This window comes from Stenotrophomonas sp. 93052_Sma (genome assembly GCF_056481145.1).
Genome location: NZ_CM151134.1, coordinates 4,504,030 through 4,561,700, shown reverse-complemented (window position 1 = coordinate 4,561,700; position 57,671 = coordinate 4,504,030). Strand labels below are relative to the sequence as shown.

General features: G+C 67.2%; 45 protein-coding genes and 4 pseudogenes (2 of these 49 only partly in view). 26 read left to right on the top strand and 23 right to left on the bottom strand.

Going from position 1 to position 57,671, the window contains the following annotated elements:
* The 3 genes in view from ACZK2V_RS21290 to ACZK2V_RS21280 are tightly spaced (at most 44 nt apart) and all read right to left on the bottom strand, a layout consistent with a single transcriptional unit that may run on beyond the window.
* Positions 1-1,368, bottom strand: the 5' portion of a protein-coding gene (locus tag ACZK2V_RS21290) for an ATP-binding protein (RefSeq protein WP_486322774.1). 798 nt of this gene lie to the left of the window's left edge; 1,368 of the gene's 2,166 nt are visible here — the first part of the coding sequence; the start codon lies at positions 1,366-1,368; its stop codon lies beyond the left edge, outside the window.
* Between the two features lie 32 nt (positions 1,369-1,400).
* Positions 1,401-3,287, bottom strand: a complete 1,887-nt coding sequence (locus ACZK2V_RS21285; protein WP_486322773.1) for an EAL domain-containing protein — start codon at positions 3,285-3,287, stop codon at positions 1,401-1,403.
* 44 nt (positions 3,288-3,331) lie between these two features.
* On the bottom strand, positions 3,332-3,949 hold the full coding sequence (locus tag ACZK2V_RS21280) for a DUF4126 domain-containing protein (protein WP_049461254.1): 618 nt from the start codon (positions 3,947-3,949) through the stop codon (positions 3,332-3,334).
* A 179-nt stretch (positions 3,950-4,128) separates the two neighbouring features.
* On the opposite strand from ACZK2V_RS21280, the gene ACZK2V_RS21275 reads away from it, so the two are divergent.
* From ACZK2V_RS21275 to ampE, 5 genes and pseudogenes are all read left to right on the top strand, one after another.
* Complete coding sequence (locus tag ACZK2V_RS21275) at positions 4,129-4,872, top strand: DUF6776 family protein (protein ID WP_019336613.1); 744 nt, start codon at positions 4,129-4,131, stop codon at positions 4,870-4,872.
* A gap of 4 nt (positions 4,873-4,876) precedes the next feature.
* Positions 4,877-5,341, top strand: a complete 465-nt coding sequence (locus ACZK2V_RS21270; RefSeq protein ID WP_006398829.1) for a bactofilin family protein — start codon at positions 4,877-4,879, stop codon at positions 5,339-5,341.
* A gap of 31 nt (positions 5,342-5,372) precedes the next feature.
* Complete coding sequence (erpA, locus tag ACZK2V_RS21265) at positions 5,373-5,765, top strand: iron-sulfur cluster insertion protein ErpA (RefSeq protein WP_005419789.1); 393 nt, start codon at positions 5,373-5,375, stop codon at positions 5,763-5,765.
* Between the two features lie 146 nt (positions 5,766-5,911).
* Positions 5,912-6,815 (top strand): annotated as a pseudogene (gene nudC / locus ACZK2V_RS21260) (NAD(+) diphosphatase).
* Between the two features lie 134 nt (positions 6,816-6,949).
* A complete protein-coding gene (gene ampE / locus ACZK2V_RS21255; RefSeq protein WP_486322772.1) occupies positions 6,950-7,837 on the top strand; it encodes a regulatory signaling modulator protein AmpE in 888 nt (295 codons plus the stop codon).
* Positions 7,838-8,413: 576 nt separating this feature from the next.
* On the opposite strand, the gene ACZK2V_RS21250 is transcribed toward ampE, so the two are convergent.
* The 11 genes and pseudogenes from ACZK2V_RS21250 to ACZK2V_RS21200 all read right to left on the bottom strand — a co-directional run bounded on the left by ACZK2V_RS21250 (position 8,414) and on the right by ACZK2V_RS21200 (position 24,996).
* Positions 8,414-8,839 carry a DUF2752 domain-containing protein gene (locus ACZK2V_RS21250; RefSeq protein ID WP_006473646.1) on the bottom strand — a complete coding sequence of 142 codons (426 nt, stop codon included), beginning with the start codon at positions 8,837-8,839 and terminating at the stop codon, positions 8,414-8,416.
* 43 nt (positions 8,840-8,882) lie between these two features.
* Positions 8,883-9,161, bottom strand: coding sequence for a CD225/dispanin family protein (locus tag ACZK2V_RS21245; protein WP_032127177.1), 279 nt, complete (start codon positions 9,159-9,161; stop codon positions 8,883-8,885).
* Positions 9,162-9,195: 34 nt separating this feature from the next.
* Positions 9,196-9,483: a CD225/dispanin family protein gene (locus ACZK2V_RS21240; RefSeq protein WP_005419784.1), complete on the bottom strand. Its 288-nt coding sequence runs from the start codon at positions 9,481-9,483 to the stop codon at positions 9,196-9,198.
* A gap of 182 nt (positions 9,484-9,665) precedes the next feature.
* A complete protein-coding gene (locus ACZK2V_RS21235) occupies positions 9,666-11,555 on the bottom strand; it encodes an MFS transporter (protein WP_486322771.1) in 1,890 nt (629 codons plus the stop codon).
* A gap of 97 nt (positions 11,556-11,652) precedes the next feature.
* Positions 11,653-12,447: an SDR family NAD(P)-dependent oxidoreductase gene (locus ACZK2V_RS21230; protein ID WP_049461643.1), complete on the bottom strand. Its 795-nt coding sequence runs from the start codon at positions 12,445-12,447 to the stop codon at positions 11,653-11,655.
* Positions 12,448-12,587: 140 nt separating this feature from the next.
* Positions 12,588-14,765, bottom strand: coding sequence for a YccS family putative transporter (gene yccS / locus ACZK2V_RS21225; RefSeq protein ID WP_032127180.1), 2,178 nt, complete (start codon positions 14,763-14,765; stop codon positions 12,588-12,590).
* A 28-nt stretch (positions 14,766-14,793) separates the two neighbouring features.
* Positions 14,794-16,614, bottom strand: coding sequence for a TonB-dependent siderophore receptor (locus tag ACZK2V_RS21220; RefSeq protein ID WP_486323350.1), 1,821 nt, complete (start codon positions 16,612-16,614; stop codon positions 14,794-14,796).
* 54 nt (positions 16,615-16,668) lie between these two features.
* Positions 16,669-16,950: a hypothetical protein gene (locus ACZK2V_RS21215; protein WP_486322770.1), complete on the bottom strand. Its 282-nt coding sequence runs from the start codon at positions 16,948-16,950 to the stop codon at positions 16,669-16,671.
* A gap of 360 nt (positions 16,951-17,310) precedes the next feature.
* A pseudogene (locus tag ACZK2V_RS21210) lies at positions 17,311-20,419 on the bottom strand (efflux RND transporter permease subunit); the annotation flags it as partial.
* Positions 20,420-20,450: 31 nt separating this feature from the next.
* Positions 20,451-23,682: pseudogene (locus tag ACZK2V_RS21205) on the bottom strand (efflux RND transporter permease subunit).
* A 74-nt stretch (positions 23,683-23,756) separates the two neighbouring features.
* A pseudogene (locus ACZK2V_RS21200) lies at positions 23,757-24,996 on the bottom strand (efflux RND transporter periplasmic adaptor subunit).
* A 186-nt stretch (positions 24,997-25,182) separates the two neighbouring features.
* Between ACZK2V_RS21200 and ACZK2V_RS21195 the strand changes: the two are divergent.
* The 11 genes from ACZK2V_RS21195 (at position 25,183) to ACZK2V_RS21145 (ending at position 36,978) form a co-directional block, all read left to right on the top strand.
* Positions 25,183-26,502 carry a M20 family metallopeptidase gene (locus tag ACZK2V_RS21195; protein WP_049424104.1) on the top strand — a complete coding sequence of 440 codons (1,320 nt, stop codon included), beginning with the start codon at positions 25,183-25,185 and terminating at the stop codon, positions 26,500-26,502.
* Between the two features lie 555 nt (positions 26,503-27,057).
* A complete protein-coding gene (queF, locus tag ACZK2V_RS21190; protein WP_132810899.1) occupies positions 27,058-27,876 on the top strand; it encodes an NADPH-dependent 7-cyano-7-deazaguanine reductase QueF in 819 nt (272 codons plus the stop codon).
* Between the two features lie 220 nt (positions 27,877-28,096).
* Positions 28,097-28,390: a LysM peptidoglycan-binding domain-containing protein gene (locus ACZK2V_RS21185; protein WP_005419771.1), complete on the top strand. Its 294-nt coding sequence runs from the start codon at positions 28,097-28,099 to the stop codon at positions 28,388-28,390.
* A 44-nt stretch (positions 28,391-28,434) separates the two neighbouring features.
* On the top strand, positions 28,435-28,947 hold the full coding sequence (locus ACZK2V_RS21180; RefSeq protein ID WP_032130280.1) for a hypothetical protein: 513 nt from the start codon (positions 28,435-28,437) through the stop codon (positions 28,945-28,947).
* Between the two features lie 341 nt (positions 28,948-29,288).
* Positions 29,289-31,511, top strand: a complete 2,223-nt coding sequence (locus ACZK2V_RS21175; RefSeq protein ID WP_486322769.1) for an NADP-dependent isocitrate dehydrogenase — start codon at positions 29,289-29,291, stop codon at positions 31,509-31,511.
* Between the two features lie 308 nt (positions 31,512-31,819).
* On the top strand, positions 31,820-32,785 hold the full coding sequence (locus tag ACZK2V_RS21170) for a hypothetical protein (RefSeq protein ID WP_197573089.1): 966 nt from the start codon (positions 31,820-31,822) through the stop codon (positions 32,783-32,785).
* On the top strand, positions 32,778-33,326 hold the full coding sequence (locus tag ACZK2V_RS21165; protein ID WP_164227495.1) for a GTP-binding protein: 549 nt from the start codon (positions 32,778-32,780) through the stop codon (positions 33,324-33,326). Before ACZK2V_RS21170 ends, ACZK2V_RS21165 begins: the two co-directional genes overlap by 8 nt.
* Positions 33,319-33,735 carry a roadblock/LC7 domain-containing protein gene (locus ACZK2V_RS21160; protein WP_201117502.1) on the top strand — a complete coding sequence of 139 codons (417 nt, stop codon included), beginning with the start codon at positions 33,319-33,321 and terminating at the stop codon, positions 33,733-33,735. Before ACZK2V_RS21165 ends, ACZK2V_RS21160 begins: the two co-directional genes overlap by 8 nt.
* 53 nt (positions 33,736-33,788) lie before the next feature.
* Positions 33,789-34,148 carry a hypothetical protein gene (locus ACZK2V_RS21155; protein WP_005419760.1) on the top strand — a complete coding sequence of 120 codons (360 nt, stop codon included), beginning with the start codon at positions 33,789-33,791 and terminating at the stop codon, positions 34,146-34,148.
* 147 nt (positions 34,149-34,295) lie between these two features.
* Positions 34,296-36,026: a bifunctional isocitrate dehydrogenase kinase/phosphatase gene (aceK, locus tag ACZK2V_RS21150; protein WP_032130285.1), complete on the top strand. Its 1,731-nt coding sequence runs from the start codon at positions 34,296-34,298 to the stop codon at positions 36,024-36,026.
* A gap of 61 nt (positions 36,027-36,087) precedes the next feature.
* Entirely contained in the window at positions 36,088-36,978 is an 891-nt protein-coding gene (locus tag ACZK2V_RS21145) for an energy transducer TonB (RefSeq protein WP_032130286.1), read from the top strand.
* Between the two features lie 34 nt (positions 36,979-37,012).
* Here the strand turns inward: ACZK2V_RS21145 and ACZK2V_RS21140 are convergent, their stop codons facing one another.
* The 3 genes from ACZK2V_RS21140 to trxA form a co-directional block, all read right to left on the bottom strand.
* Positions 37,013-38,587, bottom strand: coding sequence for a sensor domain-containing diguanylate cyclase (locus ACZK2V_RS21140; RefSeq protein WP_071229348.1), 1,575 nt, complete (start codon positions 38,585-38,587; stop codon positions 37,013-37,015).
* A gap of 210 nt (positions 38,588-38,797) precedes the next feature.
* Positions 38,798-40,540: a transcription termination factor Rho gene (rho, locus tag ACZK2V_RS21135; RefSeq protein ID WP_486322768.1), complete on the bottom strand. Its 1,743-nt coding sequence runs from the start codon at positions 40,538-40,540 to the stop codon at positions 38,798-38,800.
* A gap of 228 nt (positions 40,541-40,768) precedes the next feature.
* Positions 40,769-41,098 carry a thioredoxin gene (gene trxA, locus ACZK2V_RS21130; RefSeq protein ID WP_005411275.1) on the bottom strand — a complete coding sequence of 110 codons (330 nt, stop codon included), beginning with the start codon at positions 41,096-41,098 and terminating at the stop codon, positions 40,769-40,771.
* Positions 41,099-41,609: 511 nt separating this feature from the next.
* On the opposite strand from trxA, the gene rhlB reads away from it, so the two are divergent.
* The 5 genes from rhlB to ung all read left to right on the top strand — a co-directional run bounded on the left by rhlB (position 41,610) and on the right by ung (position 46,677).
* Complete coding sequence (gene rhlB / locus ACZK2V_RS21125) at positions 41,610-43,334, top strand: ATP-dependent RNA helicase RhlB (protein WP_486322767.1); 1,725 nt, start codon at positions 41,610-41,612, stop codon at positions 43,332-43,334.
* A 132-nt stretch (positions 43,335-43,466) separates the two neighbouring features.
* A complete protein-coding gene (ftsE, locus tag ACZK2V_RS21120; RefSeq protein WP_032129538.1) occupies positions 43,467-44,153 on the top strand; it encodes a cell division ATP-binding protein FtsE in 687 nt (228 codons plus the stop codon).
* A gap of 3 nt (positions 44,154-44,156) precedes the next feature.
* On the top strand, positions 44,157-45,104 hold the full coding sequence (gene ftsX, locus ACZK2V_RS21115; RefSeq protein WP_010481047.1) for a permease-like cell division protein FtsX: 948 nt from the start codon (positions 44,157-44,159) through the stop codon (positions 45,102-45,104).
* A 7-nt stretch (positions 45,105-45,111) separates the two neighbouring features.
* A complete protein-coding gene (locus ACZK2V_RS21110) occupies positions 45,112-45,954 on the top strand; it encodes a response regulator (RefSeq protein ID WP_032129540.1) in 843 nt (280 codons plus the stop codon).
* A gap of 9 nt (positions 45,955-45,963) precedes the next feature.
* Positions 45,964-46,677, top strand: coding sequence for a uracil-DNA glycosylase (ung, locus tag ACZK2V_RS21105; RefSeq protein WP_049400766.1), 714 nt, complete (start codon positions 45,964-45,966; stop codon positions 46,675-46,677).
* Between the two features lie 37 nt (positions 46,678-46,714).
* Here the strand turns inward: ung and ACZK2V_RS21100 are convergent, their stop codons facing one another.
* From ACZK2V_RS21100 to ACZK2V_RS21090, 3 genes are all read right to left on the bottom strand, one after another.
* Positions 46,715-48,250, bottom strand: a complete 1,536-nt coding sequence (locus ACZK2V_RS21100; RefSeq protein ID WP_486322766.1) for a serine hydrolase domain-containing protein — start codon at positions 48,248-48,250, stop codon at positions 46,715-46,717.
* Positions 48,251-48,380: 130 nt separating this feature from the next.
* Positions 48,381-49,907: a M56 family metallopeptidase gene (locus tag ACZK2V_RS21095; RefSeq protein WP_458075278.1), complete on the bottom strand. Its 1,527-nt coding sequence runs from the start codon at positions 49,905-49,907 to the stop codon at positions 48,381-48,383.
* On the bottom strand, positions 49,904-50,296 hold the full coding sequence (locus tag ACZK2V_RS21090) for a BlaI/MecI/CopY family transcriptional regulator (protein WP_032129544.1): 393 nt from the start codon (positions 50,294-50,296) through the stop codon (positions 49,904-49,906). The genes ACZK2V_RS21095 and ACZK2V_RS21090 overlap by 4 nt, the downstream gene beginning before the upstream one ends.
* 357 nt (positions 50,297-50,653) lie before the next feature.
* Between ACZK2V_RS21090 and rpoH the strand changes: the two genes are divergently transcribed.
* The 3 genes from rpoH (at position 50,654) to ACZK2V_RS21075 (ending at position 52,406) form a co-directional block, all read left to right on the top strand.
* On the top strand, positions 50,654-51,529 hold the full coding sequence (gene rpoH / locus ACZK2V_RS21085; RefSeq protein WP_006473441.1) for an RNA polymerase sigma factor RpoH: 876 nt from the start codon (positions 50,654-50,656) through the stop codon (positions 51,527-51,529).
* Between the two features lie 177 nt (positions 51,530-51,706).
* Positions 51,707-52,090, top strand: a complete 384-nt coding sequence (locus ACZK2V_RS21080) for a type II toxin-antitoxin system RelE/ParE family toxin (protein ID WP_486322765.1) — start codon at positions 51,707-51,709, stop codon at positions 52,088-52,090.
* Positions 52,074-52,406, top strand: a complete 333-nt coding sequence (locus ACZK2V_RS21075; protein ID WP_019338970.1) for a helix-turn-helix domain-containing protein — start codon at positions 52,074-52,076, stop codon at positions 52,404-52,406. The genes ACZK2V_RS21080 and ACZK2V_RS21075 overlap by 17 nt, the downstream gene beginning before the upstream one ends.
* 113 nt (positions 52,407-52,519) lie before the next feature.
* On the opposite strand, the gene purD is transcribed toward ACZK2V_RS21075, so the two are convergent.
* From purD to purH, 3 genes are read right to left on the bottom strand one after another with little or no spacing between them, the layout of a single operon-like run.
* Positions 52,520-53,803 carry a phosphoribosylamine--glycine ligase gene (gene purD / locus ACZK2V_RS21070; protein ID WP_189720133.1) on the bottom strand — a complete coding sequence of 428 codons (1,284 nt, stop codon included), beginning with the start codon at positions 53,801-53,803 and terminating at the stop codon, positions 52,520-52,522.
* Between the two features lie 58 nt (positions 53,804-53,861).
* The gene (locus tag ACZK2V_RS21065; protein ID WP_189720132.1) at positions 53,862-54,740 is read right to left on the bottom strand and encodes a hypothetical protein; all 879 of its coding nucleotides are present in this window, start codon (positions 54,738-54,740) and stop codon (positions 53,862-53,864) included.
* Positions 54,741-54,756: 16 nt separating this feature from the next.
* Positions 54,757-56,340: a bifunctional phosphoribosylaminoimidazolecarboxamide formyltransferase/IMP cyclohydrolase gene (gene purH / locus ACZK2V_RS21060; RefSeq protein WP_049423484.1), complete on the bottom strand. Its 1,584-nt coding sequence runs from the start codon at positions 56,338-56,340 to the stop codon at positions 54,757-54,759.
* A gap of 223 nt (positions 56,341-56,563) precedes the next feature.
* Here purH and ACZK2V_RS21055 point away from each other — a divergent pair, with 223 nt between their 5' ends.
* Both ACZK2V_RS21055 and ACZK2V_RS21050 read left to right on the top strand, forming a co-directional pair.
* On the top strand, positions 56,564-57,181 hold the full coding sequence (locus ACZK2V_RS21055; RefSeq protein WP_134951646.1) for a CDP-alcohol phosphatidyltransferase family protein: 618 nt from the start codon (positions 56,564-56,566) through the stop codon (positions 57,179-57,181).
* A gap of 34 nt (positions 57,182-57,215) precedes the next feature.
* A protein-coding gene (locus ACZK2V_RS21050) for a bifunctional alpha/beta hydrolase/class I SAM-dependent methyltransferase (RefSeq protein WP_132810885.1) crosses the window boundary here: on the top strand, positions 57,216-57,671 show its 5' end (the start). It continues 1,296 nt past the right edge of the window; only the first 456 of its 1,752 coding nucleotides appear in the window; its start codon is at positions 57,216-57,218; its stop codon lies beyond the right edge, outside the window.

Below are 57,671 nucleotides of genomic sequence, written 5' to 3'. Positions count from 1 at the left end.
CGTGTTGTCTTCCACCAGCAGCACGCGCAGGTGCAATGGCGGCAGCGTCGGTGCGGGCAAGCCGTCTTCGGCATTGGCCAGCAGGGCGGCAGGGCGGGCAGGCGTGGCAGGCGCCGCCAGCAGTGCATGCAGGGCTGCATCATCGAAATGCGGGAGCAGCTGGCGTTGGCGCGGGCGTTGTGCAGGCGTGTCTTCCTGCAGCCACAGTACCTGCAGTGCATCATCGTCGCCGCGCTCGGCCAGCGCCTGCTGCAGCGTGACCTCGCCGTTGCGGCGGGTGCGGGAATCGACAATCAGCCATGCCGGTGCTGGTTGTCCGGGCCGCGCGGGAGCGCGCAGGCGCTCGACCACGGCATCCAGCTGTGCCAGCACCTGCACCTGCAGCCCATGGTGGGCGGCGATGCGCTCGATGCGTGCCTGCAGCGTTGCATCGGCGCTGAACAACAGTAGCGCTGCGGGGGCGCGCGCCATCGCAGGCAGGTCGCCGGGCACTTTCAGCAGCGGGATCTCGAACCAGAACGTTGCACCCTGGCCGGGCGTGGACTGCACGCCGATCTGCCCGTGCATCAGGTCGATGATGCGCTTGCAGATGGCCAGGCCCAGGCCGGTGCCACCGTAGATGCGCGTGGTCGAGGCATCGGCCTGGCTGAAGGACTGGAACAGGCGTGCCTGCAGTGCCTCATCGATGCCGATGCCGGTGTCGATGATCTCGAAGCGCAGCTGGTGCTGGGCCGCACCTTCGCCCAGGCGCTGCACGCGCAGCTGCACCTGGCCGCGGGCGGTGAACTTGATGGCGTTGGCCAGCAGGTTGCTCAGCACCTGGCGCAGGCGTACCGGGTCGCCGCGCACCGGCAGGCGCACCGATGGGTCAAGCTGCAGGGCCAGGGACAGGCCCTTGGCATCGGCGGCGCGCTGCATCAGCTGCACCACGCCATCGAGCAGGTCGCGCAGGTTGAAGCTGGTGATCTCCAGTTCCAGCGCCTGCGCTTCCAGCCGGGAGTAGTCGAGGATGTCGTCGACGATGCGCAGCAGCTGCTGTGAACTGGCCGAAGCGGTGGCCAGCATCTGCCGCTGGTCCTCACCCAGCGGCCCGCGCGCGATCAGCTCCAGCATCGGCAGGATGCCGTTGAGCGGCGTGCGGATCTCGTGGCTCATCGTGGCCAGGAACTCGCCCTTGGCCAGCACGGCCGCTTCGGCGGCCTGCTTGGCCTGCAGCAGCTGCTGTTCCAGCTGGCCCTGGCGTTCGGTGGTGCGGCGCAGCTGGTCGCGCTCGCTGGCCAGCGCGCTGTGCTCGCGCTGCAGCTGGGCCAGTGCCCGGTTGCGCGCGCAGGCGCAGGCCCAACAGCAGCAGTGCGACGGCCGCAGCAAGGGCAACCAGCAGCACGCCCCACAGCGGCACGTCAGAGCACCGCGTTGTGGAAGTCGAAATTCAGGTCACTGCCGGCCGACTGCACCATGTTGCCCTGGATGTAATCGACGCCGCCGACCCACATCGCTGCCGCGGCCTGCGGGTCCTCGATCTGCTGGCCGATGATCTGCAGCCCGGCGGCATGGGCCTGTTCGATCGCCTTGCGCAGTTCCTCGCGCGTGGCCGGGTTGGAATGGCTGCTGGAGAACCGCGCGGCCATGCGCACGAACGACAGCGGCAGCTGGGTCAGCAGTGCATCGGCTTCGCCGCTGGGTTCGAACTGGCTCAGGCAGAAGCGCACGCCGGCGCCGGCCATGCGCTGGCAGAACTGCTGCAGCGGCACGGTGTGGATCAGCGCGTCGGGCAGGCGCACGTCGATCACCAGTGCACTGCCGGGCAGGTCACGCTGCTGCAGCGATTCCAGCAGCCAGTCGCCAAAGGCATCGCGCTGCAGGGTGCGCAGCGACTGCGAAACGAACAGGTTCAGCGGTTGCGTTGCGTGCCGGTACAGGTCCAGCAGGCCCAGCGCATGGTCCATCACCTGCTGGTCGAGGTCGGCGATGCGGCCCGCCGCTTCGGCGGCAGGAATCACCTGGCCGGCCGCCAGCACCGTGCCGTCGGCCTGGCGCAGGCGCAGCAGCAGCTGGTACTGCGCGGTGTTGCCACCGGCGACAGCGACGATCGGCTGATAGGCCAGCTCCAGCTGGCCTTCCAGCAGTGCCAGGTGTTCCTGTTCGGTGACGGCCTGGCGATGCACGTGGCCCGCCACGCCGGCGCTGAGCAGGCGTGCCTGCAGGGTGGTGCGCTCGACCGCTTCCAGTGCAGCGTTGGCATCGTCGAAGCCCGGCGACAGCGGCGCGTAACCCACCACGCCGCGCAGATGCACCGATTCATCATCACGGATCACGAAGGCGCGTGCCGAGAGCTGCTCACGCAGGGTCGCGGCGATGCTTTCCAGGCTGTCTTCATCGGTATTGCGGGCCAGCAGCAGGAAGCTGTTGTCGTTCAGGCGTGCCAGCAGGTGCGGATGGCCGGCCTCGGCCAGGCGCTGCCCGGCCTGCACCATCAGGCGCTCGAAGGCGGCGTAGCCATAGCGTTCGCGCAGGCCCAGCGCGCTGGCCACTTCAATGAAGAACACGCCGCCCCGGTCGCGATGGGTGAGGGTGGCGTTGAGTTGCTGCAGCACGTGGTGACGTGTCGGCAGGCCGGTTTCCGGATTGCTGGTGGCCGGTGCGCCGGTAGCACCAGGCAGGGTCGCTGCCTGCGCACGTGCGCGGCGGATGCGGTTGGCCACGGCGGCGATCAGGTGGCGGGGGCGGATCGGCTTGCTCAGATAATCGTCGGCGCCGCTGTCGAGCACCTCGAACTGGCGTTCCGGGTCCGGATCGCCGCTCAGGAACACGATCGGCAGCAACTGCAGGCCAGGCTGCTGGCGGATCAGCGCGGTCAGGCGCATGCCGTCCATGCCGGGCAGGTGCAGGTCCATCAGGATCAGGTCGGGCCGATGCTCCTTGATCGCCTGCAGCGCGCCGTCGGCATCGCTGTGCACGATCGCCTGCATGCCGGCGCCATGCAGCACGCTCTGTGCGAACAGGGCCTGCGCGCGGTCGTCCTCGACGATCAGCACGCGGTAGGGCGAATCGGAGGGCGGCGGCGCCTGGTCGTTGTTGCCAGCCTCGGCCAGCACGGCCGGGGCCGGCAACGGCGGCGGTGCGCTGCCGATCGATGCGGGTGCGTCGGAGGCGGCCAGCGGCGGAACCGCGGCCGGCGCTGCGGCGACGGCGCTCGCCGGTTCAGCGGTCCAGCGTTGCCAATGATCGGCCGGAGGGGTTTCAGCGCGTCCCGGGCGGGCGCCCGCGGGGGATTCGTTTGCGGCCATCGGTGCTCCTGGTGTTCGCGTCCATTATGCGACAAGCCCGGCGATCAACCGGTACCGGGCTGGCGTGGACTGTCGGGCGACGCACTGCGTGCCAGCCAGCGCACGCCCTTCCACAGGGCGCGCCAGACCAGCCACACCAGCAGCGCGCCGGCCAGGCTGCAGGCCAGCACCACGATCAGCGCGATCCACGGGTGTGCCAGGGCCAGGGCCAGGCCACCGACCACCACGGTGTCCTCGGCGGCGGAGGCCACCCAGTTGCTGGCAGGCTCGGGCGATGTATTGAGCAGGGCGCGGGTGCCGGCCTTCAGGCCATGGCTGGCCAGCGCGACACCGGCACCGGCAGCAAGTGCGCCGGTGCCCAGCTGCCCATCCGGCGACAGCGTGGCTGCGGCAAGGAAGGCACCTGCGGGTACGCGTGCCAGGGTCTGCACCAGATCCCACGCCGAGTCGACGCCGGGAATCTTGTCGGCGAAGAATTCGGTCACCGCCAGCGCTGCCGAGGTGCCCAGCACCCACCACGATTCCGTGGCCTGCAGGGCCGGCGGCAGGTCGACCCAGCCGAGCAGGCCGGCCAGGCCGACACCGAACACGGTGAGGTAGACGCGGATGCCGGCCAGCCAGGCCAGCAGGATGCCGATCACGAACAGGTGGGCTTCGGTCATGGCGATGCTCCGGCGACGGAACTGTGCAGGGGACCACACTATCGACGATGGCATGCCTGAACGCCACAGACGGTGGCTCGCCACTGCGCAGGAAACCCACCCGTCCTGTCATACACTAGCCCGTCGTTTGCCACAGGGGCCGTACCGGTGTCGCCCTCGCGATGCCCCGGAATCCACCCATGACCAACCGTCCTCCCATGCGCGTGCAGGTTCGCCTGCCCGGCGCGCCACAACCGCCGGCCGACCGTCGCCGCCTGCTGGTGATCGGCGGCATCTGGCTGCTCAGCCTGGTGCTGGCCGTGCTGGGTGGCTGCTGGATGGCCACGCCGCGCGATGCACAGGGCCAGCGCCTGCAGGCCGCCGAGAAGCGCGCCGAGACGTTGCAGGCGCAGCTGACCGAACTGCGCCAGAAGCAGGCCACGCTGGAAGCCTCCGACCGCATCAGCCGCGCCGCCAACACCGAGGTGCAGTCCTCGCTGGCCGAACGCGATGAGGAAATCGCCGGCCTGCGTGCCGACGTTGCCTTCTATGAGCGCCTGGTGGGTTCGACCAGCCAGCGCAAGGGCCTGAACACCCATTCGATCGAGTTCAGCCCGGAAGCGGCCGGCACCTGGCAGTACACCGCCGTGCTGACACAGAACCTCAACCGCGGCGCCATCAGCCAGGGGCAGATGCGTTTCACCGTGGAAGGCGTCAAGAACGGCAAGCTGGCCACGATCAGCTGGGATGATCTGCACCAGCGCAGCAAGGTACCGGGACAGGATTACTCGTTCCGGTACTTCCAGCAGCTCACCGGCAGCGTGATGCTGCCGGCTGACTTCACCCCGCAACGCGTGCGGGTGACATTGGGGAGTGGTACGGGGGGTACCACCCAGGTATTCGACTGGAAACAGGCCGGTGCGCCGGCCGCCAAAGGGGAGTAGGCAGATGTTCGGAAGCAGCAAATCCAACCGTGAAGGCCAGCTGGTGGTGGATGCCCTGATCGGCAACCAGGTGGTGATCCGCGGTGATGTGGAATTCAGTGGTGGCCTGTATGTGGAAGGCCGCATCCACGGCAAGGTGATCGCCGCCGAAGGCGCCAGTGGCGCGACCCTGACGGTCGCCGAGCATGGCGTGATCGAAGGTGAGATCCGTGCCCAGGTGGTGGTCATCAGTGGCCGCCTGGACGGCGACGTGCATGCCACCGAGAAGGTCGAACTGACCCCGAGCGCGCGGGTCAATGGCAACGTCCATTACCAGGTGGTGGAGATGAATGCGGGTGCCCAGCTGAACGGCCGCCTGATCCATGCCAGCGCCCCGATGGCGGCCCTGCCGGCCCCGGAAGGTGATGAGGCCAATGGCGGCAAGGGTGACACCGCCGCACGCCGCAAGCTGGCCGAGGCGATGGCTTGAAAGCCATCGTCGGCACCCCCATGCTGACACCATGAGCACGCTAGTCTCCCTGCCCGGCGCCACCCCGGTTGCCGCGCCCGATTACCAGTCGCTGGAGCGCCCGCTGAACTTCACCGAGTCGGCGGCCGCCAAGGTCAAATCCCTGATCCAGGAAGAGGGCAACCCCGACCTGGCCCTGCGCGTGTACATCGAAGGCGGTGGCTGTTCGGGCTTCCAGTACGGGTTCGAGTTCGACGAGAACCGTGCCGAGGATGATCTGGCGGTACAGACCAGCGGGGTCACCCTGCTGGTCGACCCGCTGAGCCTGCAGTACCTGATGGGCGCCGAGGTGGACTACACCGAGAGCTTGACCGGTGCCCAGTTCGTGATCCGCAACCCGAACGCCAAGACCACCTGCGGCTGCGGCAGCAGCTTCAGCATGTAAGAGGCCTGTGGCCGGAAGGTGCCAACCAAGGTTGGCACCTCTGTAGATCCACGCCATGCGTGGATGCTGTGCCTGCACGCCCACACCGGCAGATTGCGCACAGCGCTGAACTTGCCACCTGCATCGATTGGCGGCACGCTTGCCGGATGCCCAATACTCCTTCGCCGCTTTCCGGTTTCGCTTTCGTTGGCGAACCGCTGGAGCGCGCCGATGCCCTGCGCGACGATGCCGATGCACTGGCGCGCCTGTGGCCGGGCGCGCATTCTCGTGCTCGATCAGGACGGCAGCGCCTTCACCGGCGATGACGACCAGCCGCTGGCGCTGACCGGCGCCGACATCGGCGGCGGCCCCGGTGCCGCGATCTTCCTTGGCCTGCGTGGCGAGCAGGCCTGGTTCTCGGTCGAAGCCGCCAACGTTACCGTCACGGCCCCGCGCCGCCTCGACCTGCGCCAGGCCGCACTGCTGTGGCCGATGGCCGATGCGACCGCCTTCAGTTATGCCCGCGGCATGTCCTACTGGCACTCGCGCACCCGCTTCTGCGGCGTGTGCGGCGGCGCCGTGGCGTTTGCCCGTGGTGGCTTCGTCGGCCGCTGCGGGCAGTGCGCCACCGAGCACTACCCGCGTGTCGACCCCGCCGTGATCGTGGCCGTGGAAAACCAGGGCCGGTTGCTGCTGGGCCGGCAATCGAACTGGGCACCGCGGCGTTACTCGGTGCTGGCCGGCTTCGTCGAACCCGGCGAGACCTTCGAGCAGACCGTGGTGCGTGAAGTGCACGAGGAGAGCAAGGTACGGGTGACCGCCTGCCAGTACCTCGGTTCGCAGCCGTGGCCGTTCCCGGGCGCGCTGATGATCGGTTTCCGTGCACAGGCGCAGGATGACCTGCCGACCGTGGATGGCGAGCTGGAAGATGCGCGCTGGTTCAGTGCCGACGAGGTCGGCGCGGCACTGGCACGCGATGTGGAGGACGATGGCCAGGGCATCCGCCTGTCGCCGCCGATCTCGATTTCGCGCGGCCTGATCGAACACTGGTACCGGCAGCAGAAGGGCTGAGCGGGGCTGACGGTGGCGCCTGTATTGCCGCCACCTGAACACGGCCCGGGTTACAGTCCGGTTCACCGCTGAGGGCGCCGCTGCGACAGGTAAGGTAGCGACGCCGAGCGTTCTGTTTCGTAGGGAGACCTGCCATGTTCACCACTCTGGCCGCCGTGCTGGTGGCACTGGCCCTGGGCCATGTTGCCCCGGCCGCTGCCGCCTCGCTGCGCCGTTTCGACGGCTTCCGGCGTTGGCTGGGCTGGCTGGAGGCGCGCGGTGGCAAGGCCTGGCAGGGGCCGGCAGGCGTTGCCCTGGCACTGCTGCCGCCGCTGCTGCTGATGGCGCTGCTGGCGTGGTTGCTGCGTGGGGTGCTGTTCGGCCTGCCGTCGCTGCTGCTGGGCGTGGCGGTGCTGGCGTGGTGCTGGGGCCCGCGCGATCTGGACCGCGATATCGAAGCGATCATCGATGCCGATGACGCGGCGACGCGCCAGGCCGCGGTGCGTAACCTGCAGGCGGCCGGTGGCAGCCTGCGCGAGGACATTCCGTCACTGGTCGAGGCAACCGTGCTCAACGCCTTGCGGCGCTGGTTCGCGGTGCTGTTCTGGTTCCTGCTGCTGGGCCCGGCCGGTGCGCTGGGTTACCGGCTATTGGCGTTGATGGCGGAAAGCCCGATGCGCGCCCGCGTGCCGGTGGAGCCGCTGGCGCTGGCGCAGCGCCTGCTGGGCTGGATCGAGTGGCCGGTGGCGCAGCTGATGGCATTCTCGATGGCGCTGGTGGGCAACTTCGATACGGCGTGGAAGGCCTGGCGCCAGGCCCACGGCGAGCGCCTGGCCGGCAACATCGGCTTCCTGGGCGCGGTGGCGCGGGCCAGCGTCAATGCCGAGCTGCGCGAGGATGCGCACGATTACACCGAGGCGGGGCTGTTGCCGGTGTGGCAGCGGTTGCCGGACCTGCGGGATGCGATGAGCCTGGTGTGGCGGATGCTGCTGCTGTGGCTGGCGATCCTCGCCCTGCTGGTGATTGCAGGCTGGGTGACGTAGTTGCTTTGCAGGGCTTGCAGCCCTGCACCTGCAGAGGCAACAGCAACAGCAACAGCAGCTCTGGATTGGTGATGGTTGGGCGGGGCGGTGTGGGGCTGCAGGACACGCCGTAAACCCGTCCTTGGGGGCTCGATGGCGCCATCCATGGCGCCAACGGTCCTGCAGCCCCACACCGCCCCACCCCCGACAGATTCCCGCGGCTGTTGGTAGGTGTCGACCTTGGTCGACACGGTAGATCCACGCCATGCGTGGATGCAGAGCGAAGCGATCCGCTTCCGCTTCCGCTTTTGATCTTCTCTTTCTTTTCCGTGGTGGACGCGCACGGAAACTGTCCGTGGCCGGGCGGGATGGGTTTGCGGGGGTGTCCGCGGCATGGGCCCGAGGCATGCCTCGGGCGGGTTGGGCAGGAGGCTCAACCCCGGTCTTGCCGTGTGCGCAGGACAGCGCACACGAGCAAGCCGCGGCCAAGCCTCCACGGACGGATTCACGGCGTCCCCCGCAAACCCATCCCGCCCGGCCAACCCCATGATCGACAAACGCCGCCCACCACGAGGGGCTGCGCCGTTGGCTGGAAACCTAGATCGGTGCCAGTGCAGTGAACGGTGCCCACGGCAGGTTGCGCAGCAGCGCATACCCGGGCAGCACCCAGAGCCAGAACACGGGATTGGCCAGCACCCGCATCAGCGGGTCGAGCACACGCGGGCGGATGCCGGCGATGTTCAGCAGCATCAACAACAGGAACGGCAGGCTGATGACCAGCAGCGGGTTCATCGCCATCGCGCCGGGCAGGTCGAAGTGGACCAGGGAATACAGGCAGCGCGTGCTGCCACAGCCCGGGCAGTACAGGCCGGTCAGCGCGTACAGCGGGCAGCTCGGCAGGGGATTGCCGGCGACATACGGATTGACGTTGCGCAGCACCACCGTGGCACCCACGGCCAGGCCGGCGGAAACCAGCAGCGGTGCCCAGCGGGCGAGTCGGGAACGAGCGGGAAGCGCGGACATGCAACAACGGATCCGGCGCAGGCGCCGGATCCGTCCAGGCGTATCAGTAGTTGCCGTTGCTCATCGCGCCCATGCCGCCGAGCACAACGAAGAACAGCACGTACAGCACGACCAGCACGACCCAGGCGATGGCCGACCACATGGCCCACTTCTTGGCCTTGGCGGCGGAGTCCTGGGCGCCGGCGATGTCGCCGGCCGCCAGCTTGCCGTTGACCTGGGCGGCGTAGACGATCGACACGATGCCGGCCGGCAGGCAGCAGAACAGGGTGGTCAGGATCGCCCAGACCAGGTTGTTCGGGACCTGCGGAGTAGCAGTATTCATGGGTTCAAGCTCCTTGATGGGTGGTGGTGGTGAATCATTGGTCGGAAAGAGCGCCCAGTACGGCCAAGCCGCCGAACAGCCCGAACCACAACAGCAACAGGACCGGCAGGGCCACGGCCGAAGCCACCGCCCACCAGCCCGCCTTGCGCGACGCACTGTAGGCCCCCGGCAGGTCGCCGGCCGCGCGGCGGCCATCGACCTGGGAGGCGTACACGATCGACACCACGCCCAACGGCAGGCAGCAGAAAAGCGTCGTCAGGATCGCCCAGACCAGATGGTTGGGGATGTAGACCGGACGGCTGAGCGGTGGTGGTTGATTCAAAGCGAGACTCCATTCCTTGGTGGCCGGCCATGATGAATCGGCCGGACCTCCCCCCTGTGGGTGCGTAATCTACCGCAACCTGCGTTGCATGTATGCGTTTACAGTCACGACATGTCGCGTACACCACTGGACGATGACGTATGTGGGGGAGTCCGCTGGGCCCGCTCGGCGGGCCCATCTCGTCAGGCGTGATCGCCGCGCAGGGCCCGCACCTGGGCCTCCAGCACCGGTGCGCTGGTGCTGTGGCCATCCACGGCCGCTGCCGCCACCACCTCGACGGTGGCGCGGAAACGGCGCGGCACGCGCATGCGGCCCAGGCGGCTGTCGCGCCGGCTCCACATGCTCGACCACATGCCGCGCAGCGCCATCGGCACCACCGGCACCGGCCGCCGTTCGAGGATCTTCTCGACGCCGGACTTGAACGGTGCCATCGCGCCATCCTTGGTCAGCGCGCCTTCCGGGAAGATGCAGACCAGCTCGCCTTCGGCCAGCGCAGCGTCGATGTCATCGAACGCGCGCTGCATCAGCGCCGGGTCTTCGCGCGCACCGGCGATCGGGATCGCCTTGGCGGTCCGGAAGATCCAGCGCATCACCGGGATGTTGAAGATCTTGTAGTACATGACGAAGCGCACCGGGCGCGGGATCGTCGCCGACAGGATCAGTGCGTCCATGTAGCTGACATGGTTGCAGACCAGCAGCGCGGCGCCCTCGTCCGGCACGTTGGCCTCGATGCCGTGCGGGCGCAGGCGGTACAGGGTGCGCACCATCAGCCAGCTGAGGAAGCGCATCAGGAATTCGGGGACGATGGTGAAGATGTAGATCGCCACCAGTGCGTTGGCGATGGCCAGCGCCAGGAACTGCTGCGGGATGGTCCAGTGCAGCAGCTTGTGCGCGGCCAGCGACAGCAGGGCTGCGCCGACGATGAAGCCGGAGTTCTGGATGTTCAGCGCCGCAAACACGCGCGACATCTGCGCCTTCGGCGTGCGGCTCTGGATCAGCGCGAACAGCGGCACCACGAAGATGCCGGTGAACAGGCCGATGCCGATCAGGTCGATGACGATGCGGATGCTGCCCGGCTGCTGCAGGAACGTCCCGATGGTCAGTCCGTGCACGGTCGCTTCGCCACTGCGGGCGAAGTACAGGTCGAGCAGGAACGCGGTCATGCCAAACGCACCGAGCGGCACCAGGCCGATTTCCACCGTGCGTGCCGACAGCTTCTCGCACAGCAGCGAGCCGACGCCGGTGCCGACCGAGAACAGGGCGAGGGCGAACAGATACAGCTTGGGTTCGCCGCCGAGGTTGGCCAACGCGTAATTGGGCAGCTGCGAGGTCAGCACGGTACCGACGAACCAGAACCAGGATACCCCGAGGATGGCGTTGCGCACCGCCTTCTGCTGCCGTGCCATGCGCAGCACGACCCGCGACTCCGGCAAGGGGTTCCAGTTGATCTTCAGGCTCGGATCGCCGGCGTCGACCTTGGGAATCAGGCGCGCGGCGATGTTGCCGCAGATGGCCAGAGCGATCACCGCTGTGGCTGCCACGATCGGACCGTAGCTGCCCGCAAGCAGGAATACAGAGCCGCCGATGATCATGCCGGACAGGATCGAGATCGAAGTACCCATCTCGACCAGGCCGTTGCCGCCGGTCAGTTCCTCGGGTTTCAGCACCGAGGGCAGTACCGAGTACTTTACCGGGCCGAACAGGGTCGACTGCATGCCGGTACAGAACAGGGCGACCAGCAGGAACGGCAGGTTCTCGGTGATGAAACCGACAGCCGCCATCGACATGATCACGATCTCCATGGTGGTGGTGATCACGATCAGCCGCGATTTTTCCAGTTTGTCGGCGATCTGCCCGGCCAGCGCCGAGAACAGGAAGTACGGCAGGATGAAGATGGCTGGCGCCAGCGTGGTGTAAAGCGAACGCTGCTCCTCCGAAACGCCCAGATAGAACAACAGGCCGATGATCGCCTGCCGGTACACGTTGTCGTTGAACGCTCCGAGCGCCTGGACGACGAAGAACGGCAGGAAACGGCGCTGGCGCAGCAGGGCGAACTGGTTGTGACCGGACATGGAGCCTCCTTGACCGGCGCAGCCTAGCATTCCTGCCTATCCGCTGTGGGTGCGGAGCTGTGGGTGCGGACCGTTGGTCCGCACACCTTGATAGGTCTCAGACGATATCGTCGACCACGCCGCCATCCACGCGCAGCGCCGCACCCGAGGTCGCCGAGGCCTGCGGCGAGGCCAGATACACCACCATGTTGGCCACTTCCTCGACCGTGGCGGTGCGCTGGATCACCGAAGACGGCCGGTGTGCCATCACGAACTCGCGGCCGATCTGCTCCAGTGGCTTGCCGCTGCGCTGGCGTTCATCTTCGAACATCGCCGCGAAACCGTCGGACAGGGTCGGGCCGGGCAACACCGCGTTGACGGTGACGCCGCTGCCGGCCACGCGCTTGGCCAGGCCGCGCGACAGCGACAGCTGCGCGGTCTTGCTGACACCGTAGTGGATCATGTCGGCCGGAATGTTGCGTGCCGATTCGGACGAGATGAACAGGACGCGACCCCAGCCGGCATCGACCATGGCCGGCAACAGTGCCCGCGACAGGCGCACGCCGGACATCACGTTGGTCTGCCAGTAACGTTCCCAGGTCGCGTCTTCGGTCTCGAAGAAGTCCTCGGGGCCGAAAATGCCGGCGTTGTTGACCAGGATGTCGACCTTGGGCAGGCCTGCCAGCAGCGTGTCGACGCCGGCCGCATCGGAAAGGTCGGCGGCCACGCCGAGCACGTCGGCACCCGGAACGGCGGCGAGCAGGCGCTGGCGGGCGCGTTCGACGCTGTCGGTGCTGCGGCCGTTGAGAATGATCCGCGCGCCCGCGTTGGCCAGGCCCTGGGCAATCGCCAGGCCGATGCCGGCGGTGGAGGCGGTGACCAGCGCGGTACGGCCGGTGAGTTCGATCTTCATGGAGGAATCCGGGGCAGGGGATCACCCAGTATCCGCGCGGGAACGTGATCGGGATGCATCGCCATACGCAACGCACGGTTGCACGCGATGCAGTAGATCCACGCCATGCGTGGATGGAATGTCCGACCAGCGATGAGGGATCAGGTCAGGCTGGTCACCGCCTCATTCGCCGCCGCCCGCACCTTCGGCAGCATCCGCAGCACCAGCGCCATCTGCGTGCGGATCAGCTGCAGCTTCGGCGGCATCGCCTCGTCGATCTGTTCCAGTTCGGCCGCCACCGCGCGATCAGCGTCGTTGTCGTCCTCGCTGACCGGTTGCCGAGCGCTCAGGGCCGTCGCCAGCTGCTGCAGCGCCTTGCGCACGCGCTCACCGGCAGCCAGCGCCAGCGGATCGCCGGCGTAGCTGTCCACCTGGTCGCGGTGCGCACCTAGCGCCGACAGGTGCCCGAGCAGTGTGTTGGACAGCGCCAGGAAGTGGAAGCCGGCATCCAGATTGCGGCGCACATGGCCGGGTTCACGCAGCATGTTCGACAGCGCGGTGGACAGCGCGGCGTCGGCATTGTGCATGTCGCGGCGGGCGATGCGGTAGGCCAGGTCATCGCGCATGCCGCTGCGGTACTGGCCCAGCACCGAATCCAGATAGCGCGCGGCGGTGTCCAGCACGCGCGCCAGCACAAGGTGCAGCTGGCGGCCCTGCCAGTCGGGCAGGATCAGGAACGCGGCCGCCGCCGCGATCGCACAACCCAGCAGCGTATCGACCATGCGCGGCACGATCAGCACGAAGCCGTCGCCGATCAGGTTGAAGCAGGTCAGGGCCATCACCGTGATCGCCGCCGACGCCACCAGGTAGCGGTCGGTGCGGGTGAAGAAGAACAGCAGCGCCGACAGCAGCGCGATCAGCAGCTGTACGTGCAGCTGTGGGAACAGCTGCAGCAGTGCCCAGGTCAGCACCAGGCCGGCCACGGTGCCGACGATGCGTTGTGCAAGGCGCTGGCGGGTCGCGCCGAAGTTGGGGCGGCACACGAACACGATGGTCAGCAGCACCCACGAGCCGTTCTGTGCATTGAACAAGCGGATTGCCGCGAAGCCGGCGATCAGAGCCAATGCCATGCGCAGGCCGTGGCGGAACAGGACCGAGCCGGGCGTGAGCTGCTGGCGCACGCGCACGCCCATCTCGCGCAGGGTGTGCGGGTTGCTGTCGCGCAGGCGGGTATCGACGTTGTCCAGGCTGGCCTCGGAGCGCTCGGCATCCAGCAGGCGGCGCTCGATGCTGCGTAGGTTGTGCACCAGCAGATCCAGCGAGCCAAGCAGTCGCTGCCACTGCGGCCGCTGCTGGTCGCGCAGATAGGCCAGCGCATCGGCCAGGTCGCGCCCGGCCTGCTGGTTGCTTTCGCCATACACGAACGGACGGCGCAGGCGGATCGCCTCGCCCAGCCGTGCGCAGGCCTGCCCCTGCAGGTCGAGCAGGCGCTGGCAGCGGTACAGCACATCGCTGTGGAAGAAGGCATCGACCAGCGCACCGTACGGGTAGTGCGAGGAGCTGGCGCGCTCGTGGAAATCCTGTGCCATGTAGTAGAGGCGCAGGTACAGGCCGGAGTTCACGCCGGGCCGCCCGGAACGGCCGAAGCGGGCCAAGATCGCGGTCTTGGCTTCATTCAATGCACCAACCACGCGCCGGTTCTGTTCGGCCAGGTCGAGCTGGCGACGCTGCAGGTCGGCCTCGCGCACTGGCTCGAACAGTGTTGCCTTCAACTGCAGGTAGCGGCCCAGTTCAACGTACAGTCGCGCCACGCGTTCGCGTACCGGACGGTTGGCGAACAGTGCTGTCCACAGGATCGACAGCAGGCCGTACCAGACCGCACCGGCCAGCAGGTGGCTGACCGCGTCCAGCGCGCTGTGCAGGTCGCTGGCGCCATGCTGCTCCAGCCCGATCATGGTGTAGATCGCAAGCGTTACCGTGGCCTGGGCGATGGACGCGTAGCGCTCGCCGAGCGCACCCAGCAGGGTCAACCCGAAGGTGGACAGCGCCAGCGCGCCGATGAAGATCCACGGCCAGGGGAACAGCCAGATCACCGAGGCGGCGGCGAGGCAGAAGCACAGCAGCGACAGCAGTACCGCCTTGGTACGGCCCCACCAGTTGTCATCGGTCTCGGCGATGGCGCTGGCGATGATGCCGAGGAACACGCCGGGCAGGGCAGTGAGCGCGTCCAGCTGCCAGCACACGGCAAGCGCTGCGGTCAGGGCGATGAACACCCGAAGGCCATAACTGGCCTTTTCGTGGGCCCACAGGCGGCTGAGGCGGGATTCGCGGGCGGGCATGCAGGCTCGGTGGAAGGGTCTCCCACCATTATTGCGGGTGCGGGGTGAAATATGGAGTGCGGACCAACGGTCCGCACCCACCGTCCATGTGCGGGCCCGTCGTCCGCATGGACGGCGGGGACCGGCACCTTACATCTCCCAGCGCGCTCACCGCGAACGTGCGCGGCAGGCCGGCGCCGGCGTTGGACCAGTACTTCCGGTTGGCCAGGTTCTCGACGCTGGCACGCAGGGTCACCGGATGGCCGGACGCCAGCAGGCGATAGCCGATGCCTGCATTCACCAGCGTGTAGTCAGGCAGCTTCAGGGTGTTGTCGGCGTCATACCAGACATCGCCGTAGTAGCGCACGGCGGCGTAGGTTTCCAAGCCGTCTACCCACGGCAGCTGGTAGGTGGCGTGCAGTACCCCGCTCCAGCGCGCAGCACCGGCGGTGCGGTTGCCTTCCTGTGCGGCGCTGCCCGGGGACAGCTTGTCGTAGGTCGGATCCAGCCAGGTGACGCCGCCGCCGACGGTCAGTGCATCGTTGAGGTGCAGGTCGGCACTGGCTTCAATGCCTTCGTACAGCGTGATGCCGTCCTGCACCAGGCGCTTGCCGGCCGGCGTGAGCTCATCGATGTTGGCACCACGTTCCAGCCGAAACGCGGCCACGTTCGCATTCCAACGTGCCGCTTCGACCTTGGCCCCGATCTCGTACTGCTTGCTGATGGTGGGATCAAGCACGTCACCGGCGTTGATGTAGCTGTTGCCTACGCGGCTGCCCGCTTCGAGCGACTCGATGTAGCTGGCGTAGAGGGTGACCGCCTCGCTGGGCTTGAACATCACGGCGTAGGTCGGGGTGACCGGGTAGGTGTGGTACCGCCCCTTGGTTTCGAAGTCGTTGTAGCGCCAGCCCGCCAGCACCGACCAGCCGCTGCCGAGGTTCACCGTATCGCTTGCGAACACCGCCTGCTGCACCGTCTCGTCGCCGCGGGTCATCACCCGCGAACCAACGGCGTCGTGGCGGATGGCATGGCGCTGGTACAGGTTGGCGCGGCCAATCAGGTTCCACTCGTAGGGGCGGTCCCAGCCCAGTCCGGTCTGGTGGCTGATGCCCGCCACCACCTGATGCTGAAGGGGGCCGGTGCGGAAGCTGCCCTGCAGCATCGCCTGGGCCAGCTTCCACTCGCTCTTGCCACCCAGTTCGTAGACGTTGACGTCGTAGTCGCCGTTGAGATCGTCGATGTAGGCGAAGATCTTGTTGACGTCATTCCACGAGGTGGTGACGCCGTAACTCAGGCTGGCTTTCCAGTCGCTGTTGATCTGCCAGTTCAAGCCGGTCGACAGCAGGCTGGAGCGTGTGTCGTAGTAGGTGCCGGGCACGCTGTTGTCGGTATCTCCGGCGATCGGCCGCGGCAACGAGGTCAGGCCACGGAAGTAGTACTGCGGTGATTCCTCGCGCAGGTCGCGCGACTGGAACACTCCGTCGAAGGTCCAGATGAGCGCATCGCTCAGGCGCGCGTCCAGCGACAGTGCGCCCACCTTGCGATCGACGTGTCCGCCATTGAAGGTCTCGCCTGTTTCCTGGAAGGCGTTGAAGCGGTAGCCGAACATCTGCTCGTTGCCGAAGCGGCCGCCAACGTCGATGCCGCCGCTGACGATGCCCTGTTCGCGCCAGCCCAGCTGGGCGGAGAAGGTGGGCGTGTCCGTCGGCTTCTTGGTGATGTAATTGACGATGCCGCCGGGGGTGCCGAAGCCATACAGGAATCCGCCCGGGCCTTTCAGCAGATCGACCTGTTCCATCACTTCCAGCGGCCATTCGGTGCCCCAGGAAGAGACCTGCAGGCCATTGACCCGGTAGCTGTCGTAGTTCAGCTCCAGACCGCGGTTGCGGATGGGCGAGCTCCAGCCACTGGCATAGGCGCTGACCTAGGTGCTGACCGAAGGGTCGAGCAGGAAGGCTTCGCCCAGCGAGACCACCTGGCGCTGCTCGATCTGCTCGCGGCCAACAGCGGTGATCGCGAACGGAGTGTCGCGCAGGGCGCGGTCGCCCAGTGCGCCGGCGTCGGTATGGGTGCGTTCGGCGGTGACCTTCACCGCATCCAGATCGGTGGCGTTACGGCTGACGGCCGGCGCTTCGGCATGGGCAGCGCAGGCGGCTGACAGGGCGATGGCCAGCATGGCCAGGCGGGGAGAACGGGAAGGCAGCATCGATGGTGGTCCTCGACGGACGGCCACAGGCCATCCGCCCACGGGTGGGGGAAGGGGCAGTGGCTGGGATCACGCAGGCTGGCCGGAGATGGCAGCGGGGCGCCGCGAAGGGGCGCAGGACCATGGCTGGATGAGAATTGTTCTCTTTTCGTTACCGTGCGTCAAACCCGGAGGCATGCGGACCAACGGTCCGCACCCACCATCCGTGCCCACGGTCCGCACCCACGGCTCGTACCCACCATCCGCTCCCACGGTAGTGCCGGCCGCTGGCCGGCAGATTGGCTGTACGGAGAACGCCGGCCAGCGGCCGGCGCTACCAGTAGATCCACGCCCTGCGTGGATGGGCCCTTCTACGCCCGTTGCGCGCTTGAGCAGCTTCGCTTCGCGCCTGCGTGCGCGACGTGCGCGCCAGCGCTCGGCCAGGCAGGAGAAGATCACGTACAGCGCCGGCGTGCTGAGCAGGGTCAGGCTTTGCGAGAACAGCAGGCCGCCGATCATCGCGATACCCAGCGGACGCCGCAGCTCGGACCCTTCGCCGAGGCCGATCGCCAGCGGCACAGCAGCCAGGATCGCCACCATCGTGGTCATCATGATCGGGCGGAAGCGCACGATGCTGGCCTCGCGTGCCGCTTCGCGCGGTGCCAGCCCATGTTCGCGCTGCGCCACCAGCGCGAAGTCGATCATCATGATCGCGTTCTTCTTGACGATGCCGATCAGCAGCACCAGCGCGATCATCGAGATCACCGACAGTTCGGTATTGGTGCCGAACAACGCCAGCAGCGCACCCACGCCCGCCGCCGGCAGCGTGGACAGGATGGTGACCGGGTGGATCAGGCTCTCGTACAGCATGCCCAGCACCAGGTACACGGTCAGGATCGCGGCAAACACCAGGATCAGCATGTCGCTGGGGTCGGAGTTGAAGCCGAAGCCGGCGTCATCAGCCAGGCGGATGTCGCCGGGCATGCGCATGCCGGCCACAGTCGCGTCGATGATCGCCTTGGCCTCGCCCATGCTCACGTTCGGCGCCAGGTTGTAGCTGAGGTCCATCGTCGTGTACTGGTTCTCATGGGTGATCTGCGAAGGCGCCAGCCCCGGCACCTGCTTGGCCACCGCCGTGAGCGGCACCATGTCGCCGTTGCGCGCACGCACATGCACCTCGTCCAGCGCCGCCGGAGTAGCGGTCTGCGAGGGCAGGGCGTTGACCACCACGCTGTACTGGTTGATGTCCGAATAGATGGTCGAGATCTGGCGCTGGCCGAACGCACCGTACAGAGCGCCGTCGATGGCGCCGACCGAAACACCCAGGCGGGCGGCCTTGGCACGGTCGATCTCGATGTTCTGGCGCAGCCCGGCATTGTCCACATCGGTGCCGACGTCGCGCAGCTTCGGGTTCTTCTTCAGCTCCGCCTGCAGCTTGGGCAGCCATTCCTGCAGTGACGCCAGGTCATTGCCCTGCAGCGAGATGCGGTACTGCGCCCCCTGGCTGGAGCCACCGCCATCGTTGCTGGGCAGGTCCTGGATCGCGCGCAGGCGCAGCTGCAGGTCGGGGTAGCGGTCGGCCTTGGCGCTCAGTCGCGCCAGGGCATGTGCGGTGGTTTCGCGGCGGCCTTCCTTGCGTGATTTCAGCTCGACGTTGAACTGTGCGCTGGAGCCCTGGCGACCGCTGCCCAGGCGCACACCCACGGTCTTCACCGCCGGGTCGGCCATCAGCATGTCGGTGATGCGGCGCTGGCGGGCGACCATGTCCTCGAAGGAGACGGTGGCGCTGGAGTTGGCGCGGCCCCAGATCAGGCCGGTGTCCTGCGGCGGGAACGCGCCCTTCTTCACCGCGCCGAACAGGAAAACGGTGGCACCGATCAGCAGCAGCGGCGTCAGCGACAGCAGCAGCGCATGGCGCAGCGAGAAATCCAGGAACACGGTGTAGATGCGCAGCATGCGCTCGTGGCCGGCATCCAGCCAGCGGCCGAAGCGCGACGGCGGCGCGCTGTGGTCGTGGGCGCTGAGGAAGCGGCTGCACAGCGCCGGGGTCAGCGTCAGCGAGACGATCATCGAGACCACGATGGCCGCCACCAGGGTGACGGTGAACTCGCGGAAGAACGCGCCCATCATGCCGCTGGCGAACAGCAGCGGGATGAACACCGCCACCAGCGAGGCGGTGATCGAGACGATGGTGAAGCCGATCTCGCGCGCCGGTCAGCGCTGCCTGCATCCGCGGCATGCCTTCGTCGAGGTGGCGCATGATGTTCTCGATCACCACGATCGCATCGTCGACCACGAAGCCGATCGCGATCACCAGCGCCAGCAGGCTCAGGTTGTTCAGGGTGAAACCCATCACGTACATCACCAGCGCGGCACCGGCCAGCGACAGCGGCACGGTCACTGCGGCGATCAGCGTGGGTGCCAGCCGGCGCAGGAACAGTGCCATGGTCAGCACCACCATCGCCAGGCTGATCAGCAGAGTGATCTGCACTTCATGCAGCGACGAGCGGATGGTCGGCGTACGGTCGAAGTACGGCGTCATCGTGGTGCCCGGCTGCAGGTAGTCGCGCAGCGCGGGGATCTGTGCCTTGACCCGGTCCACGGTTTCGACGATGTTGGCGCCGGCGCGGGTGAACACGTACATCACCACCGCCGGTTTGTGGTCGAACCACGCGGCCTGGTAGGCATCCTGCTGGCCGTCGTAGACGTTGGCGATGTCCTTCAGGCGGATCACCCGGCCATCGCCCTGGGTCTTGACCACCAGGTCGGCGAAGTCGGTGGCACGCGCCACCGAGTCGTTGGCGATGATCGCGGTAGTGGTGTTGCCGTCGCTGAGGAAGCCGGTGGGCGAGGTCACGTTGGCCGCGCGCACGGCGTTGCGCAGGTCATCGGCGGTCAGGCCGAGCGCGTTCATCAGGCGCAGGTTGACGTCCACACGCACCGCCGGCGTCGAAGCGCCAGCGATGTCGACCGAAGCAACGCCGCTGATCTGGCGGATGCGCTGGGCCAGCAGCGAGTCGGCGACGTTGTACAGCTCGTCGGCCGACTGCGTCTGCGAGGTCAGCGCGATGGCGATGACCGGGTCGTCGTTCGGATTCGCCTTCTGGTACATCGGCGAGCCCATGCCCGAAGGCAGGTCGGCCTGCGCCGAGTTGATCGCGGTCTGCACGTCCAGCGCGGCCGAATCGATGTTGTGGCCGCTCTGGAAGATCATGAACACCAGCGAGCTGCCTTCCGAGCTCGACGAGCGCATGCGGTCGATGCCCGGCAGCTGGCCGAGGTGGCGCTCCAGCGGCGCGGTGACTGTCGAGGCCATGGTCGCCGCATCCGCGCCGGACTGGCTGGCGTGCACGAAGATCACCGGTATCTCGATGTTCGGCAGTGCCGATACGCCCAGGCGCAGGTAGCAGATCAGGCCGACCATGAATAGGCCGATGGCCAGCAGCGCGGTGCCGATCGGGCGGCGGATGAAGGGGCCGGACAGGTTCATCGTGCGGCCCACCGCAGCAGCGGGGCGTGGATCATGCCTGCGGCTCCTGCAGCGAACCGTCGCGCAGTGCGCGCTGCTCGCGGCGGCGGGCCAGCCATTCGGAGAAGCGCTCCATATACAGGTAGATCACCGGCGTGGTGTACAGGGTCACCAGCTGCGACAGCAGCAGGCCGCCGACGATGGCGATGCCCAGCGGGCGGCGCAGTTCCGAACCGATGCCGGTGCCCAGTGCCAACGGCAGCGCGCCGAGCATGGCCGCGGCGGTGGTCATCATGATCGGGCGGAAGCGCAGCAGACAGGCGCGGCGGATCGCTTCATGCGCGTTGGCGCCGGCGCGGCGCGCCTCGATCGCGAAGTCCACCATCATGATGCCGTTCTTCTTGACGATGCCGATCAGCAGCACGATGCCGACGATGCCATCCACCGACAGGCTCAGCCCGCACAGCATCAGTGCCAGCAGCGCGCCGACACCGGCCGGCGGCAGCGTGGAGATGATCGTGATCGGGTGGATGTAGCTCTCATAGAGCACGCCCAGCACGATGTAGATCACCACCAGCGAGGCCAGCAGCAGCCACACCACATCGGTCTGGCTGCCGGTGAATTCGGCGGCCTTGCCGATGAATTCGGCATGCAGGTGGGTGGGCATGTCCAGGCTGTCCTTGGTCTCCTGGATCGCCCGCACCGCTTCGGACAGCGAATAGCCCGGCGCCACGTTGAACGAGACCGTCACTGCCGGCAGTTGCTGCTGGTGGCTGACCACCAGCGGCGCACTGCTGACCTTGCCTTCGGCCAGTGCCGACAGCGGAATGATGCTGCCCGCGCCGACGGTGATGCCGGTGTTCTGCGCGCCGATGCCGGTAGCCGTCGATGAGTTCGACGAGGTGACCTGGCCGAAACTGGTGGCATTGGTGCCGGTCAGTGCACCGGCACCATTGGAGGCAACGGCCAGCTGTTCCATCAGCGCGGTGCTGGTGCGGAACTCTGGCGCCACTTCCAGCACAACCCGATACTGGTTGAGTTCGGTGAAGATGGTCGAGATCTGGCGCTGGCCGAACGCATCGTAGAGGGTGTCGTCGATGGTCTGCATCGGCACGCCCAGCACGCTTGCCTTGTCGCGGTCGATGTTCAGTTCAAGCGCGGCCCTGGTTGGACAGGTTGTTGTCGACGTCGGTCAGTTCCGGGCGCTTGCGCAGCGCTTCGGTCAGGCGTGTGGCCTGGGTGGCCACGGTCGCCGGATCGACGTCCGACAGCGAGTACTGGTACTCGGTGGCGGCCACGCGGGTATCCAGCGTCACGTCCTGGACCGGCTTCAGGTACAGGGCCACGCCCGGAATACCGGCCACCGCCTTCTGCAGGCGCGGCAGGATCTTGTCCAGGCCGTCGCGCTCGCCGCGTTCCTTCAGCACGATCGACAGCTGGCCCTGGTTGAGCGTGGGGTTCATGCTGCCGGCACCGATGAACGCCGACACGCCGGTCACATCCGGGTCCTGGCGCAGCGCTTCGGCCACCTGCTTGGTGCGCTGCTCCATCTGCGGGAAGGCGATGTTCTGGTCAGCCTGGACCACGCCGGTGATCAGGCCGGTGTCCTGTTCGGGCAGCAGGCCCTTGGGAATCAGCACGTACAGCAGCACGGTCAGCACCAGTGCGCCGCCGGCCACGGCCAGGGTCAGGCGCTGGTGGTCCAGCACCCAGTCCAGGCTGCGCTCGTACAGGCCGACGGTGCGCGTCCACAGGTTCTGCTTGCCGGCCGCCGCCGCACGCTCATGTGCGTCCTCGCCTTCGGGCAGGGCGTCGGGCTTGAGCAGGTAGGCGCACATCATCGGGGTCAGCGTCAGCGAGATCAGCATCGACAGCACGACGGCGATGCTCAGCACCCACGCGAACTCGTGGAACAGGCGGCCGGTGACGCCGGGCATCAGCAGCAGCGGCAGGAACACCGCCACCAGCGAAACGGTCAGCGACAGCACGGTGAAGCCGATCTGGCGCGCACCGATTTCGGCCGCTTCCTTGCCACTCTTGCCCTGCTCGATGTAACGCACGATGTTCTCGATCATCACGATCGCATCGTCGACCACGAAGCCGGTGGCCACCACCAGCGCCATCAGCGAGAGGTTGTCCAGCGACATGCCGGCAAAGGCCATCACCGCGAAGGTGCCGGCCAGCGACAACGGCACCGCCACCGAGGGAATGATCGTGGCCCACAGGCGGCGCAGGAACACGAAGATCACCGCCACCACCAGGCCGATGGTCAGGATCAGGGTGAACTGCACCTCATGCACCGAGGCGCGGATGGTCTCGGTACGGTCGTTGAAGATCTCCAGGTGCACGTCGGCTGGCAGCACGCCCTGCAGCTGCGGCAGGATCGCGCGGATGCGCTCGACGGTCTGCACGATGTTGGCGCCGGGCTGGCGGCGCACTTCCAGCAGCACCGCCGGCTTGCCATCGGCCCAGGCGGCCAGCTGGTCGTTCTCCACGCCATCAACCACTTCGGCCACGTCGGACAAACGCACGGGACGTCCGTTCTTGTAGCTGATGATGGTGTCGCGGTACTCGGCGGCACTGGTGAGCTGGTCGTTGGTACCGATGCTGTAGGACTGCGTCTTGCCGTTCAGCGAACCCTTCGGCGCGTTGACGTTGGCCTGGGTCAGCGCGCTGCGCAGCTGTTCCAGGGTCAGGCCCATGTTCGACAGCTGGGCCGGATTGGCCTGGATGCGCACGGCCGGGCGCACGTTGCCGGCGATCGAGACCAGGCCCACGCCCTGCACCTGCGACAGTCGCTGGGCCAGGATCGAGTCGGCGTAGTTGTTGACGTCGCGCAGCGGGCGCGTGTCAGAGGTCAGTTTCAGGGTGACGATGGCCGCGTCGGCCGGATTCACCCGGTTGTAGACCGGCTGGTAGGGCAGCGACGAGGGCAGGGTGGCCTGGCGGATCGCCGCCTGCACGTCCTGCGCGGCAATGTCGATGTTCCGGTCCATCGAGAACTGCAGGATGATCGTGGACAACCCGGCCGACGAGTCGGAGGTCATCAGCTCCAGCCCGGAGATCTGCCCGAACTGACGCTCCAGCGGTGTGGTGACCAGCGAGGCCATGGTGGTGGCGTTGGCGCCGGGGTACTGGGTGGTGACCACCAGGCTGGGCGCATCGATTTCCGGCAGCGCCGACACCGGCAGCTTGCGGTAACCGAGGATGCCCAGCAGCAACAGGCCCGCCATCAGCAGCGAGGTGGCGATGGGGCGGCGGATGAAGATCGTCGAAAAGCCCACGGACTGATCCTTGCTGGCACTTCAATGTCGGCGCCGGCAGGCTTGCCGGCGCGAGGGAGGTCGGTAGCCTGCGCTCAGCGCGGGCCGCCGCCACGACGGCCACCGCCGCCGTTCTTCTGCTCGGCGGCCTTCAGCTCGGCTTCGGTCGGCACCGCCGGGGTTTCGCCCGGCTTCAGCGCGGTGACCTTGCTGCCCGGCTTCAAGCGGAACTGGCCTTCACTGACCACCCGCTCGCCGCCCTTCAGGCCCTCGGCGATCTGCACCTGGCTGTCACCCACTTCCACGCCGCTGCGCACGGTCTGCATCTTCACCGTGTTGTCGCCCTGCACCACATAGACGTACTCGCCGTCCGGGCCACGCAGCACCGCCTGGGTCGGAATGACCACGCCACCGGCAATCGTGCGCAGCTGCATGCGTACGTTGACGAACTGGCCCGGCCACAGGCCGTTGTCGGTGTTGTCGAAGGTCGCGCGCCTTGAACGTGCCGCTGTCGGCACTGATCAGGTTGTCGACCACGTCAAGCTTGCCGTCGCCGGACAGCACGTGCGAATCGGCGCGGTCCAGTGCCGCGACGGGTACCGCACCGGCGGCCTGCGCCTGGCGCACATCGCCGAGCTGGCGCTCGGGCAGGTTGAACAGCACGTGGATCGGATGGATCTGGGTCAGCGTGACCAGCGCGGTGCCGGCGTTGACCACGTTGCCGGCGTCGACCGCGCGGATGCCGGCGATGCCGGTGATCGGCGCGGTGACCTTGGTGTACTGCAGCTGCACCTTCGCCGAGCGCATGCTGGCCTCGTTCGCCGCGACTGCGCTTTCGTACTGTGCCACTTGGTTTCGCTGTGTATCCAGATCGGTCTTGGCGACGAACTGGCGATACTCCGGCGCGTTCGAGCGCTGGTAGTTGGAACGCGCGGTGGCCAGCAGCGCCTCGTTCTGGCGCTTGGAGGCCACGGCCTGGTCATAGCTGGCCTGGGCGGTGCGCGGGTCGATCACCGCCAGCACATCGCCCTTCTTCACTTCCTGGCCTTCGCGGAAATTCAGGCTCATCAGCTGGCCGCCAACCTGCGGGCTGACGGTGACGGTGTTCATTGCGGTCACCGTACCCAGCGCGCTGGCATAGACCGGCACGTCCTGGCGTGCCGCATCCACCACGGTCACCGGCACCGGGCCGGCATCCGGGTCTTCACCGCCCTGGCGCGCAGCTGCCGCCGGGCCACCGGCCTTGTCCTTGCCCCCGCCGAGTACGCGCAGGCCGACCACGGCCAGCACCAGTACCGCCACGACCAGCAGCACGATCTTCCAAACACGTGACATTCAAGGACTCCAAGAGGGCTGGACGGGGCACGGCCCCGGTTGGCAATGCGCAAAGCATACCTGCGCCACATCACGTTTCCTGCATGACGGATGGGACGGGCGCTAAGACCGGATCCGGCCGCGGAGGTTCCCGTAGCGGCGGTGTTGCCCTACATTCAGCTGGAACCCCCTGCCGTGGAGATCGTGATGCGCCGTTCGTTGCTGCTGTCCGCCCTGCTGCTGGCCTTGCCGGCTCTTGCCCACGCCCAGGACGGGCAGCGCCCGGAGGTGACCGCTGCCGCCCAGCGGCTGCAGGCCAAGGTGGTGGAATGGCGGCGCGATTTCCACCAGCACCCGGAACTGTCCAACCGTGAGGTGCGCACCTCGGCCGAGGTCGCCAAGCGCCTGCGTGCGATGGGCCTGAAGCCGAAGACCGGCATCGCCCACCACGGCGTGGTGGCGATCATCGAAGGTGGCAAGCCCGGGCCGAAGATCGCCCTGCGCGCGGACATGGACGCGCTGCCGGTGACCGAACAGACCGGCCTGCCGTTCGCCTCGAAAGCCACCGACCAGTACCGTGGGCAGACCGTGGGCGTGATGCATGCCTGCGGCCATGACGCGCACACCGCCACCCTGCTCGGCGTGGCCGAGGCACTGGTGTCGATGAAGAAGGATCTGCCGGGCCAGGTGATGCTGATCTTCCAGCCGGCCGAAGAGGGTGCACCGCCGCCGGAAGAGGGTGGTGCTGCCCTGATGCTGAAGGAAGGCCTGTTCGCCGACTTCAAGCCGGAAGCCGTGTTTGGCCTGCATGTGTTCTCCAGCGTGCAGGCTGGGCAGATCGCCGTGCGCGGTGGCCCGCTGATGGCGGCTTCGGATCGTTTCGGGATCAAAGTGATCGGTCGGCAGACGCATGGCTCGGCGCCGTGGAACGGTGTTGATCCGATCGTGGCCACCGCTGACCTGGTCGGCACCGCGCAGACCATCGTCAGCCGCCGCGCGAACCTGTCCAAGCAGCCGGCGGTGCTGACCTTCGGCGCGATCAACGGTGGCATCCGCTACAACATCATTCCGGATGAAGTGGAAATGGTCGGCACCATCCGTACCTTCGACGAAGGCATGCGGCAGCAGATCTTCGCCGACCTGCGCAACGTGGCCGAGCACACCGCCGCCGCGCACGGTGCCAGGGCGGTGACGGACATCTACGAGTCGGAGGGCAATCCGGCCACGGTGAACGACCCGGCGCTGACCGCGAAGATGCTGCCGAGCCTGCAGGCGGTGGTGGGCAAGGACAACGTGTACGAGCCACCGCTGCAGATGGGTGCGGAGGATTTCTCGCTGTACGCGAAGGAAGTGCCGGGGATGTTCTTCTTCGTCGGCTCCACCAGCGTGGGCATCGATCCGGCGACGGCGCCGGCCAACCATTCGCCGAAGTTCCTGCTGGATGAGAAGGCGCTGGATGTTGGATTCCGCGCGCTGCTGCAGGTGAGCCTGGATTACCTGCACGGTGCAGGTACTCCCGCGGGGTGAGGGTTTCCGGCAGGGCTTGCAGCCCTGCACCCGCAGAGGCCAAGGCAACAGCCGGAGCAACGGCAGAAGCCGGCTATCTGTGGGTTGGCGGGGCGGGTCCGGTGGCAGGGGACGGCGCAAGTACGTCCCTGTAGCCTCGGTCGCCGCATCCATGCGGCTCACGCCCCTGCCACCGGACCCACCCCGCCTTCGACAGTTTCCCGCGATCTGTCGGAAGGGCGCTCTGCTTTGGTAGGTGTCGACCTTGGTCGACACGGGCAGACATCGAGAATGTCTGAAGGATCAGCTTTTGATTTTGATTTTCTGATCTTTTCCGTGGTGGATCGGCGGCAGAAATGTGTCCGGGGGCCGGGCGGGTGGGGCTGGCGGGGTATCCGCGCCATGGATGGCGCGGCTAAGCCTCCAGGGACGGATTCACTGCGTCCCCGCCAGCCCCATCCGCCCGGCCCACTCCCGGGAATCCAGGCTTTCGACGACCCAACACCCCACCACGGAGGGGCTCCGCCGTTGGCCGACCCGGCCGAAGGCCCGCCGTCCGCGCGATACAATGCCCCCATGAACACCCCACAGGATTCCAGCCTCGGTCGCGAGGTCAGTTACCCGTCGCAGTACGATCCCGGCCTGCTGTTTCCCATCCCCCGCAGCGGTGCCCGCGCCGAGATCGGCCTCGACGACGCCGCGCTGCCGTTCGTCGGCCATGACCGCTGGCATGCCTTCGAGCTGAGCTGGCTCGACACGCGTGGCAAGCCGCAGGTCGCCGTCGCCACCGTGCAGGTGCCGTGCACCTCGCCGCGGCTGATCGAATCGAAGTCGTTCAAGCTGTACCTGAATTCCCTCAACAGCACCCGTATCGACAGCGCCGAGGCACTGCGCGCGCGCATCGTCGACGACCTGTCTGCCTGCGCCGGTGCGCCGGTCCAGATCGAGTTCGGCCTGCCGGGTCTGCGTGAGACGCCGCTCGGTGAATCCATCGACGGACTGGACGTGGAGATCGACTGCTACGGCCCGCCGCAGGCGGACTTTCTGACTGCCGACGCGGGCGAAGTGGTGGAGGAGACCCTGGTCTCGTCGCTGCTGAAGTCCAACTGCCCGGTCACCGGCCAGCCGGACTGGGCCACGGTCAGCCTGCGTTACCGTGGGCCGAAGATCGACCGCGCGGGCCTGCTGCGCTACCTGGTCAGCTACCGCGAGCACGCCGAGTTCCACGAGCAGTGCGTTGAGCGGATCTTCAGCGAAGTGTCCGCCCGCTGCCAGCCGCAGTGGCTGGAAGTGGAGGCCCGCTATACCCGCCGTGGTGGCCTGGACATCAATCCCTGGCGCGCCAGCCCCGGCATCGCTGCCCCGGCCGCGACCTACCGCGAACTGCGGCAATAACCGCCGCAGACGGTTACGGGTAATGCCGGCCGCTGGCCGGCAACCGCAGGGAACCCGCATCCAGGGCCAGTGCAAGCCGGCCAGCGGCCGGCACTACCGGGCACCGTCTCTCCCGATTGTTCAGCCGCCCCCCGGGGGCGGCTTCACATCTGCACCATCCCCATTTAACAACCGCCATGGCAACGTGCGAACCACGTAGTCATGCAGACGGGAGTTGTGGATGAGTACCGAGAAGAAAGCCGATTTCTCCGGCGTCAGTGGCAGCGTCGACAGTACCGCCGAGCAGGTGCCGAAGGCGGACTTCTCTGGCGTCAGCGCTTCGGTGGACAGCACCGCAGACGTCGTCAGCGGCGGCACCTACACCGTGCAGAAGGGTGACTCGTTGTCGAAGATCGCCAAGCAGCATCTGGGCGACGCCAATGCCTGGAAGAAGATCTTCGAAGCCAATCGCGATGTGCTTGACGACCCGGACAAGATCTTCCCGGGCCAGACCCTGAAACTGCCGCCGAAGTAAACGGCGATCGAACGCCGTCCGACAATCCCTGGGAGGAACCCCGAATGATCAAGACCACCCCGCTCCAGACCGCCCTGATTGCCGCCCTGCTGGGCAGCGTTGCCCTGGTCGGTTGCAAGAAGAAAGAAGAGTCGACCGACAGCAACGCCGCCCCGGCAGCGACCGCTCCGGCCGAACCGGCAGCACCGGCGCCGATGACCGGCGCACCGCCGCCGATGGCAGAAGCCGCTGCCGTCAGCGTCTCGGCCGTCACCGTTGGCAAGACCGCAGCCGCCGACAAGTCGGTTGCAACGACAGCATTGTTCGCACCGAAGGATGACGTCATCGTCTCGGTCAAGACCGACGGTGCCGCCAACAACGTCACCGTTGGCGCGAAGCTGACCTACCAGGACGGCCAGGTGGCCGGCGAACAGAACGCCACCCTGAACACCAGCGGTGCGGAAACCACCAACGTCACCTTCAAGAATGCAAAGGGCTGGCCGGCCGGCAAGTACCGCGCCGAAGTCACCGTCGATGGCAAGGCGGCCGGAACGCCGCAGGAGTTCGAGGTCAAGTAAGTCCTGCCGACTCTCTCCCGGCAGGGCTCACGATGGACGCAGCCGCGAGGCTGCGTCCTTTTTTTTGGGCGACGGTTGGCGCTATCCACGCATGGCGTGGATCTACTGACAACCGGGCCGTGCTTCATCCACGCCGTGCGGGGATGGATCACAGCGTTGCCGCCGTGCAGTACCGCCGCGTATGGCGCGGCTTTGCCCCGCGCGGCTGAAAACGCGACAATGCAGGGGTTTCCCCGCCGCGCGCCCACCCTGACGGCGACGGGGGAAAGCGACACGGTTGCACGTGGCCCGGCGCTGGCGCCGGCCTTCCCCTGAGCATTGCTACAGAGTCCAAGTCCCCCATGTCCAAGATCCTCTACACGCTGACCGACGAAGCACCGTTCCTGGCGACCCAGTCGCTGCTGCCGATCGTCGACGCCTATACCGCCACTGCCGGCATCGTGGTGGAAACCCGTGACATCTCGCTGTCCGGCCGCATCCTGTCGCAGTTCCCGGAACTGCTGTCCGACGCGCAGAAGGTCAGCGACGACCTGGCCGAGCTGGGCCAGCTGGCGACCACCCCGGACGCCAACATCATCAAGCTGCCGAACATCTCCGCCTCGGTGCCGCAGTTGAAGGCGGCCATCAAGGAACTGCAGGACCAGGGCTATCCGCTGCCGGATTACCCGGAAACCCCGGCCGACGACCAGCAGCGCGACTACAAGGCGCGCTACGACAAGGTCAAGGGCAGTGCGGTGAACCCGGTGCTGCGCGAAGGCAACTCCGACCGCCGTGCACCGCTGTCGGTGAAGAACTACGCGCGCAAGCACCCGCACCGCATGGGCGCCTGGGCGTCGGATTCGAAGTCGCACGTCGCGCACATGGCCGCCGGCGATTTCTACGGCAGCGAGCAGTCGGCCACCCTGGCCAACGCCGGTGCGCTGAAGATCACCTTCCACGGCAAGGACGGCAGCGCCGTCGTGCTGAAGGAAAAGACCGCGGTCAAGGCCGGCGAGATCGTCGATGCCGCCGTCATGAGCCGCAAGGCGCTGGCCGCGTTCATCGGTGAGCAGATCGCCGATGCCAAGGCCCAGGGCGTGCTGTTCTCGCTGCACCTGAAGGCGACCATGATGAAGGTCTCCGACCCGATCATGTTCGGCGTGGCGGTCAACGAGTTCTACAAGGACGTGCTGGCCAAGCACGCCGACGTGCTCAAGCAGGCCGGTTTCGATGCCAACAACGGCATCGGTGACCTGGCCGCGCGCCTGCCGTCGCTGCCGGAAGCCACCCGCGCCGCGATCGAAGCGGACCTGGCCGCCGAGTACGCGCAGCGTCCGGGCGTGGCCATGGTCAATTCGGACAAGGGCATCACCAACCTGCACGTGCCGAGCGACGTGATCGTCGACGCCTCGATGCCGGCGATGATCCGCGACTCGGGCAAGATGTGGAACGCCGAAGGCAAGCTGCAGGACACCAAGGCGGTCATTCCGGACCGCTGCTACGCCGGCGTGTACCAGGCCGTCATCGACGACTGCAAGGCGCACGGCGCCTTTGACCCGGCCACCATGGGCTCGGTGCCGAACGTCGGCCTGATGGCGCAGAAGGCCGAAGAGTACGGTTCGCACGACAAGACCTTCCAGATCGCTGCCGACGGCGTGGTCAAGGTCACCGACGATGCCGGCAACGTGGTGTTCGAACACGCCGTGGAAGCCGGTGACATCTGGCGCATGTGCCAGACCAAGGACGCGCCGATCCAGGACTGGGTCAAGCTGGCCGTCGAACGCGCCCGCCTGAGCAGCACCCCGGCCGTGTTCTGGCTCGATGCCGCCCGCGCCCACGACGCGCAGGTCATCGCCAAGGTCGAGCAGTACCTGAAGAACCACGACACCAGCGGCCTGGATATCCGCATCCTTCCGCCGGTGGAAGCCACCGCGTTCTCGCTGGACCGCATCCGCAAGGGCGAGGACACCATCTCGGTGACCGGCAACGTGCTGCGCGACTACCTGACCGACCTGTTCCCGATCATGGAGCTGGGCACCAGCGCCAAGATGCTGTCGATCGTGCCGCTGATGGCCGGTGGCGGCCTGTTCGAGACCGGCGCCGGTGGTTCGGCCCCGAAGCACGTGCAGCAGTTCGTTGAAGAGGACTACCTGCGCTGGGATTCGCTGGGCGAATTCCTGGCCTTGGCCGCGTCGCTGGAACACCTGGGCAACCGCTACAACAACGCCGCAGCCCGCGTGCTGGCCAAGGCGCTGGACGAAGCCAACGGCCAGTTCCTGGACAACGACAAGTCGCCGTCGCGCAAGCTGGGTGGCATCGACAACCGTGGCAGCCACTTCTACATCGCGTTGTACTGGGCGCAGGCGCTGGCCGCGCAGGACGAAGATGCCGCACTGAAGGCACGCTTCGCCCCGCTGGCCAAGGCGCTGACCGACAACGAGCAGAAGATCGTTGACGAGCTGATCGCGGTACAGGGCAAGGCCGTGGACATCGGCGGCTACTACCGCCCGGACGTGGCCAAGGCCAGCAAGGCGATGCGCCCGAGCGCGACCTTCAACGCCGCGCTGGAGCAGCTGCGCGGCTGATCCATCGCCGCTCGGCCGTGACACCGGAACCCGCGCTTCGGCGCGGGTTTCTTTTTGGGCCAGGATTACTGCGGCCCTTCATCCACGCATGGCGTGGATCTACCGGGGTCCAGAACCGTGACATCCATCGGCTGTCGGAATGCCGTCAAAGGGGCATGAAACTTGCCCGCGATGGCCGTCGCAGAACGGATAGGAGACAGCCTTCAACCGCCCTCGATCTGAGCAGTCGATCACGACGGCTGCCGCTGGCGATGCCCTAGCCTTGGCGACGCGAGGCCACCGGGGAGGTGGCCGCACGGGGAACACGGATGGCACGCGTGCTGGTAGTGGGAACCGACATCCAGGGCGAGCAGGCCCTGCTGCAGCGGCTGCGCCTGGCATCGGCCCTGCCGGACGGCCAGATCCGCCGCAGCCAGGACCTGGATGATTGCGATCTGCTGGTCATCCGCGATACGCCGGCGCTGCGCAACGCGGCCCAGCGCATGCGTCAGCAGCGTCCGCGACTGCAGTGCTGGATCGAGGACATCGGCGGCCAGCTGCGTGATGGCGACGGGCATCAGGACGTGCTTGACGATGGTGCCATCGGCCGCGCGCTGCGCCGCATGCAGTTGGCACCGGAGCCCATGGCCATGCACGCACCCGCACCGATCCGTCTGGCCGATGGTGCGCATGCCATCACCCGACTGCTGCGCGAGCGGCTGCCGCTGCGACAGGGGCAGGCACTGTTGAGTGATGCGGGCGAGCCTCTGCTGCTGATGGATCTGGAGCACGACCAGGCCGTGCTGCTGCAGGAACCGGCTGCGGCGCTGGTGGAGCGTCTGGCCGATGCCTTCGAACGCCTGCAACTGGATGCGCTGACACCCGCACGCCTGCAGGCGCTGGCCGGTGAGCGGCCACGCCAGCCACTGCGACCGCTGCTGTGGCAGTGGGCACAGCGCAGCCGCCATTGGCAGGCATTGGACGAACGCCTGCGTGGCGCTTCAGTGAAGCTGCTGCGCTGGCCGGACTTCCGCGTACTGGGTCACGACCATGATGGCTTCCGCCTGTGTTCGCTGCTGCTCAAGCGCGCGTGCACGGTTGACGAGTGCGTGATGCTGCTTGAGTTGCCGGCTGCGGCGGTACGCGATTTCATCCATGCCGCCTACCTGTGCGGCTACGCGCAGCTGCAGACTGCACCGGCGACGCCGCTGATGGCGACAGGTGGCACCCGCACCGACAACGGCCTGCTTGCCCGCCTGTGGCGGCACCTGCGCGGGAGCGAACGCAATGCGTGAGCACAAGGTGGTGGTGCTGGGCGGCATGGGCAGCGGCAAGTCGACCCTGGTACGCAGCATCGCGGTTGGCGCGGTGGTCGACACGGATGTGGCCAACAGTGATCGCCTTGGCGCCGACAAAGCGTCCACCACCGTGGCGCTGGACTACGCAGACATCGACCTGCCCAATGGCGAACGCCTGCGGTTATACGGAACACCCGGCCAGCAGCGTTTCGATTTCCTGTGGCCGATCCTGCTGCAGGGCGCGCGTGGCGCGGTGCTGCTGCTGGATGCGCGTCGTGCCGGGCTGGCCAGCGAGCTGGAGGACTACCTGCAGGTGCTGCAGCCGTTCGCATCATCCTTGGCACTGGTGGTGGCGGTCACCCACCTGGACCAGGCACCGCAGGCCGCACTGGATGACTGGGCCGCCCGTGCCTGCCTTGACGAGCAGCCGCTGCCGCTGCTCGCCGTGGATGCCCGTGACCGCGAACAGGGACTGCTGCTGATGGATGTACTGATGAGCGAAATGGAAGCGCACGCACTGGTGGCGGCGCATGGCTGACGGGCAGATGGCGGTACTGCCCGATGCCGGTCAGCGTGAGCGCCTGCAGCCGCTGCTGCAGGACCTGCAGCAGCGCGTGGAAGGCGTGCGCACGGTGGTGCTGGCCAGTGTCGATGGCTTCGCCCTGGTCAGTGCCGGGGCCCAAGGGCGCGGTGAGCGGCTGGCGGCGATGACCAGCGCGATGCTGGCGCTGGCCGCGGCAGTTGGCCGCGAACTGCTGCTGGGCGATCTGCAGACGCTGATGCTGGAGGCCGCGGGCGGCAAGGTGCTGATGCTGGCGATCCAGGCTGAAGGGCGCGCACCGCTGCTGCTGATGGCGGCCTGCGACCAGCGCAGCGTGATCGGCCAGGTGCTGTGGCAGAGCAGGGAATGTGGCCAGGCGATCCTGGCCGAACTCGGCGGATCGTGAGCCCGGCCGCAGGGGAACGAGGGGCTCGAACCAACATCGACAAGGGGTGCGACGTGGCTGGATTGAATGAATCGTTGAACGCACTGATGGGCATCGACGGCGCGCAGGCAGTGGCGCTGGTCGACTACGAAAGCGGCATGCTGCTTGGCGAAGCCGGTGCCGGCATGGACATGGAAGTGGCCGCCGCCGGCAACACTGAAGTGATCCGCGCCAAGATGAAGACCGCCGCGTCGCTGAACCTCAACGACAGCATCGAGGACATCCTGATCTCGCTGGGCAAGGCGTACCACATCATGCGCCCGGTGGCGAAGAAGAAGGGCCTGTTCTTCTACATCGTGCTGGACCGGACCAAATCCAACCTGGCGCTGGCGCGGCGCAAGGTGCAGGACGTAGAGGCCGAACTGGCGATCTGAGCCGGTAGTGCCGGCCACTGGCCGGCATCTGCATGGATCCATCGGCGGTCCAGGGGTTGCCGGCCAGCGGCCGGCACTACCTCTGCGCTCGACGGCATCACACACGCCAGCGTATGGTGGAGACGGTCCTCCCCGGGTACGCCGTGCATGTCAGAGCCTGTCATCGCAACCGTACTGGCGCCGCGTATCGCCGGTGCCATCCGCGATGGTTTCGAGCAGTACCATGCCCGCTTCGCGGCGATCACCGCGCGGGCGCGGCAGCGCTTCGAGCAGCGCGATTGGGCTGGTGCGCGACAGGATGCGGTCGAGCGCATCGCCCTGTACGACCTGTGCATCGCCGAGCAGATGGATGCGTTGCGCCGCCTCGCCGGTGACGCGATCGGCGAGCGTGCGCTGTGGCTGCAGGTGCACGCGCAGTACAGCGCGCTGCTGCAGGGCCTGATCGACGCCGAGCTGTACAAGACCTTCTACAACACGCTGTCGCGGCGCCTGTTCGCTACCCGCGGCGTGGACCCGGCGCTGGAATTCATTGCTTTTGACGTCGAGCCCTCCGATGCAATCACCCATCCGGTCGCGCGGCATACCTACGCGGTCTCGCCGACGCGGCCGGTGGAGGCCCTGCAACGCGTGCTGGCCGACTACCGCTTCGACATCCCCTATGCGCACCAGCTGCGTTGTGCGGCGGCCATCGCCGTGCGCCTGCAGGACGATCTCGCCCATTGGGGGGACACGCCGGTACGCAGCATCGAACTGCTCGACACGGTGTTCTACCGCGAGCGCCGCGCTTACCTGGTTGGCCGCGTGTTCGGCGAGCATCGCTTTTCGCCATGCGTGATTGCCCTGGTCAACGATGCGCGCGGCCTGCGTGCCGATGCGGTGCTGACCCGGCGCCGTGATGTCGCCCATCTGTTTGGCGTGTCGCGCAGCTACTTCCAGGCTGACCTGGGCACCGTGGGCGACGCGGTGGTGTTCCTGCGCAGCCTGCTGCCGGGCAAGCCGATCGACGAGATCTACACGGTGCTGGGACGTGCCAAGCAGGGCAAGACCGAGCGCTACCGAACCTTCTTCCGACACTTCAACGAGCATCCGCAGGAACGGCTGGTGCATGCCGAAGGCACGCCGGGCATGGTCATGGCGGTGTTCACCCTGCCCAGTTATCCATTGGTGTTCAAGCTGATCCGCGACCGTTTCGCCTGGCCCAAGGCAATGTCGCGGCAGCAGGTGGAAGAGAAGTACGCGCTGGTGTTCAATCTCGATCGTGTCGGCCGCCTGCTTGATGCGCAGCCTTATCGCCACCTGCGTTTCCCGCGCGAGCGCTTCGCGCCGGCCCTGCTGGAAGAGCTGCTGCAGCAGTGCGCGCAGAGCGTACGTGTCGATGGCGACGAGGTCGAAGTCGCACTGTGCTATGTGCAACGTCGTTTCCGTCCTTTGAACCTGTACCTGCGCGAGCAGTCCGGCGAGGCGGTGCGCGCGGCGGTGCTCGACTACGCGCAGGCCATCACCGACATGGCGCGCAACAACATCTTCCCCGGCGACATGCTGCCGAAGAACTTCGGTGTGTCACGGCACGGCCGGGCCGTGTTCTATGACTATGACGAGCTGTGCCTGGTCAGCGACTGCGTGTTCCGCGCCTGGCCGCAGCCACGCACGCCGGAGGAAGCGATGGCCGACGAGCCCTGGTTCCATGTCGGCCCGCGCGACGTGTTTCCCGAGCGCTTCGGTCCGTTCATGGGCCTGCCCGCTGCGGAGCTGGCAGCCGTGCGCGAGCACTACCGGCACCTGTTCGACCCGGGCTGGTGGCAGGGCCTGCAGGAACGCTTCGCCCGGGGTGATTATCCGGACACGCCGCCCTACGCGGGCGCACACCGGCTGGCGTGAACCGGCTGTCATGGCGGCTGGGACTGGGATAGGCTCGCCGTTCATCACCAAGGATCCGGCAATGATGCGTTCCCCACTGTTTCTCGCCCTCGCGCTGGCCGTAGGTGCCGGCGCCCCCCTGCTTGCAGGCGATGCCACTGCGCAGACCGCACGTGCTGTACGTGCGACTGCGGAAATGAGCATGGTGCTGTCCGGTCATATCGAGGTCACGCCGGAGGGCGCGGTCCGTTCGCTGGTGCTGGACCAGAAAGCCATGGTGGCCCCGAGCATCGCCTCCTTCGTGGAAGGCACCATCGGTGGCTGGCGCTTCGAGCCCACGCTGCGCGATGGCCAGGCGGTGGCCACGCGGGCCCCTTTGCGCGTTCGCCTGCGCGGCAAGGCTGCGGCCGATGGCGGTTATGAAATCAGCATGACCAGTGTCGACTTCAGCGAGTACGATCCGAAGGCTACCGATTCGGTGACCCAGCTGCACATGACGCCGCCGCGCTACCCGGAAGCGGCCTACCGTAACGGTGGCCAGGGTGAGGTGCTGCTGTTGGTCAAGGTGGCCCGTGACGGAACAGTGGCCGATGTGGCCGCCGAGCAGGTGAACATGGCCGTGGTCGCACCTGAGCGGACCCTGGCGAAGATGCGCGACATCCTGGCCAGAGCCAGTGTCAGCACCGCCCGCACGTGGACCTTCAAGCCGCCGACCACCGGCGAGGACAGCACCCGGGACAGCTGGACGGTTCGCATCCCGGTGAACTTCGCCCTGAACAATGATCCCAATGCAGTGGCGGAACGCTATGGCCGCTGGCGCGCCTTCATTCCGGGGCCGCGGCAGACCGTCCCGTGGCGCGAGGCGGACCCGGTCGAGCAGGTCGGCAGCGATCTGCTGCCGGAAGGCGGCGTCTACATGGTGGACGGCGCCAAGCGCGGCCTGCGCCTGCTGACCCCGCTGGCGCAGGGCTGAGACCCGCTGCGGAGCCGGGCAGCCCGGCTCCGCGTCAGTCGGCATACGGGTAGACCACCACCCGGTTGCGGCCCTGTTCCTTGGCCATGTACAGCGCCTTGTCGGCCAGCCGCAGCGCCTGTTCTGCGTCGACATGGAAGCTGGGGAAGTGGGCCACGCCCAGCGATACGGTGATGGTGCCGACCGGTTCGAACGGATGGTCGGCGATGTGCTGGCGCAGGCGTTCACCGGCCTGGCGGGCCGATTCAGTACTGATGCCCGGCAGCAGCAGCAGGAACTCCTCGCCGCCAGCGCGGCAGAGGATGTCGCTGTCGCGCGAGTAGCGGCGCATCTGGTCGGCGATGTGGACGATGGCGTTGTCGCCGACGTCATGCCCGTAACTGTCGTTGATCGACTTGAAGCGATCGATGTCCAGCGCCAGGATCGCGAACGGAATGCCCTGCACCTGCAGCGCATCCAGCGCCTGCTGCAGCCCGCGGCGGTTGAGCAGGCCGGTCAGCGGGTCGGTGCGGCTGGCACGGTTGAGCGTGCCGATACGATCCTGCAGCGCATTGAAGCTGTGCAGCACCGCCTGTTTGAGCTGGGCGACCTCGAAGTACCAGGCGCGGATGCCGCTGACGTGGTTGATCGCGTTGCCGGTGTCCTCGCCGCCCTGCACGTTGCGCGCCAGTTGCCACAGGGGCATCGAAATGCGGCGCGCGAACCACCAGGTGACCAGCAGCGACAGCAGGCCGAGTGGAATCGCATTCCAGATCACTGCGGTCATCAACCGCGACAGCGGCTGCAGGGTGGCCTCGGTCGGGCGCTGCGCGATGATGCCCCAGCCGGTGGCCGCCACCGGTGCATAGCCGGCCAGCATCGACACGCCGCGGTTGTTGCGTACCTGCTGTGCGCCCCGTTCTCCGCGCACCACGGCCTTCACCGCCGGGTTGCCGACCACGTAGTCACCCACCCGCTTGCCATCGGCGTGGTACAGCAGGCGGCCATTGTGGTCCACCACGTACAGGTAGGAACCGTCGCGGTAGTAGTGCTTGCCCAGCAGCGTGTGCAGTGCACTGCGCTGGCGCAGGTACAGGGTGCCGCTGACATAGCCGCGATAGCGGCCCTGGCGGTCGAAGATCGGGTGCGACAGCGACACCAGCAGCTTGCCGGTGGCCGATTGGTAGGGATCGCTGATCATCGGCTGGCGCGCCGCCAGTGCCGCGTTGTTGCCGACACTGTGCAGGACCTCACCCTGCAGCTGCAGGGTCTGCGGCGAGGTGGCGATCACCAGGCCGTCGGCGTCCACCACCAGTGAGGAGTTGAAGCTGCTGGACTGCAGCTGCAGGCGGCTGGCTTCATCCTGGGCCTGCTTCGGATCAAGGTCGTCCTCGCCCAGGCGGGTCGCGGCATAGGCCAGCTGCTGCTGCGCGGCCAGCAGGAAGTTCTGGGTGGTCTCGGCCAGCTTGGTGGCGTAGACGCGGTTGGCTTCCAGGGTATTGCCGACCAGCTGGTCGCGCTGCACCCGGTAGCTGGCCAGCAGGGTGTTGGCCAGCGCGATGATGGCGCTGAGCAGGGCCAGGGCGAGGATCAGCTTGCCCAGGTTGAGGCGGGGAGACAGCGTTCGCATGCGTCGACGGATCCGGCAGGAGGCTGGACCCGACCGGTTCTCCGGAAGGGGCGACAGCGGGAATCGGTGGCAGGGCCCACGGGGGCCGGGCAGGGTATCGCGCGGATTATCGCCAAAAGCGGGCGCCAGCGAAGTGAAGTGCGTCGCCCTGCAGGTAAAAAAAAACCTGCCGCAGCGAGCGGCAGGTTCTTTTCGATGCAATGCCGTGGATCAGCGCTTCATCGAACCGAAGAACTCGTCGTTGGACTTGGTGTTCTTCATCTTGTCGAGCAGGAACTCCATCGCGGCCATTTCATCCATCGGATGCAGCAGCTTGCGCAGGATCCAGATTTTCTGCAGCAGCTCCGGCTCGATCAGCAGGTCTTCGCGGCGGGTGCCGGAACGGTTGATGTCGATGGCCGGGAACACGCGCTTTTCAGCGATACGGCGGCTCAGGTGCACTTCGCTGTTGCCGGTGCCCTTGAACTCTTCGTAGATCACCTCGTCCATCTTCGAGCCGGTGTCGACCAGCGCGGTGGCGATGATGGTCAGGCTGCCGCCTTCTTCCACGTTGCGCGCGGCACCGAAGAAGCGCTTCGGGCGATGCAGGGCGTTGGCGTCCACACCACCGGTCAGCACCTTGCCCGAGCTCGGCACCACGTTGTTGTAGGCGCGGGCCAGGCGGGTGATCGAGTCGAGCAGGATCACCACGTCCTTCTTGTGCTCGACCAGGCGCTTGGCGCGCTCGATGACCATTTCGGCCACCTGCACGTGGCGCGCGGCCGGCTCGTCGAAGGTCGAGCTGATGACCTCGCCGCGCACCGTGCGCTGCATTTCGGTCACTTCTTCCGGGCGCTCGTCGATCAGCAGCACGATCAGGTGCACGTCCGGATGGTTGGTGGTGATGGCGGTGGCGACCTGCTGCATCATCATGGTCTTGCCGGCCTTCGGCTGCGACACGATGAGCGAGCGCTGGCCCTTGCCCTGCGGGGCCATCAGGTCGAGGATGCGGCCGGTGATGTCTTCCGACGAACCGTTGCCGCGCTCCAGGGTGAAGCGGCGGCGCGGGAACAGTGCGGTCAGGTTCTCGAACAGCACCTTGTTCTTCGACGCTTCGATCGGCTCGCCGTTGATGGTGTCGACGATGTTCAGCGCGAAGTAGCGCTCGCCGTCCTTCGGGAAGCGGATGCGGCCGGAGATGTGGTCGCCGGTGCGCAGGTTGAAGCGGCGGATCTGGCTGGGCGAGATGTAGGTGTCGTCCGGGCCGGCCAGGTAGCTGGCTTCAGCCGCGCGCAGGAAGCCGAAGCCGTCCGGCAGGATTTCCAGCACGCCGTCGGCGGCGACGCCGTCACCGTGGCGGGTCAGTACCTTCAGCAGGGCGAAGATCACATCCTGCTTGCGGGCGCGTGCCACGCCTTCGGAGATCTGCAGCTGCTCGGCGATTTCCAGCAGCTTCTGTGCCGGCATCCGCTTGAGGTCGCTCAGCGAGTAGACCGGGAAGCCCTCGGGCACGTTGGCGTGCGGGCGCGGCACGAACGGCTGCTGCTCGCCGCCGTCGTTGGGCAGGCCATCGTCGCGGAAGCGGTTGTTGCGGTCACGGTCGCGGCGGTTGCGGAAGCGGTCGCGGCGGTTGCCCTGACCTTGCCCCTGGCCCTGCTGGCCGTTCTGGTTGTACGGGTTCTGGCTCTGGTTCTGGCCGCCCCCCTGGTGGTTCTGCTGGCGCGGCTGGCCGGATTCGCGACCCTCACCGCCTTCGCCACCGCCACTGCTGGCAGGGGCCTCGGCGGCGGGCGCGCTCGGTGCAGGGGCAGCCGCCGGTGCCTCGGGCGCGGCGGCCAGCGGCAGGGTCGGCTGCGCCGGCGCGGCGCTGGTTTCGGCGGCTGCCGGAGCGGCGGCCTTGCTCACGCGGGGCTTGCGCACGCGCTTTTCGGCGGGCGCATCGGCGCTGCCGGTTTCGGAAGTGTTATCGGACAAGAGCGTTATTCCTCGCTTGAAGGTGCGAGCGCCCGGCTGGGGCGGCGAACGTTGGGAATGGGTCTGGAAGAAACTGCGTCCAGAGGGTGCGGCACGCGAACGCGGCCGGATATGCCGACACTATCATCGGCCTGCGGCGCCACGCAAGGGTCGCCGGGAACAGCATTCATCATGGGCGCGGGGCGCCCGCCGGCAGCCGCGGTCGGCGGCTGCCGGAGAACAGCAGGATCAGGCCAGGGCCTTGTCCAGCAGGCCAGCCAGCTGGGCCTTGCCCACCGCACCGATCTGCTCGCCGACCTTCTCGCCGTCCTTGAACACGACCAGGTACGGAATCGAACGCACGTGGTACTTGGCGGCCAGCGCACGGTTGTGGTCGACGTTGACCTTGGCGATTTTGGCGCGGCCCTGGTAGGCATCGGCCAGTTCGTCCAGCGCCGGGGCGATCATCTTGCACGGGCCACACCACTCGGCCCAGAAATCGACCAGCACCGGTTCCTTGGAATTCAGCACTGCGCTATCAAAGTCGGCGTCGCCGACATGTACAACCTTGTCGCTCATCTTGGTTTCTCGTCTTGGATTGCACCCGGCCATGCCGGAGGTGGGTGAACTGGGCCATGCCCGGTGGCGCGACCCTCGTCGTTGCCTCGCGGCGCACTGCCGCGGTGCGTTCGGCGGGATGCCTGGACGCTCACGGCCGGCAGTGTACCCCTATCGCAGGGCGGGGACAGGCGCCGGCTGGAACCCAGCGTATCGTGATCGCTTCGATGCCTGGTATGTGTCGGATTTCACTGTCTTCCCGAAGATGGGGGTGGCAGCGGGCGACACCAGCGGGACCGGCGGGGTCGTTCAAGTCCCGTGTGGCTGGATGAAGGCGCGTCGTCTCTCCATCCGGTGAGACCGGGCATTCCGGTTTGCCGGCCCGAGTGCGTTAAACTGGGCCATTGTGCGGCGCGCGGACCGGGTGGTCCCAGCCTGCCAACCCGCCGCAGGGGCCGCAGTTTGCGACGGTGCCCCTAGACGATGAAGTGCCAGCCGCCCCACGGGCCGGCGGCCATACCAAGACGGACTCATGAGCGACAAACCGCTGACCGATTTGACCTTTTCCTCCTTCGAGCTGCACCCGGCCCTGCAGGCCGGCCTTGAAGGAGCCGGATTCACCCGCTGCACCCCGATCCAGGCGCTGACCCTGCCGGTCGCGCTGCCCGGCGGTGATGTCGCCGGCCAGGCCCAGACCGGCACCGGCAAGACCCTGGCCTTCCTGGTCGCTGTCGTGAACCGCCTGCTGACGCGTCCGGCGCTGGCCGATCGCAAGCCGGAAGATCCGCGCGCGCTGATCCTCGCCCCGACCCGCGAGCTGGCCATCCAGATCCACAAGGATGCGGTGAAGTTCGGTTCCGACCTGGGCCTGCGCTTCGCCCTGGTCTACGGCGGCGTGGATTACGACAAGCAGCGCGAGCTGCTGCAGCAGGGCGTGGACGTGATCATCGCCACCCCGGGCCGCCTGATCGACTACGTCAAGCAGCACAAGGTGGTGTCGCTGCACGCCTGCGAGATCTGCGTGCTGGACGAAGCCGACCGCATGTTCGACCTCGGCTTCATCAAGGACATCCGCTTCCTGCTGCGCCGCATGCCGGAGCGCACCACCCGCCAGACCCTGCTGTTCAGCGCCACCCTCAGCCACCGCGTGCTGGAGCTGGCCTACGAGCACATGAACGAGCCGCAGAAGCTGGTGGTCGAAGCCGAGACGGTCACTGCCGCACGCGTGCGCCAGAAGCTGTACTTCCCGGCCGACGAAGAGAAGATCCCGCTGCTGCTGGGCCTGCTGTCGCGCAGCGAAGGCGCCCGCACCATGGTGTTCGTCAACACCAAGGTGTTCGTCGAGCGCGTCGCCCGTTCGCTGGAAAAGGCCGGTTACCGCGTCGGCGTGCTGTCCGGCGACGTGCCGCAGAAGAAGCGTGAGAGCCTGCTCAACCGCTTCCAGAAGGGCCAGCTGGAAATCCTGGTGGCCACCGACGTGGCCGCGCGCGGCCTGCACATCGACGGCATCAAGTACGTCTACAACTACGACCTGCCGTTCGACGCCGAAGACTACGTGCACCGCATCGGCCGTACCGCCCGCCTGGGCGAGGAAGGCGATGCGATCAGCTTCGCCTGCGAACGCTATGCGATGAGCCTGCCGGACATCGAGGCCTACATCGAGCAGAAGATTCCGTCCGAGCCGGTCACCAAGGAGCTGCTGACCGCGCTGCCGCGCCCGGAACGCCCGGCCCCGGCCGCAGGCGAGGACGGCGAAGAGAACGAGAGCGTTGGCCAGATCTTCCGGGAAGCGCGCGAAGCCCGCGCCGCCGAGGAAGAGCGTCGTGGCGGTGGCCGTAGTGGCGGCCGTTCCGGCAGTGGCGGTGGCCGCGGTGGCCGCGACGGTGAGCGCAGCGGCGAGCGCCGTTCGCGTGGCCCGCGCAAGCCGCGCGTGGAAGGCGAGCAGGCTGCGGCCGCTCCGGTGGAAGGTGCTGAAGCCGCTGTCGCCCAGGCTCCGCGCCCGCCGCGTCCGCCGCGTGCCGAAGGTGCGCCGGAAGGTGCGGTGGATGGCGAGCGCAAGCCGCGCAAGCGTCGTCGTCGTCGCCACGGCCGTCCGGTCGAAGGTGCCGAAGGCGTGCAGGCCACGGCCGGCAATGGCGCCAGCCCGGTCACCCCGGTGCAGGTGGTGGCCAAGCCGGTGCGCACCGCGGCCGATACCGGTGATTCGTTCCTGACCCGCATCGGCCGCAAGATCCGCCGGATGCTGTCGGGCAGCTGATCGGCCGATGGTGGTGCCCCATGGGGCAGGGTAGTGCCGGCCGCTGGCCGGCAACCCACAAAGCTGCCGGCCAGCGGCCGGCACTACCGATGGCGCTACCGATCCGTCGCGCTGGTCCTGCATAATCGGGGCATGAGTGTCCTGCGCTTCGACAATGTCAGCAAACAGTACGCCGGTGGCCACGAGGCGCTGACCGATGTCAGCTTCGAGGTCGCGCCGGGCGAGATGCTGTTCGTCACCGGCCATTCCGGTGCGGGCAAGAGCACCCTGCTCAAGTTGATCCACCTGGACGAGCGGCCCAGCCGCGGCGCGGTGGTGTTCGACGAGCGCAACCTGCTGAAGGTGCGCGGTGGCGACGTGCCCCGCCACCGACGCGCGGTGGGGGCGGTCTATCAGGACCACCGCCTGCTGATGGACCGCTCCATCGCCGAGAACGTGGCGCTGCCGCTGATCCTGCGCGGCACCCGCCGTAGCGACATCAACAAGCGTGTGCGCTCGGTGCTCGAGCGGATGGGCCTGGGCCATCGCGAGAAGGCGCTGCCCTCGCAGCTGTCGGCCGGTGAGCAGCAGCGCGTCGGCATCGCCCGCGCCATTGTCGGTGAGCCCAAGCTGCTGGTGGCCGATGAGCCGACCGGCAACCTCGACCCGACCCTGGCGGCGGAGATCATGGCCCTGTTCGCCGAGCTGCCCGCGCGCGGCACCAGCGTGCTGGTGGTCAGTCACGACCTGCCGCTGCTGCGCCGCATGCGCAAGCGCGTGCTGATCCTTGACCACGGCCGGCTGGTGGATGACATCTCGCCGCAGGACCTGGCGGAGTAATCGATGGCGAAGAACGAAAACAGCGAAGCCGCCGCCCCGTCGCGTGTGGGCGTCTGGTTCCAGCACCACGTGCACAGCGTGGTGTTCAGCCTCGGCCGCGCCTGCCGCAAGCCGTGGGCGACCCTGCTGACGGTGATGGTCATGGCGCTGGCGCTGGCCCTGCCGCTGGGCCTGTCGATCGCGCTGGACAACCTCAAGCAGTTCGCCGGCAGCGTGCAGCAGTCGCGCGATATCAACGTGTTCCTGAAGGGCAACGTCGATGGTCCCGGCGCGCTGCGCCTGGCCGGCCAGCTGCGCGATCGCGATGACGTGGCCGAAGTGAACGTGCGCACGCCCGAGCAGGGCCTGCAGGAACTGCGCGATGCCGGCCTCGGCGAGGCGATCGATGCACTCAACGACAATCCACTGCCCTCGCTGCTGGTGATCACCCCCGGCCAGGGCAAGGACGACGCGCGCCTGGCGCGCGCGCTGGAAAGCCTGCCCGAGGCCGACCTGGTGCAGCACGATGCGCTGTGGCGCCAGCGCCTGGATGCCTGGCTCGCGTTCGGTGCGCGGCTGGTGCAGGTGCTGTCGGTGCTGCTCGGCGTGGGCGCCGCGCTGGTGGTCGGCAACACCGTGCGCCTGGACATCCAGGCCCGCCGCGAAGAGATCGGCGTGCTGCAGCTGCTCGGCGCCAGTGATGGCTTCATCCGCCGCCCGTTCCTGTACCTGGGCGCGTGGTATGGCCTGGGTGCCGGCGCAGTGGCGCTGGCCCTGATTGCTGCGGCCGGCGCTGCCTTGCGCGTGCCGCTGGCCGAACTCTCGCGCAGCTACGGCAGCCCGTTCGTGCTGCACGGCCTGGACCTGCTGCATGGCAGCCTGGTCCTGCTCGGCACACTGCTGCTGGGCTGGCTGGGCGCGTGGCTGGTGACCGGCCATTTCCTTCGCCAGACCCGCCCGACCGACACCTGAGACCGGCATGCAACCGCAAGCGCTGAAGCACCTTGAAGGGCCCGCGACGCGGGTGATGGTGGTCGATGGGTCAAAGCTGGTCCGCAAACTGATCGCCGACGTCCTGCAGCGCGACCTGCCGGGCGTGGAAGTGATCGGCTGCGACAGCATCGAGGATGCGCAGCTGGCGCTGGCGCAGGGCCCGGTGGATCTGGTGACCACCTCGCTGACCCTGCGTGATGGCGACGGCCTGGCACTGGCGCGGATGGTCCGCGAAGCCGCAGGCCAGGCCTATGTGCCGGTGATCGTGGTCTCCGGCGATGCCCAGCAGCATCTGGAGCAGCGCCGCTTCACCGAGTACGTCACCGACTATTTCGACAAGGCGCTGGGCCACGAGGCACTGGCGACCTTCATCCGCGGCTACGTGCAGCCGCAGACCATTCCCGGCGCCACCATCCTCTACATCGAGGACAGCCGCGTGGTCGCCGAGGCTACCAAGCGCATGCTGGAACGCCAGCAGTTGAACGTGCTGCACGTGGTCAGCGCCGAAGAGGCGTTCACCCTGCTCACTGCCGAGTCGCTGGGCCGCAGTCGCCACCGCATCGACCTGGTGCTGACCGACGTCACCCTGAAGGGCGAACTGAGCGGTCGCGACGTGGTGCAGCGCGTGCGCGTGGACTTCGGCTACGGCAAGCGTCGCCTGCCGGTGCTGGTGATGACCGGCGATGGCAACCCGCACAACCAGACCGGGCTGCTGCAGTCCGGTGCCAACGACCTGGTGCTCAAGCCGATCGAAGAGCGCCTGCTGGTCACCAAGGTGCTGTTCCAGCTGCGCCTGGCCCGGTTGAACGATGGACCCCTGATTCGATGAAGTGGCGTGATGATTGATGAAGTAGCCGGCACCCCGACGATCCAGCTCGAGCCGAGCTGGAAGCAGCATGTCGGCGATTACCTGATGCAGCCGCAGATGCGCGAGCTGTCCAGCTTCCTGCGCCAGCGCAAGGCCAGCGGTGCGGCGGTGTTCCCGCCCGGCCCGCAGATCTTCGCTGCGTTCGATGCCACGCCGTTCGAGCAGGTGAAGGTGGTGATCCTCGGCCAGGACCCGTACCACGGCCGCGGTCAGGCGCATGGGCTGAGCTTCTCGGTGGCGCCCGGAGTGCCGGTGCCGCCGTCGCTGCTGAACATCTACAAGGAGATCGAGAGCGATCTCGGTATCCCGCGTCCGGACCATGGCTGCCTGATCCCGTGGGCGCAGCGCGGTGTGCTGCTGCTCAATGCCGTGCTGACGGTGGAAGAGGGCCAGGCCGGTGCCCACCAGGGGCGTGGCTGGGAAGGTTTCACCGACCACGTGGTGGATGTGCTCAACCGCGAACGCGACGGCCTGGTGTTCATGCTCTGGGGCGCGTACGCGCAGAAGAAGGGCAAGGTCATCGACACCCGCCGCCACCGTGTGCTGAAGTCGCCGCACCCGTCGCCGCTGTCGGCCCACCGCGGCTTCCTGGGCTGCCAGCATTTCTCGATGGCCAACGAGTACCTGCAGCGCCGCGGCCAGGCCCCGATCGACTGGTCGCTGCCGCCGCGTTCGGCGCTCTGAGCGGGCCGGGCAGTAGCCCGGCGCCGCCAGCGATGGATCAATGGCCCGCTGCTGGCGCGATATCCGCGCGCCGATAGTAGGCACGCGCGCCTTCGGCGATCACGCTGAGGGCTTGGACCGTGCCGTCGCCACCACGGTGGAACAGCAGCTCCGCACCTACGCTGCCGGCGAGGAAGCGGACAGGGGTCAGTGCCTGGAGCATGACGGCCTTGCCCCGTCCTGGAAGGCGCAGTTCCAGTCCCGCTTGGCCTGCCTGTACATCCAACGTCGTGGCTTCGAACCAGTCAGCGAGACCGCCGCGGACGTCCATCGGCAGCGCGCCATCGAGTACGAAGTGGCCGCTGAAACCTGGGTAGCTGTCGCGCAGAAGCGCCGGGTCAAGCGTGCGGATGACTGGTTTGGCATTGTGGCCGAGTGCGTCGGAAAGGGCATTGCGGATTTCCCCGCGCAGTGCGGGGCCGTTGTCGCCATTGGTCAGGATGACGAATCCATCGCCGCTCTCCGGGTAGCCTTCGATGCCGGCGTGATAGCTGTCATTGCTGCCATTGTGGAAGAAGCGGCGACTGGCGCCGTTGCCGGCCAGCTCCGGTCCCAGGCCACGACCGGCCGGCGCCACTTCGCTGACCATCTGCAGGGCCAATGACTGCGGCAGCCATCCATCCTTGGTGCGGATGCTGCGCAGCAGGGCCGCGACGAACAGGCCCATGTCGTTGGCGCTGGTCCACAGCCCGGACGCCGCCTGTTCCGGAAAGCTCTGCCAGCCGCGTGGCAGGGCCTCCGGCAGGCCTTTGTTGTCGTGCGCATGGGCAACGTTGCCGTAGCCGGCAGGCAAGGGGCTCTGGTACGTGCTGCGGGACATGCCCAGTGGCGCGAACACCTCGCGACGTGCGACGTCGGCGAATGCTCTGCCGGTCAGGTCTTCGATCGCCAGCTGCACCACCGTGTAGCCGCCACCGGAATAGTCGACCTGCTGGCCGGGCGCGTGGATCAGGCGTATCGGTTCATTCTTTGCAGGCGCCAGTCCATCCAGTGTCTGCAGCAAGGTCGGCAAGCGTTCGGCGGGCTGGTAGTCCTGGAAGCCATGCACATTGAAGCCGGCGGTGTGCGACAGCAGCATGCGCAGGTTGATCGGCGGGTGCAGTCCCTGCGCATCGGCAGGCACATGCCAGCGGCGCAGGCGTGGATCGATGTTCTCCTCCAGCGAGACCTTGCCGGCAGCAACCAGCTTCAGGGTGGTCGCCGCAGCGCCCATCTTGCTGACCGAGCCCACCGAGAACACGGTATCGGCATCCACCGCGTCGTGCGTGCCCGCTTGGCGCAGGCCGTATCCGGCGGCGTACACCACCTTGCCATCGCGGATCACCGCAACGGCGGCACCCGGCACCTTGTAATGGGCAAGGCGTCCCTCGATCGACCACTGCGGCAGCGCCGCGCCCAGCTGCGCGGTGCTGGGGCGCAGGCCATGGGCCATTGCCTGGGCAAAGCGCGCAGCGTCTTCAGCGCTGGCGTCAGTGGCCATCACGTGGAACGGGGTCAGGCAGACCAGCAGCGAACACAGCAACAGGCGGTTCATCATCGACATCCTTGCGGGAGTGGAAGAGGGTTGGGATCGGCGCAGGCGTTGCCACGTACGCCTGCCGCGTCCGATCGTTGCGGGTGGAACAGGTTGCCGCCGCAGCGCAGAAGGCGATGCGGCGGCGGAGTCAGCGTCGTTCGCGGCGGGCGCCCTGCGTCAGCAGGTAATCGCGCACGGCCGCGGTGCCGGCCTGGTTCAACGGTGTCCGCCAGCGGCCCAGCCAGCCGTCGGCTTCCACCCCCAGGTTGATATCGGCGCCGTGCGCGAGCAGGTACTGCACGGTGACCAGGTGCCCTTCGCGCGAGGCATTGATCAGCGGCGTCTCGTCATAGGTCACGACCCGGTTGACGTCTGCACCGGCCTGCACCAGTTGCTCGACGATGGGTTGCAGGCCCAGCGCGGAGGCGACGATCAACGGATTGCCTTCGCCCAGCGCAGCGCGATCAGGGTCGGCTCCCAGCTGCAGCAGGGCGTCGACCATCACCGGATCGCGTGCGCGGATGGCCTGGATCAGCGCCGTGCCATCGCCGAGCACGCGCGCATCGAGATCGACGCCCGCCACCGCCAACGCGTGGACCTGCGCGACGTCATGCGTGCTGGCGGCCTGGAGCAGAGTGTTGACGCGCGTATCGGAGGTGCTGGCCGCTGGTGAGGCCAGTCGTGGTGAGACAGCCACCGCGGTGCCGACGCAGGCCAGCAGAAGCAGCAGGCCCAGCATCAACAGACTGCGGCGCCGAGGGGCGTACGACGGGGCGTCCAGCAGTTGGTCGATGCGCTGCGCCAGCTGGCTGCGTGCACTGAACATGCCCAGTGCAAGCGTCGGCGCCTCTTCGCGCAGGGCCTGCAGCTGTTCGATACCGGCCAGCAGCGAGCCTGCATAGTCCAGCGGTTCGCTTGCCTGCATCGCAGCGCGTGCATCACAGGCCATTTCGCGCAGTAGCGCCAGGCGTGCCTGGGCAAGGTGCAGGAGTGGATTCCACCAGAACAGTGCTGTTCCCGCCCGCAGCAGCGTGCTTGTCCACAGATCGCGTCGATCCAGGTGTGCAACCTCGTGGCGGACGATGTCGCGCAGCACGTTGTTGTCCAGCCGTGCCAGCAAGGGGCGGGGCAGCAGGATCTGCGGGCGCCACAAGCCGACCACCATCGGCCCGTCGACGGCGCAGGTGGCGATCGTCACGTGGGCGGGCACGATGTCGGCCAGGGCCGCGCGCAGTCCGGCGGACGCCGGTTGTGCCAGCCGCCGCAGCCGGCGCGCGTGCAGCATCGCGTCCAGCAGGCGCATGCCCAGCCACAGGGTGCCCAGCAGCCACACCACTGCAAGCACTGTCGGCAGGGCCTTCGGTAGTTCGACGTAATAGATGTCGGGCTGCCGTCCAGCTTCGAAGATGGCCTCTCCCGCCGTTGCGCCTTCGCCGGGCAGGGGGTGGAACGCGGCGGCGGGCGGTGCCGGTGCAGGCAGGGTGGTCGACCAGCCCGGTAGGAAGGCGCTGAGCGGCAACAGCAGGGCCGCTGCCATCGCGGCGGTCAGCAGCCAGGAGCGTTGTTCGGCACTGAGGGCCCGCCGCCATGCCAGCCACAGCGCGGGCAGCAGCACAACGGCAGACAACAGCAACTGCCGAAGGCCCAGTGCCATCGCCATGTCGATGAGGTTCATTCCTTCCTCCCGGCCCTGGCATCGCTGATGCGCTGCTGCAGTGCCTGCAGTTCGTTGCGGTCGATTTCGCGTTCGTCCACCAGGTGCTGTGCCAGCACGTTCGGTGAGCCGTCGAAGAACTGATGCAGCAGATGGTCGAGCGCTTGCCGGCGGGCCTGCTCGCGGCTGAGCGTGGCGTGATAGATGTAGGCGCGACCTTCCTGGCGATGACTGACAAAGCCCTTCTTCGCCAGCACGTTGAACATGGTCAGCACCGTGGTGTACGCGACCGGCTTGTGTTCGCCGAGCACATCCGCCACATCGCGGACGGACGCTTCGCCCTTGTCCCAGAGGATGTCGAGGATGGCCTGCTCGGCGGGGGTGGGATTCTGCGAGACAGGGCGGGCCATGCGCTTCTACGTATGAATTAGTTGATGCATCGGAGCATGTCGCCGGATGGCTGTCAACGGGTTTCTTAGTAGTAAAGGTGCGGCCCTCAGCCTTCGGGCCTGAACACCCGGCAACGTCTTCTGGCCTGAATGGGCCTCAAGAACGGCCCGTTCAGCTCCGCTTGACCGGAATCGGCCGGTTTCCGGCAGGTAATTGATTGAATTCCAAGGGATTGTGAATCCCGAAAAGCGTGCTCGCCACTGTCATCAAATCGCGCTACGGTAGGGCTCTGTTTGGGACCAGTGTTGCATCAATAGGATGCTGGAACTTTTTCCTCCTTTAGCAGTCCAAATGCCGGACTGCTAAGATGGGTGCCTATGAGCCAGAACACCTCTACTGCCCTTGTGGCAAACAATCTCCCGATTCCCAGTGCGCTCGGTTCGCTGGACGCCTACATCGGTGCCGTGCACCAGATTCCGGTGCTGTCGGTCGATGACGAACAGGACCTGGCCCGTCGCTTCCGCGACGGCAACGATCTGGACGCCGCCCGCGAGCTGGTGCATTCGCACCTGCGCTTCGTGGTGCACGTGGCCCGCGGCTACAACGGCTACGGCCTTGCGCTGGGCGACCTGATCCAGGAAGGCAACATCGGCCTGATGAAGGCGGTCAAGCGCTTCGACCCGGACATGGGCGTGCGCCTGGTCTCCTTCGCCGTGCACTGGATCCGTGCCGAGATGCACGAGTTCATCCTGAAGAATTGGCGCATCGTGAAGGTCGCCACCACCAAGGCGCAGCGCAAGCTGTTCTTCAACCTGCGCAAGTCGAAGACGCGCCTGGGCTGGATGAACGCGGCTGAAGTGAGCGCGGTGGCCAAGGACCTGAACGTGTCCGAGCGCGAGGTCATGGAAATGGAGTCGCGCCTGTCAGGTCGCGATATCGGTTTCGATGCGCCGACCGATGAGGACAACGAGCACGCGCCGCCGTCGCCGGCCGCGTTCCTGGTCGCCAACGACGAAGACCCGTCGATGGCCTACGAACGTGCCGACAGCGAAGACAACCAGATGCAGCTGCTGCGCGAAGGCCTGGCCGAGCTGGACGCCCGCTCGCGCGACATCATCCGCCGCCGCTGGCTGGATGCGGACAGCAAGGTGACGCTGCAGGAACTGGCTGACGAATACGGCGTGTCGGCCGAGCGCATCCGTCAGGTTGAAGCGAACGCGCTGAAGAAGATGAAGGCGCTGTTTACCGCGTAAGCGGGGTGGCGTTGAAACAATGAAAAGGCCCGGCACTGCCGGGCTTTTTCTTTTTGGTGGCGTTCTCATCCACGCATGGCGTGGCTCTACTCTGACGCCAGGGCGGTGATTGCGCCGACCGGATCATGTGTTGGATGCTGATGTTCACGCCGTACCACGCAGTGGCACGGTATGATCATGCCACGCGTCTTCCGCACACGAAGTTTCAATCGCAGCATGCGCAGGACCACCCTGTCCGAGGCTGCGCTGTACCGGTCGGTACGTGAAATGGAAGCGGGTCTGGTTGATGCTGATCTTGGCGGCGGAATCTTCAAGAAGCGCGTTGCCTTGCCGGGGCGAGGAAAGCGTGGGAGCGTTCGAATCATCGTCGCCACACAGCGAGGCGGGCATTGGTTCTTACTTTTCGGCTACGAGAAGAATGAGCGTGCTGCGATCACGAATGCGGAACGCGATGCGCTGCAGTTGTACGCATCGGAGTTCCTGAAAATGAGTGCGGCGCAGTTGAATCGTGCCGTGCAGTACGGGGATCTACAGGAGATCGACCATGACGAAGACCCCTGAGCGACGGCGCGCGAAAAGTGCGCTTCTTGAGGCGGTGCATGATGCCGCTGTGAGTCTGCACGCGCATGGTTTCATCGATAAACGTCGATTGAGCAGCTACGAAGCGCTTTGCCTTGAGCCGGTGCCTGAGTACAGCAGTGCCCAGATACGTGCCCTGCGTACGTCATTGCAGCTCAGTCAGCCGGTCTTTGCGGGAGTTCTCAATACCAGCGTTTCCACCGTACGCAGCTGGGAGCAGGGCGAAAAGAAGCCCAGCGGACCGTCACTGAAGTTGCTTAACCTGATTGATCGGAAGGGACTCGAAGCAGTCCTGTAAAGCAAAGGCCCGGTTCTGACGGGCCATTGTTTTTCCGAGGCGTTCAATCCACGCATGGCGTGGATCTACCCAGTGTCAGTAGAGCCACGCCATGCGTGGCTGCGGCGCGGCCGTCACTCTTCGCGTGCGATCGCCCGCCAGCCGATGTCGTTGCGGTGGAACTCATTGGCCCAGGTCACCTTGGCCACGCCTGCATACGCATTCGCCTGCGCGTCGCGCACGCCGTCGCCCAGTGCGGCCACGCACAGAACGCGGCCGCCGGCGCTGACCACCTGGCCCTGCGCATCCAATGCCGTACCGGCATGGAACACCTTGGCACTGGCCGGCACATCATCCAGGCCGGAAATCACATCGCCGGTGATCGGCGTTTCCGGGTAAGGCTTCGCCGCCAGCACCACGCCCAGCGACGGGCGCGCGTCCCAGTGTGCTTCCACCTGGTCCAGGCGGCCGTCGATGGCGGCTTCCACCAGCTCGACCAGATCCGACTGCAGGCGCAGCATCACCGGCTGGGTTTCCGGGTCGCCGAAGCGCACGTTGAATTCGATCACCTTCGGTGCGCCGTTGGCATCGATCATCAGGCCGGCGTAGAGAAAGCCAGTGAACGGGATGCCGTCGGCGATCATGCCCTGCACGGTGGGATTCACCACCTCGCGCATCACCCGTGCATGCACCTCAGGCGTCACCACCGGGGCCGGCGAATAGGCGCCCATGCCGCCGGTGTTCGGGCCGGTATCGCCGTCGCCGACGCGCTTGTGGTCCTGCGAGGTGGCCATCGGCAGCGCATGCATGCCGTCCACCATCGAAATGAAGCTGGCTTCCTCGCCGTCGAGGAATTCCTCGATGACCACGCGGGCACCGGCATCGCCGAACGCGTTGCCGGAGAGCATGTCACGCACCGCGTCTTCGGCTTCGACCTGGGTCATCGCCACGATCACGCCCTTGCCGGCGGCCAGGCCATCGGCCTTGACCACGATCGGTGCGCCCTTCTCGCGGATGTAGGCCAGCGCGGCGTCCACGTCGGTGTGCACGGCGTAGAACGCGGTGGGGATGTCGTGGCGGGCCAGGAAGTCCTTGGCGTAGGCCTTGCTGCCTTCCAGCTGCGCGGCAGCGGCGGTCGGCCCGAAGATACGCAGGCCGGCGGCGCGGAAGCGGTCGACCACACCGGCCACCAGCGGCACTTCCGGGCCGACCACGGTCAGCGCCACGCCTTCGGCCTGCGCCAACGCCAGCAGGCCGTCGATATCGGTCACCTTCACCGCCACGTTGCGGCACTTGTCTTCGCTGGCGGTGCCGGCGTTGCCGGGCGCCACGATCACTTCGGTGACACGGGAGGACTGGGCCAGCTTCCATGCCAGGGCGTGTTCGCGGCCGCCAGAGCCGATGACAAGTACGTTCATCACGAGATTCCAGATTGCGTGGGAAGGGAAGATCGATATCCCCGGCGGCGCGCGTGGTTCACTCGCAGCCTTCGCGTCGCAGCGATTCGGGGAAGGAATAGGCCCAGGTCTTCGGGTCCAGGGTGAAGCGGTGTTGCTGCCGGACCTGCTTGCCACCGCAGGTGGTGCCGGTTTCGTCGATCAGCAGCGGCCAGACCCGCGCGCTGCGGTCGCTGTCGTCGAAACGCAGGGCGAAATCGATGCTGAAGCGGCGGGTGCGGCAGTCATTGGCGGTGTCCGGGTCGGTACTGGCGTCGACCGTGTCGCACTCGTACTGGGCGTCATTGTCGATATGGCTGCGCACGCTGCCACTGGCCACCAGGCCGTTCGGGCCCGGCAGGATCAGCGACTGCGAGAGCAGCGAGAAGCCCTGCCCGAACCAGCCGTCCTCGACGCGGAAACCATAGAAGTCACTGCCGGCGCGGATGATGCTGGCGGTGCCGGGCTGGCCGCCGCTACCGAAGCGCTCGCCGGTCAGTTCGCTGGTCACCTCGAAGCCATCGCCCTTGGGGCGCAGCACAAAGAACTCGATGGTTCCCGGGTCGATGTGCGCGCCATCGACCAGCGCACCGCACACGGCCAACAACTGCTGCCAGCTGTCCCCGCTCACCACCGGTTGTTCCGCGCAGACCTGCCAGTCCACCGCATGGGTATCGCCATCGTCGGTCCAGCTGCCGCGCCATTCAGCGGAGAGCGTGGCGTTGCTGCCGTAGCGCTGGACCAGGAAAGCCTGCAGTCGTGCGGTGCGGCTGACATGCTGCGCCGGTGAGGCGGGGGCCATCGCAGGCGCATCTGCCTTCGGCGCCACGCTGGGCTCGCCGGCAGGCCTGCAGCCCGCCAGTACGGCCGCACCCGCGAGGGCGAGGGCGGCCAGCGATTTCATTGAAACTGTGGACATCCGTGTCGCTCCAGGATCAGTGGCGGAAGTGGCGCACGCCGGTGAACACCATGGCCAGGCCATGTTCATCGGCGGCGGCGATCACTTCGGCATCGCGCATCGAACCGCCCGGCTGGATGACCGCCTTGATGCCGGCGGCAGCGGCTGCGTCGATGCCGTCGCGGAACGGGAAGAAGGCGTCGGAGGCCATCACCGAGCCCTCGACCACCAGGTTCGCATCGGCGGCCTTGATGCCAGCGATGCGCGCCGAGTACACGCGGCTCATCTGGCCGGCGCCGACACCGATGGTGCGGTTGTCCTTGGCATAGACGATCGCGTTGGACTTCACGAACTTGGCCACCTTCCAGGCGAACAGCAGGTCGGTGAACTGCTTGTCGGTCGGCGCCAGCTTGCTGACCACCTTCAGTTCGTCGCGGGTCATGCCGCGGTTGTCCGAGGACTGCAGCAGCAGGCCCGAGCCGACGCGCTTGCTGTCGAAGTTGTTCAGGCCATCGCCGTGCGGGATGCGCAGCACGCGCACGTTGGCCTTTTTCTGTGCGTATTCCAGCGCGGCCGGCTCGTAGTCCGGGGCAATCAGCACTTCGACGAACTGGCGATCCAGGATCACCTTGGCGGTGGCCGCGTCCAGCGGCTTGTTGAAGGCGATGATGCCGCCGAAGGCGCTGGTCGGGTCGGTGGCGTAGGCCAGCTCGTAGGCATCGCCGTTGCCGGCACCGACGGCCACGCCGCACGGGTTGGCGTGCTTGACGATGACGCAGGCCGGCGCATCGAACTGGCGCACGCATTCCCACGCCGCGTCGGCATCGGCCAGGTTGTTGTAGCTCAGTTCCTTGCCCTGCAGCTGCTGGAAGGTGGCCAGCGTGCCCGGCACCGGATACAGGTCGCGGTAGAACGCGCCGCTCTGGTGCGGGTTCTCGCCGTAGCGCAGGTCCATCACCTTCACGAAGGTGGAGTTCATCTGTGCCGGGTACTCGGTACGCGCCGGCACCGCAGCGTCGGTGGCGGTGACCGCCGACAGGTAGTTGCTGATCGCGGCGTCGTACTGGGCGACGCGGTTGAACGCGGCCACCGAGAACGCGAAGCGGGTGGCAGCCGACAGCTGGCCGTTGTTGGCCTCCAGCGAGGCCAGCAGCTCGGCGTACTGCGACGGATCGGTGGACACCGCCACGCGGGCGAAGTTCTTGGCCGCCGAGCGCAGCATGGCCGGGCCGCCGATGTCGATGTTCTCGACCGCGTCGGCCAGGGTGCAATCGGCCTTGGCGGTGACCGACTCGAACGGGTACAGGTTCAGCACCAGCAGGTCGATGGCGCCGATGCCGTGCTCGGCCATCACCGCATCATCGAGGCCCGAACGGCCCAGCAGGCCGCCGTGCACCATCGGGTGCAGGGTCTTGACCCGGCCGTCCATCATTTCCGGGAAGCCGGTGACGTCGGCCACGTCCTTCACGGCCAGGCCGGCATCGCGGATCGCCTTGGCGGTGCCGCCGGTGGACAGCAGCTCCACGCCGCGTGCCGCCAGCGCAGTGGCCAGCTCGACCAGACCGGTCTTGTCGGAAACGGAGAGGAGGGCCCGGCGGACGGGCAACAGATCAGCAGTCATGGGACAGAATCGGCAGCGGAGCGGGGCCGATATTGTAGGCGGTGGGGGCCGGTGGCGGGCGCTGGAAGGGGCAATTTGCCATGGCAATCGACGTAAGGCCGGGTCGGGCACATCGATCCGGACCGGTCCGGGGGCTGGGCTGTGGACCGGAGCCGGGTTGTCGGAATCTGCCGACGATGGGGTAGGCTGTGCCCGCACTGCCAAGGATCAGCGGGTACGGATCATGTCGATCTATGCATTGAAAGGACGTTTCCAGGACCTGTTGCGTCCAGCCGTACGCGGTCTGTACCGCATGGGGATCACCGCCAATACGGTGACCGTGGCCGCCGCCGTGGTCTCGCTGCTGGTGGCCGCCGCCGTGTGGTGCTGCGCGCCGTCCCAGCCCCTGCTGTACCTGCTGCTGCCGCTGTGGATGCTGCTGCGCATGGCACTCAACGCGGTGGACGGCATGCTGGCCCGCGAGTTCGGCCAGCAGTCGAGGCTGGGCGCCTATCTGAACGAGCTGTGCGATGTGATCGCCGACGCGGCGCTGTACCTGAGCCTGCTCAGCGTGCCGGGCGTGCGCCCGGAAGCACTGTGGCTGCTGGCCTGGACGGCGGCCCTGAGCGAGTACACCGGGGTGCTGGGGCTGATGGTCGGTGCCAGCCGCCGCTATGACGGCCCGATGGGCAAGAGCGACCGCGCGTTCGTCATCGGCGTGCTGGGCCTGCTGCTGGCGTTCGGCTGGGGGGCTGCGATGACTGTCACTGGCGTGGCCGCGGCCATGGCGGTGCTGTGCGTGCTGACGATGATCAATCGCGTCCGTCGCGGACTGCGGGAAGCGGCGGTTTCGCCGAATTAATCAAGCAGATACAAAAAGACAATCAGGAGATTGCATGCGTCAGGCGCAGGAACGGGAATTCCACAGCTTCGACCAGGTACCGCTGTTCTACCGGTACTGGGCGAGCACCACCGCGACCCCAGCCACCAAGGCTGTCGTGCTGCTGCATCGCGGCCATGAACATTCTGGCCGGGTCACCCACCTGGTCGATGAGCTGGACCTGCCCGACACCGCCTTCTTCGCCTGGGATGCACGCGGTAATGGCCGTTCGCCCGGCGCACGTGGCGATGCCCCGGGCTTCCCGGCGCTGGTGCGTGATCTGGACAGCTTCATCGCCCACATCGGCGCCGAGCATGGCATCGCGGTGGAAGACATCGTGGTGATCGCGCAGAGCGTGGGGGCGGTGGTCGCCGCCACCTGGGTGCACGACTACGCGCCGCGCCTGCGCGCGCTGGTGATGGCTTCGCCGGCGTTCAAGGTGAAGCTGTACGTGCCGTTCGCACGCCCGGGC

Bases quoted from the DNA above. Each gene is read 5' to 3' on its own strand.
- ACZK2V_RS21285 (WP_486322773.1), bottom strand. From the start codon at position 3,287: ATGGCCGCAAACGAATCCCCCGCGGGCGCCCGCCCGGGACGCGCTGAA.
- ACZK2V_RS21280 (WP_049461254.1), bottom strand. From the start codon at position 3,949: ATGACCGAAGCCCACCTGTTCGTGATCGGCATCCTGCTGGCCTGGCTG.
- ACZK2V_RS21275 (WP_019336613.1), top strand. From the start codon at position 4,129: ATGACCAACCGTCCTCCCATGCGCGTGCAGGTTCGCCTGCCCGGCGCG.
- ACZK2V_RS21270 (WP_006398829.1), top strand. From the start codon at position 4,877: ATGTTCGGAAGCAGCAAATCCAACCGTGAAGGCCAGCTGGTGGTGGAT.
- erpA (WP_005419789.1), top strand. From the start codon at position 5,373: ATGAGCACGCTAGTCTCCCTGCCCGGCGCCACCCCGGTTGCCGCGCCC.
- ampE (WP_486322772.1), top strand. From the start codon at position 6,950: ATGTTCACCACTCTGGCCGCCGTGCTGGTGGCACTGGCCCTGGGCCAT.
- ACZK2V_RS21250 (WP_006473646.1), bottom strand. From the start codon at position 8,839: ATGTCCGCGCTTCCCGCTCGTTCCCGACTCGCCCGCTGGGCACCGCTG.
- ACZK2V_RS21245 (WP_032127177.1), bottom strand. From the start codon at position 9,161: ATGAATACTGCTACTCCGCAGGTCCCGAACAACCTGGTCTGGGCGATC.
- ACZK2V_RS21235 (WP_486322771.1), bottom strand. From the start codon at position 11,555: ATGTCCGGTCACAACCAGTTCGCCCTGCTGCGCCAGCGCCGTTTCCTG.
- ACZK2V_RS21230 (WP_049461643.1), bottom strand. From the start codon at position 12,447: ATGAAGATCGAACTCACCGGCCGTACCGCGCTGGTCACCGCCTCCACC.
- yccS (WP_032127180.1), bottom strand. From the start codon at position 14,765: ATGCCCGCCCGCGAATCCCGCCTCAGCCGCCTGTGGGCCCACGAAAAG.
- ACZK2V_RS21215 (WP_486322770.1), bottom strand. From the start codon at position 16,950: ATGCTGCCTTCCCGTTCTCCCCGCCTGGCCATGCTGGCCATCGCCCTG.
- ACZK2V_RS21195 (WP_049424104.1), top strand. From the start codon at position 25,183: ATGCGCCGTTCGTTGCTGCTGTCCGCCCTGCTGCTGGCCTTGCCGGCT.
- queF (WP_132810899.1), top strand. From the start codon at position 27,058: ATGAACACCCCACAGGATTCCAGCCTCGGTCGCGAGGTCAGTTACCCG.
- ACZK2V_RS21185 (WP_005419771.1), top strand. From the start codon at position 28,097: ATGAGTACCGAGAAGAAAGCCGATTTCTCCGGCGTCAGTGGCAGCGTC.
- ACZK2V_RS21180 (WP_032130280.1), top strand. From the start codon at position 28,435: ATGATCAAGACCACCCCGCTCCAGACCGCCCTGATTGCCGCCCTGCTG.
- ACZK2V_RS21175 (WP_486322769.1), top strand. From the start codon at position 29,289: ATGTCCAAGATCCTCTACACGCTGACCGACGAAGCACCGTTCCTGGCG.
- ACZK2V_RS21170 (WP_197573089.1), top strand. From the start codon at position 31,820: ATGGCACGCGTGCTGGTAGTGGGAACCGACATCCAGGGCGAGCAGGCC.
- ACZK2V_RS21165 (WP_164227495.1), top strand. From the start codon at position 32,778: ATGCGTGAGCACAAGGTGGTGGTGCTGGGCGGCATGGGCAGCGGCAAG.
- ACZK2V_RS21160 (WP_201117502.1), top strand. From the start codon at position 33,319: ATGGCTGACGGGCAGATGGCGGTACTGCCCGATGCCGGTCAGCGTGAG.
- aceK (WP_032130285.1), top strand. From the start codon at position 34,296: ATGTCAGAGCCTGTCATCGCAACCGTACTGGCGCCGCGTATCGCCGGT.
- ACZK2V_RS21145 (WP_032130286.1), top strand. From the start codon at position 36,088: ATGATGCGTTCCCCACTGTTTCTCGCCCTCGCGCTGGCCGTAGGTGCC.
- ACZK2V_RS21140 (WP_071229348.1), bottom strand. From the start codon at position 38,587: ATGCGAACGCTGTCTCCCCGCCTCAACCTGGGCAAGCTGATCCTCGCC.
- trxA (WP_005411275.1), bottom strand. From the start codon at position 41,098: ATGAGCGACAAGGTTGTACATGTCGGCGACGCCGACTTTGATAGCGCA.
- rhlB (WP_486322767.1), top strand. From the start codon at position 41,610: ATGAGCGACAAACCGCTGACCGATTTGACCTTTTCCTCCTTCGAGCTG.
- ftsE (WP_032129538.1), top strand. From the start codon at position 43,467: ATGAGTGTCCTGCGCTTCGACAATGTCAGCAAACAGTACGCCGGTGGC.
- ftsX (WP_010481047.1), top strand. From the start codon at position 44,157: ATGGCGAAGAACGAAAACAGCGAAGCCGCCGCCCCGTCGCGTGTGGGC.
- ACZK2V_RS21110 (WP_032129540.1), top strand. From the start codon at position 45,112: ATGCAACCGCAAGCGCTGAAGCACCTTGAAGGGCCCGCGACGCGGGTG.
- ung (WP_049400766.1), top strand. From the start codon at position 45,964: ATGATTGATGAAGTAGCCGGCACCCCGACGATCCAGCTCGAGCCGAGC.
- ACZK2V_RS21100 (WP_486322766.1), bottom strand. From the start codon at position 48,250: ATGAACCGCCTGTTGCTGTGTTCGCTGCTGGTCTGCCTGACCCCGTTC.
- ACZK2V_RS21095 (WP_458075278.1), bottom strand. From the start codon at position 49,907: ATGAACCTCATCGACATGGCGATGGCACTGGGCCTTCGGCAGTTGCTG.
- ACZK2V_RS21090 (WP_032129544.1), bottom strand. From the start codon at position 50,296: ATGGCCCGCCCTGTCTCGCAGAATCCCACCCCCGCCGAGCAGGCCATC.
- rpoH (WP_006473441.1), top strand. From the start codon at position 50,654: ATGAGCCAGAACACCTCTACTGCCCTTGTGGCAAACAATCTCCCGATT.
- ACZK2V_RS21080 (WP_486322765.1), top strand. From the start codon at position 51,707: ATGCCACGCGTCTTCCGCACACGAAGTTTCAATCGCAGCATGCGCAGG.
- ACZK2V_RS21075 (WP_019338970.1), top strand. From the start codon at position 52,074: ATGACGAAGACCCCTGAGCGACGGCGCGCGAAAAGTGCGCTTCTTGAG.
- purD (WP_189720133.1), bottom strand. From the start codon at position 53,803: ATGAACGTACTTGTCATCGGCTCTGGCGGCCGCGAACACGCCCTGGCA.
- ACZK2V_RS21065 (WP_189720132.1), bottom strand. From the start codon at position 54,740: ATGTCCACAGTTTCAATGAAATCGCTGGCCGCCCTCGCCCTCGCGGGT.
- purH (WP_049423484.1), bottom strand. From the start codon at position 56,340: ATGACTGCTGATCTGTTGCCCGTCCGCCGGGCCCTCCTCTCCGTTTCC.
- ACZK2V_RS21055 (WP_134951646.1), top strand. From the start codon at position 56,564: ATGTCGATCTATGCATTGAAAGGACGTTTCCAGGACCTGTTGCGTCCA.